This window comes from Methanogenium organophilum, from assembly GCF_026684035.1.
GTDB classification, from domain to species: domain Archaea; phylum Halobacteriota; class Methanomicrobia; order Methanomicrobiales; family Methanomicrobiaceae; genus Methanogenium; species Methanogenium organophilum.
Map to the genome: position 1 here is coordinate 978,145 of NZ_CP113361.1, position 57,671 is coordinate 1,035,815.

Annotated in this window: 59 protein-coding genes and 1 tRNA gene (1 of these 60 running past the window's edge); 27 read left to right on the forward strand and 33 right to left on the reverse strand. The window is 54.3% G+C overall.

From position 1 onward, the window contains the following. The first annotated feature begins 17 nt into the window (after positions 1-17). Positions 18-182, forward strand: coding sequence for a type II toxin-antitoxin system HicB family antitoxin (locus OU421_RS05025; RefSeq protein WP_268187513.1), 165 nt, complete (start codon positions 18-20; stop codon positions 180-182). Between the two features lie 158 nt (positions 183-340). Here the strand turns inward: OU421_RS05025 and OU421_RS05030 are convergent, their stop codons facing one another. From OU421_RS05030 to OU421_RS05110, 17 genes are all read right to left on the reverse strand, one after another. Next, positions 341-679, reverse strand: coding sequence for a hypothetical protein (locus OU421_RS05030; RefSeq protein ID WP_268187514.1), 339 nt, complete (start codon positions 677-679; stop codon positions 341-343). Between the two features lie 258 nt (positions 680-937). Next, positions 938-1,579 carry a hypothetical protein gene (locus tag OU421_RS05035; RefSeq protein ID WP_268187515.1) on the reverse strand — a complete coding sequence of 214 codons (642 nt, stop codon included), beginning with the start codon at positions 1,577-1,579 and terminating at the stop codon, positions 938-940. Between the two features lie 63 nt (positions 1,580-1,642). Continuing rightward, positions 1,643-2,272 (reverse strand): V-type ATP synthase subunit D, encoded by a 630-nt coding sequence (locus OU421_RS05040; RefSeq protein ID WP_268187516.1) that lies wholly within the window; start codon positions 2,270-2,272, stop codon positions 1,643-1,645. A gap of 6 nt (positions 2,273-2,278) precedes the next feature. Further along, positions 2,279-3,661, reverse strand: a complete 1,383-nt coding sequence (locus tag OU421_RS05045) for a V-type ATP synthase subunit B (RefSeq protein WP_268187517.1) — start codon at positions 3,659-3,661, stop codon at positions 2,279-2,281. Then, a complete protein-coding gene (locus OU421_RS05050) occupies positions 3,658-5,415 on the reverse strand; it encodes an ATP synthase subunit A (protein WP_268187518.1) in 1,758 nt (585 codons plus the stop codon). Before OU421_RS05050 ends, OU421_RS05045 begins: the two co-directional genes overlap by 4 nt. After that, entirely contained in the window at positions 5,406-5,708 is a 303-nt protein-coding gene (locus OU421_RS05055) for a V-type ATP synthase subunit F (RefSeq protein ID WP_268187519.1), read from the reverse strand. The genes OU421_RS05050 and OU421_RS05055 overlap by 10 nt, the downstream gene beginning before the upstream one ends. A 5-nt stretch (positions 5,709-5,713) precedes the next feature. After that, the gene (locus OU421_RS05060) at positions 5,714-6,772 is read right to left on the reverse strand and encodes a V-type ATP synthase subunit C (RefSeq protein ID WP_268187520.1); all 1,059 of its coding nucleotides are present in this window, start codon (positions 6,770-6,772) and stop codon (positions 5,714-5,716) included. A gap of 18 nt (positions 6,773-6,790) precedes the next feature. Continuing rightward, positions 6,791-7,369 carry a V-type ATP synthase subunit E family protein gene (locus tag OU421_RS05065; protein WP_268187521.1) on the reverse strand — a complete coding sequence of 193 codons (579 nt, stop codon included), beginning with the start codon at positions 7,367-7,369 and terminating at the stop codon, positions 6,791-6,793. A gap of 12 nt (positions 7,370-7,381) precedes the next feature. Further along, entirely contained in the window at positions 7,382-7,630 is a 249-nt protein-coding gene (locus OU421_RS05070) for an ATPase (RefSeq protein WP_268187522.1), read from the reverse strand. Positions 7,631-7,633: 3 nt separating this feature from the next. Beyond that, positions 7,634-9,610, reverse strand: a complete 1,977-nt coding sequence (locus OU421_RS05075; protein WP_268187523.1) for a V-type ATP synthase subunit I — start codon at positions 9,608-9,610, stop codon at positions 7,634-7,636. After that, the gene (locus OU421_RS05080) at positions 9,603-9,926 is read right to left on the reverse strand and encodes an ATPase (protein WP_268187524.1); all 324 of its coding nucleotides are present in this window, start codon (positions 9,924-9,926) and stop codon (positions 9,603-9,605) included. The genes OU421_RS05075 and OU421_RS05080 overlap by 8 nt, the downstream gene beginning before the upstream one ends. A gap of 233 nt (positions 9,927-10,159) precedes the next feature. After that, a complete protein-coding gene (locus OU421_RS05085) occupies positions 10,160-10,651 on the reverse strand; it encodes a hypothetical protein (RefSeq protein ID WP_268187525.1) in 492 nt (163 codons plus the stop codon). Positions 10,652-10,777: 126 nt separating this feature from the next. Next, positions 10,778-11,248 carry a hypothetical protein gene (locus tag OU421_RS05090; protein ID WP_268187526.1) on the reverse strand — a complete coding sequence of 157 codons (471 nt, stop codon included), beginning with the start codon at positions 11,246-11,248 and terminating at the stop codon, positions 10,778-10,780. Beyond that, positions 11,245-11,397 carry a hypothetical protein gene (locus OU421_RS05095; protein ID WP_268187527.1) on the reverse strand — a complete coding sequence of 51 codons (153 nt, stop codon included), beginning with the start codon at positions 11,395-11,397 and terminating at the stop codon, positions 11,245-11,247. The genes OU421_RS05090 and OU421_RS05095 overlap by 4 nt, the downstream gene beginning before the upstream one ends. Positions 11,398-11,454: 57 nt before the next feature. After that, complete coding sequence (locus OU421_RS05100) at positions 11,455-12,042, reverse strand: hypothetical protein (RefSeq protein ID WP_268187528.1); 588 nt, start codon at positions 12,040-12,042, stop codon at positions 11,455-11,457. A 13-nt stretch (positions 12,043-12,055) separates the two neighbouring features. Next, positions 12,056-13,993 (reverse strand): type II secretion system F family protein, encoded by a 1,938-nt coding sequence (locus tag OU421_RS05105; protein ID WP_268187529.1) that lies wholly within the window; start codon positions 13,991-13,993, stop codon positions 12,056-12,058. Further along, positions 13,990-15,822, reverse strand: coding sequence for a type II/IV secretion system ATPase subunit (locus OU421_RS05110; protein WP_268187530.1), 1,833 nt, complete (start codon positions 15,820-15,822; stop codon positions 13,990-13,992). The genes OU421_RS05105 and OU421_RS05110 overlap by 4 nt, the downstream gene beginning before the upstream one ends. A 168-nt stretch (positions 15,823-15,990) precedes the next feature. Between OU421_RS05110 and OU421_RS05115 the strand changes: the two genes are divergently transcribed. Both OU421_RS05115 and OU421_RS05120 read left to right on the forward strand, forming a co-directional pair. Beyond that, positions 15,991-16,812, forward strand: coding sequence for an RAD55 family ATPase (locus OU421_RS05115; protein WP_268187531.1), 822 nt, complete (start codon positions 15,991-15,993; stop codon positions 16,810-16,812). 3 nt (positions 16,813-16,815) lie between these two features. Next, positions 16,816-17,508 carry a KaiC domain-containing protein gene (locus tag OU421_RS05120; protein WP_268187532.1) on the forward strand — a complete coding sequence of 231 codons (693 nt, stop codon included), beginning with the start codon at positions 16,816-16,818 and terminating at the stop codon, positions 17,506-17,508. Positions 17,509-17,600: 92 nt separating this feature from the next. Here OU421_RS05120 and OU421_RS05125 read toward each other — a convergent pair whose 3' ends face one another. The 4 genes from OU421_RS05125 to lonB all read right to left on the reverse strand — a co-directional run bounded on the left by OU421_RS05125 (position 17,601) and on the right by lonB (position 22,641). Next, positions 17,601-17,855 carry a pro-sigmaK processing inhibitor BofA family protein gene (locus OU421_RS05125; RefSeq protein WP_268187533.1) on the reverse strand — a complete coding sequence of 85 codons (255 nt, stop codon included), beginning with the start codon at positions 17,853-17,855 and terminating at the stop codon, positions 17,601-17,603. A 2-nt stretch (positions 17,856-17,857) separates the two neighbouring features. Next, positions 17,858-19,159 carry a TldD/PmbA family protein gene (locus OU421_RS05130; protein WP_268187534.1) on the reverse strand — a complete coding sequence of 434 codons (1,302 nt, stop codon included), beginning with the start codon at positions 19,157-19,159 and terminating at the stop codon, positions 17,858-17,860. Continuing rightward, entirely contained in the window at positions 19,152-20,486 is a 1,335-nt protein-coding gene (locus OU421_RS05135; RefSeq protein ID WP_268187535.1) for a TldD/PmbA family protein, read from the reverse strand. The genes OU421_RS05130 and OU421_RS05135 overlap by 8 nt, the downstream gene beginning before the upstream one ends. A 127-nt stretch (positions 20,487-20,613) precedes the next feature. Then, a complete protein-coding gene (gene lonB, locus OU421_RS05140) occupies positions 20,614-22,641 on the reverse strand; it encodes an ATP-dependent protease LonB (RefSeq protein ID WP_268187536.1) in 2,028 nt (675 codons plus the stop codon). An 85-nt stretch (positions 22,642-22,726) separates the two neighbouring features. On the opposite strand from lonB, the gene OU421_RS05145 reads away from it, so the two are divergent. Genes OU421_RS05145 through OU421_RS05155 form a run of 3 tightly spaced genes read left to right on the forward strand, consistent with a single transcriptional unit; the run spans position 22,727 to position 24,705 of the window. Beyond that, complete coding sequence (locus OU421_RS05145) at positions 22,727-23,572, forward strand: ribose-phosphate diphosphokinase (protein ID WP_268187537.1); 846 nt, start codon at positions 22,727-22,729, stop codon at positions 23,570-23,572. Then, on the forward strand, positions 23,572-24,057 hold the full coding sequence (locus tag OU421_RS05150) for an NOB1 family endonuclease (RefSeq protein ID WP_268187538.1): 486 nt from the start codon (positions 23,572-23,574) through the stop codon (positions 24,055-24,057). Before OU421_RS05145 ends, OU421_RS05150 begins: the two co-directional genes overlap by 1 nt. 27 nt (positions 24,058-24,084) lie before the next feature. Then, complete coding sequence (locus tag OU421_RS05155) at positions 24,085-24,705, forward strand: orotate phosphoribosyltransferase-like protein (RefSeq protein WP_268187539.1); 621 nt, start codon at positions 24,085-24,087, stop codon at positions 24,703-24,705. A 68-nt stretch (positions 24,706-24,773) separates the two neighbouring features. Here OU421_RS05155 and OU421_RS05160 read toward each other — a convergent pair whose 3' ends face one another. Continuing rightward, entirely contained in the window at positions 24,774-25,988 is a 1,215-nt protein-coding gene (locus OU421_RS05160) for a hypothetical protein (protein WP_268187540.1), read from the reverse strand. Positions 25,989-26,452: 464 nt separating this feature from the next. Here OU421_RS05160 and thsA point away from each other — a divergent pair, with 464 nt between their 5' ends. From thsA to OU421_RS05195, 7 genes are all read left to right on the forward strand, one after another. Beyond that, positions 26,453-28,045 (forward strand): thermosome subunit alpha, encoded by a 1,593-nt coding sequence (thsA, locus tag OU421_RS05165; protein ID WP_268187541.1) that lies wholly within the window; start codon positions 26,453-26,455, stop codon positions 28,043-28,045. 308 nt (positions 28,046-28,353) lie between these two features. Then, positions 28,354-30,258 carry an NADH-quinone oxidoreductase subunit 5 family protein gene (locus OU421_RS05170; RefSeq protein WP_268187542.1) on the forward strand — a complete coding sequence of 635 codons (1,905 nt, stop codon included), beginning with the start codon at positions 28,354-28,356 and terminating at the stop codon, positions 30,256-30,258. Beyond that, entirely contained in the window at positions 30,255-31,106 is an 852-nt protein-coding gene (locus OU421_RS05175) for a respiratory chain complex I subunit 1 family protein (RefSeq protein ID WP_268187543.1), read from the forward strand. The genes OU421_RS05170 and OU421_RS05175 overlap by 4 nt, the downstream gene beginning before the upstream one ends. Before the next feature lie 17 nt (positions 31,107-31,123). Next, positions 31,124-31,570 (forward strand): NADH-quinone oxidoreductase subunit B family protein, encoded by a 447-nt coding sequence (locus tag OU421_RS05180; protein WP_268187544.1) that lies wholly within the window; start codon positions 31,124-31,126, stop codon positions 31,568-31,570. Continuing rightward, on the forward strand, positions 31,567-31,950 hold the full coding sequence (locus OU421_RS05185; RefSeq protein WP_268187545.1) for an NADH-quinone oxidoreductase subunit C: 384 nt from the start codon (positions 31,567-31,569) through the stop codon (positions 31,948-31,950). Before OU421_RS05180 ends, OU421_RS05185 begins: the two co-directional genes overlap by 4 nt. Continuing rightward, the gene (locus OU421_RS05190) at positions 31,950-33,029 is read left to right on the forward strand and encodes a hydrogenase large subunit (protein ID WP_268187546.1); all 1,080 of its coding nucleotides are present in this window, start codon (positions 31,950-31,952) and stop codon (positions 33,027-33,029) included. The genes OU421_RS05185 and OU421_RS05190 overlap by 1 nt, the downstream gene beginning before the upstream one ends. 8 nt (positions 33,030-33,037) lie before the next feature. Next, positions 33,038-33,418 carry a 4Fe-4S dicluster domain-containing protein gene (locus OU421_RS05195; RefSeq protein WP_268187547.1) on the forward strand — a complete coding sequence of 127 codons (381 nt, stop codon included), beginning with the start codon at positions 33,038-33,040 and terminating at the stop codon, positions 33,416-33,418. Between the two features lie 95 nt (positions 33,419-33,513). Here the strand turns inward: OU421_RS05195 and OU421_RS05200 are convergent, their stop codons facing one another. Both OU421_RS05200 and OU421_RS05205 read right to left on the reverse strand, forming a co-directional pair. Beyond that, complete coding sequence (locus OU421_RS05200; protein ID WP_268187548.1) at positions 33,514-33,720, reverse strand: thiamine S protein; 207 nt, start codon at positions 33,718-33,720, stop codon at positions 33,514-33,516. A 53-nt stretch (positions 33,721-33,773) separates the two neighbouring features. Continuing rightward, positions 33,774-34,220, reverse strand: a complete 447-nt coding sequence (locus tag OU421_RS05205; protein ID WP_268187549.1) for a hypothetical protein — start codon at positions 34,218-34,220, stop codon at positions 33,774-33,776. 99 nt (positions 34,221-34,319) lie between these two features. Between OU421_RS05205 and OU421_RS05210 the strand changes: the two genes are divergently transcribed. From OU421_RS05210 to OU421_RS05220, 3 genes are all read left to right on the forward strand, one after another. Further along, the gene (locus tag OU421_RS05210; protein ID WP_268187550.1) at positions 34,320-34,934 is read left to right on the forward strand and encodes an FmdE family protein; all 615 of its coding nucleotides are present in this window, start codon (positions 34,320-34,322) and stop codon (positions 34,932-34,934) included. A 99-nt stretch (positions 34,935-35,033) separates the two neighbouring features. Next, complete coding sequence (locus OU421_RS05215) at positions 35,034-38,924, forward strand: lectin like domain-containing protein (RefSeq protein ID WP_268187551.1); 3,891 nt, start codon at positions 35,034-35,036, stop codon at positions 38,922-38,924. Between the two features lie 138 nt (positions 38,925-39,062). Further along, on the forward strand, positions 39,063-42,923 hold the full coding sequence (locus OU421_RS05220) for a lectin like domain-containing protein (RefSeq protein WP_268187552.1): 3,861 nt from the start codon (positions 39,063-39,065) through the stop codon (positions 42,921-42,923). Positions 42,924-43,137: 214 nt separating this feature from the next. On the opposite strand, the gene OU421_RS05225 is transcribed toward OU421_RS05220, so the two are convergent. The 5 genes from OU421_RS05225 to OU421_RS05245 form a co-directional block, all read right to left on the reverse strand. Next, a complete protein-coding gene (locus OU421_RS05225) occupies positions 43,138-43,737 on the reverse strand; it encodes a DUF2179 domain-containing protein (RefSeq protein ID WP_268187553.1) in 600 nt (199 codons plus the stop codon). A 15-nt stretch (positions 43,738-43,752) separates the two neighbouring features. Beyond that, complete coding sequence (locus tag OU421_RS05230) at positions 43,753-44,001, reverse strand: DUF523 domain-containing protein (RefSeq protein ID WP_268187554.1); 249 nt, start codon at positions 43,999-44,001, stop codon at positions 43,753-43,755. 375 nt (positions 44,002-44,376) lie between these two features. Further along, on the reverse strand, positions 44,377-45,204 hold the full coding sequence (locus OU421_RS05235; protein WP_268187555.1) for a restriction endonuclease: 828 nt from the start codon (positions 45,202-45,204) through the stop codon (positions 44,377-44,379). Positions 45,205-45,253: 49 nt separating this feature from the next. Then, entirely contained in the window at positions 45,254-45,400 is a 147-nt protein-coding gene (locus tag OU421_RS05240) for a hypothetical protein (RefSeq protein WP_268187556.1), read from the reverse strand. Beyond that, positions 45,394-46,119, reverse strand: coding sequence for an alpha/beta fold hydrolase (locus OU421_RS05245; protein WP_268187557.1), 726 nt, complete (start codon positions 46,117-46,119; stop codon positions 45,394-45,396). Before OU421_RS05245 ends, OU421_RS05240 begins: the two co-directional genes overlap by 7 nt. 244 nt (positions 46,120-46,363) lie before the next feature. On the opposite strand from OU421_RS05245, the gene OU421_RS05250 reads away from it, so the two are divergent. The 3 genes from OU421_RS05250 (at position 46,364) to OU421_RS05260 (ending at position 48,335) form a co-directional block, all read left to right on the forward strand. Then, positions 46,364-46,447, forward strand: a tRNA-Ser gene (locus OU421_RS05250). Positions 46,448-46,701: 254 nt separating this feature from the next. Next, the gene (locus OU421_RS05255) at positions 46,702-47,580 is read left to right on the forward strand and encodes a mechanosensitive ion channel family protein (protein WP_268187558.1); all 879 of its coding nucleotides are present in this window, start codon (positions 46,702-46,704) and stop codon (positions 47,578-47,580) included. A gap of 419 nt (positions 47,581-47,999) precedes the next feature. Next, the gene (locus OU421_RS05260; RefSeq protein WP_268187559.1) at positions 48,000-48,335 is read left to right on the forward strand and encodes a hypothetical protein; all 336 of its coding nucleotides are present in this window, start codon (positions 48,000-48,002) and stop codon (positions 48,333-48,335) included. Positions 48,336-49,692: 1,357 nt separating this feature from the next. Here the strand turns inward: OU421_RS05260 and OU421_RS05265 are convergent. From OU421_RS05265 to OU421_RS05280, 4 genes are all read right to left on the reverse strand, one after another. After that, the gene (locus OU421_RS05265; protein ID WP_268187560.1) at positions 49,693-50,769 is read right to left on the reverse strand and encodes a DUF3089 domain-containing protein; all 1,077 of its coding nucleotides are present in this window, start codon (positions 50,767-50,769) and stop codon (positions 49,693-49,695) included. A 75-nt stretch (positions 50,770-50,844) separates the two neighbouring features. Further along, complete coding sequence (locus OU421_RS05270; RefSeq protein ID WP_268187561.1) at positions 50,845-51,183, reverse strand: ArsR/SmtB family transcription factor; 339 nt, start codon at positions 51,181-51,183, stop codon at positions 50,845-50,847. Between the two features lie 294 nt (positions 51,184-51,477). Continuing rightward, on the reverse strand, positions 51,478-51,723 hold the full coding sequence (locus tag OU421_RS05275; RefSeq protein WP_268187562.1) for a hypothetical protein: 246 nt from the start codon (positions 51,721-51,723) through the stop codon (positions 51,478-51,480). 16 nt (positions 51,724-51,739) lie between these two features. Beyond that, the gene (locus OU421_RS05280) at positions 51,740-51,895 is read right to left on the reverse strand and encodes a hypothetical protein (protein WP_268187563.1); all 156 of its coding nucleotides are present in this window, start codon (positions 51,893-51,895) and stop codon (positions 51,740-51,742) included. A gap of 415 nt (positions 51,896-52,310) precedes the next feature. On the opposite strand from OU421_RS05280, the gene OU421_RS05285 reads away from it, so the two are divergent. From OU421_RS05285 to nifD, 8 genes are all read left to right on the forward strand, one after another. Beyond that, positions 52,311-52,472 carry a hypothetical protein gene (locus OU421_RS05285; protein WP_268187564.1) on the forward strand — a complete coding sequence of 54 codons (162 nt, stop codon included), beginning with the start codon at positions 52,311-52,313 and terminating at the stop codon, positions 52,470-52,472. 100 nt (positions 52,473-52,572) lie between these two features. Continuing rightward, a complete protein-coding gene (gene hgcA, locus OU421_RS05290; protein ID WP_268187565.1) occupies positions 52,573-53,649 on the forward strand; it encodes a mercury methylation corrinoid protein HgcA in 1,077 nt (358 codons plus the stop codon). After that, positions 53,650-54,045: a mercury methylation ferredoxin HgcB gene (gene hgcB / locus OU421_RS05295; protein ID WP_268187566.1), complete on the forward strand. Its 396-nt coding sequence runs from the start codon at positions 53,650-53,652 to the stop codon at positions 54,043-54,045. A 272-nt stretch (positions 54,046-54,317) separates the two neighbouring features. Next, positions 54,318-54,623 (forward strand): hypothetical protein, encoded by a 306-nt coding sequence (locus OU421_RS05300; RefSeq protein WP_268187567.1) that lies wholly within the window; start codon positions 54,318-54,320, stop codon positions 54,621-54,623. A 13-nt stretch (positions 54,624-54,636) separates the two neighbouring features. Next, positions 54,637-55,461: a nitrogenase iron protein gene (gene nifH, locus OU421_RS05305; RefSeq protein ID WP_268187568.1), complete on the forward strand. Its 825-nt coding sequence runs from the start codon at positions 54,637-54,639 to the stop codon at positions 55,459-55,461. 22 nt (positions 55,462-55,483) lie between these two features. Next, positions 55,484-55,810: a P-II family nitrogen regulator gene (locus tag OU421_RS05310; RefSeq protein WP_268187569.1), complete on the forward strand. Its 327-nt coding sequence runs from the start codon at positions 55,484-55,486 to the stop codon at positions 55,808-55,810. 15 nt (positions 55,811-55,825) lie between these two features. Then, positions 55,826-56,245: a P-II family nitrogen regulator gene (locus tag OU421_RS05315; protein WP_268187570.1), complete on the forward strand. Its 420-nt coding sequence runs from the start codon at positions 55,826-55,828 to the stop codon at positions 56,243-56,245. Positions 56,246-56,266: 21 nt separating this feature from the next. After that, positions 56,267-57,671, forward strand: partial view of a nitrogenase molybdenum-iron protein alpha chain gene (nifD, locus tag OU421_RS05320; RefSeq protein WP_268187571.1) — the 5' portion only. The gene runs 212 nt beyond the window's last position; 1,405 of the gene's 1,617 nt are visible here — the first part of the coding sequence; it begins with the start codon at positions 56,267-56,269; the stop codon falls past the right edge of the window.

The following is a 57,671-nucleotide window of genomic DNA, read 5'->3' on the forward strand; positions in this document are numbered from 1 at the left end:
GCAGATACCAACTACCAATGACTCAGTTCAGTGTCATCGTTGAAAAAGACGAAGACGGCTATTATGCTCATGTGCCCGCACTTCAAGGGTGTTATGCTCAGGGTGACACCTATGAAGAAGCCATTGAAAATATCAAAGATGTAACAAAATTGCATCTCGAAGATTTGACTGAATCAGGATAGGAAATCCAAAAAAGATCAGATTATTCTTACAACAACAGGAATTTCCGAATTGAACCACCATATATATCCATACCAAACGCATCCCCACCGGGTTTCGGATTGGATTATTGCAGATCACCTTTCGCATAAGCCGCCCCTTTCCTATATTCGATTTTGTATCAGATTGTGCTGTTACCGAATTCTGCATCAGGCTGTACAGTTCCGTTTTCATACGGATTCACATACGGATTCAAATACCGGATTAAATACCTATCTAAATCAGGTCCTCGGGCTCCCTCAACGGTGAAAACATCAGAACCATTAACCCATATCCTGGCATCATATTTCGATTCAAATAATTCGAATACGTATTTATGCTCGACAATTAAAGCCCCGGTACGATTATTTCCGAACTGATGTAACTCAGTACCGGTCTCTAAATAACTATAGCTACACAAAAAAACGATTACAACTAAAATCACCAGTATATAAGGCGGCAACCTTGGTTTAATAATCATACAATGAAAAATCCATTTCTCACCTGATATATCTTGCTAATTAAATAATGAATTAAAAAAAAGAAAATCAGGCCTTACTCTTCGCCTTGATCTTCTTCAGGAGAACAAACTTCCCGTTCCATTTCATCAGGCCAGATTCCTGATCCAGCGTCATATGCACACACGTTGAAAAAATTTGATTTATAATCCGATACCCCGGACACTAAATCCGGATACCGGCAACAGATCAAACAGATACGGGAGACTGACCATATTTATCTATTGATCTGAAGGCATCGGGACGATCCCCTGTATTTCGAACGGCAACCCTGTTGATGGACTGAGTTCAAGTTTGAATTCGGTATCCGGGGTCAGGGGATGGGGAGGCTTCACGTATACGATAAACCTGTCGCCATCTTCAAGAAGCAGATCATCGTGACCGGTATCAGGGGCATGCGTATCAAATGCAGTCCATTCTCCTGGAGATATCATTAATTCTGAATAGACAGATGCTGCTGAATAATCCAGCACTTCAACAGAATCTGATGTACTAAGCGTGCACTGAACAGAACGGAAATCTACGGGTTCTTTTCCGATGGAGAGTCTAAATATACATACAATAATCGAGACATTCCCCTCATCGTTACTGTCATACATGCCATATACATCCCCGGAACCATCCAATGCTGATACTTCCCCGACAACACCGGTAACAATGGCATTTTCATTTTTAGCGAGGACGACCGAGGTAGGTTGAGCTATTGTCTGATCAGTCGATTGAGCCGTGACAGGTTCACCCGACACAGTATTTCCTGCCTGATCCCCCTCAGAGCCTATTTCAGTACACCCACAGCCCGTTGAAACAACAATCCCAAGAAAAAGCAATGACAAGACAAGCAGCGATATTCTATTATCAGCCATACAGTGAGAGATTCATTTCCCACCCGATATATCTTGCCAATTGAATAATCAAAAAAAAGAGAATCAGGCCTTACTCTTCGCCTTGATCTTCTTCAGGCGAACGAGTTCGTCCCGTTCCATTTCGTCAAGCCGCATTTTGATGAATGCAGAGGCTTCCTTGAGCTCCGGAATAACCTTGAACTCAAGTGCGTTGACACGGCGTTTCGTGCTCTCGATTTCGTTTAAGAGACGCTTCATCGTCGTCTCAATCTCAGCGGCCCGAATGATCTCGTCGACCAGTTCCTCAAAGGCACTCGCAGTCTCATCAATGACTGCGGATGTCCCGAGCACGCCATAGCCGCGCTCGGCAAGGTTCTTCTGGACCTTGGACGACTCGATCTCAGGGACCACAACGCCCATGATGTTCTTCTGTTTCAAGGTGAGCTGGGGTTTCTCGCGGACAGACATTGCCGCCGCTTTGACCCCGATTGCTCCCTCAATAGTGTTTGCAAGGGCGATCATCTGCTGGGCACGCTCGTACTTATCGCCGACAGCGTCCCGGCTTCCCTTCGCCTCTTCCAGCACCTTGAAGAACTCAAGGATCAGCCCGTCGCGCTTCATTTTAAGGATGTTATATCCACGCTCCGAGAGCTTGACCCTTCTCTTGAGGTTAATAAGCTCGGACCGTGTTGGTTTCACATCTTTCAGCGCCATGGGTGATTATGCCCCCTGTTTGCGGTACTTCGGGTGGTATTTCTGAATCAGGTCGCGGTCGATACGGACCAGGAGCTCTTCCGGCAGCGTGGACAGGAGTTCCCATCCAAGGTCGAGTGAGTCCTCAATCGTCCGGTTCTCGTCATGGCCCTGGCGGACAAAGCGGTTCTCGAAGTGGTCAGCGAACTCAAGGAGCAGCTGGTCACGTTCTGATAACGCATCCTTACCGACAATCGCCACAAGTCCACGGAGATCCTGTCCTTCCGCATAGCCTGCATACATCTGGTCAGATACCTTCTTGTGGTCGTCACGGGTCTTCCCTTCGCCGATACCGGCGTTCATCAGCCGTGAGAGGGACGGAAGAACGTTGATTGGCGGGTAGATACCCTTGCGGTGGAGTTCACGGTTAACCACAATCTGGCCTTCCGTAATATATCCGGACAGGTCAGGAATCGGGTGGGTGATATCGTCACCGGGCATCGTCAGGATGGAGAGCTGGGTCACAGACCCCTTCTCGCCCTTAATAAGACCGGCACGCTCATAGAGCGATGCAAGATCGGTATACATGTAACCCGGATATCCACGACGTCCGGGCACTTCCTCACGGGCCGCTCCGATCTGACGGAGAGCCTCACAATAATTGGTCATATCGGTGAGGATAACAAGCACATGGTAGCCAAGCTCGAATGCAAGGTACTCAGCGGTTGTCAGTGCAAGACGCGGGGTGATGATACGCTCGACTGCAGGGTCATCTGCAAGGTTCAGGAACACCACAGCGTGTTCGAGAGCACCGGTGCGCTCGAAGTCAGCCATGAACTGGTTCTCTTCTTCCTTCGTGATACCCATTGCAGCGAATACCACCGCAAACTCTTCAGTTGAGCCGGGCACACGTGCCTGACGGGCAATCTGCAGAGCGATTTCGTTGTGGGGCAGACCGGATCCCGAGAAGATCGGGAGCTTCTGGCCGCGCACCAGCGTGTTGGTCGCGTCAATCGTGGAGATACCGGTCTGGATGAAATCCGCAGGTGACTGGCGTGCGTACGGGTTAATTGCCGCACCGCCGATGTCGAGGCGCTTCTCCGGAACAATCTCCGGGCCGCCGTCCTTTGGCTTACCTGCACCGGAAAGGATACGTCCGAGCATGTCACGGCCGACAGGCATCTTGATGGTCTCGCCGGTGAAGCGGACACCAGAGTCCTTACCGATACCGGCAGTAGACTCGAAGACCTGAACAACCACGAATTCGTCAGACGAATCGAGTACCTGACCACGCTTCACTGTACCATCTGACTGGACAATGTTCACGAGCTCTTCGTACCCGACCGGCTCGGTCTTCTCGACAAAGACAAGCGGGCCTGCGATCTTGTTGATCGTGCGGTATTCTTTCATCTCTGGTATGCCTCCTTGAGTTTCGCCACTTCAGCTTCCATCGCCGTGTTAATCTTGGCGATGTCAGCCTTGTAGTCCTTCGTGAACTTGATCTGCGGCAGGTCGTTCTTCGACGTGATCGTGATGACCTTTGCAGGCGGCACGCCAAGCTTCTGGGCGCCGTATGCGAGATCTGCGTAGATCTTGATGGACTTCATGATGTCGTACTGCTTTTCAGTCGAACAGTAGGTGTCCACCGGGTCGAATGCGTTCTGCTGCAGGAAGATCTCACGAAGCATACGTGCGATTTCAATCGTGACCTGCTCTTCGTCAGGCAGTGCGTCTGAACCGACGAGCTGCACAATCTCCTGGAGTTCTGCTTCCTTCTGGAGGACTTCCATCGCCCAGACACGCAGACCGTTCCACTCCGGCGACACATTCTCATCATACCATCCGGACAGGGTGTCCAGGTAGAGTGAGTATGAGTTCAGCCAGTTGATTGCCGGGAAGTGACGGCGCTGGGACAGCTTTGCGTCCAGTGCCCAGAAACACTTCACGATACGCAGCGTGTTCTGTGTAACCGGTTCTGAGAAGTCACCACCGGGCGGGGAAACCGCACCGATAACGGTAACAGATCCGGACTCCATGTTGAGGGTATCGACACGACCGGCACGCTCATAGAACTCGGAGAGACGGGCTGCAAGGTATGCAGGGTATCCCTCTTCACCGGGCATCTCTTCAAGACGGGAAGAAATTTCACGCATTGCTTCTGCCCAGCGTGAGGTTGAGTCTGCCATCAGTGAGACATCGAATCCCATATCACGGAAGTACTCTGCGATGGTGATACCGGTGTATACACTTGCTTCACGTGCGGCAACAGGCATGTTGGACGTGTTTGCAATCAGCACCGTTCTCTCCATCAGAGGCTTTCCGGACTTCGGGTCCTCAAGCTCAGGGAACTCGGTCAGAACTTCGGTCATCTCGTTGCCACGTTCACCGCAGCCGATGTAGACCACAATCTGTGCGTCAGACCACTTTGCCAGTGCCTGCTGGGTAACCGTCTTTCCTGATCCGAACGGACCCGGAATTGCGGCGGTACCGCCCTTTGCAATCGGGAAGAGACCGTCGAGGATACGCTGACCGGTAACGAGTGGAATGTCCGGGTTCTTCTTTTCCGTAACCGGACGGGGCACACGCACAGGCCAGACCTGCATCATCTTAATCTCTTCACCATTGTCGAGGGTACAGACCACTTCATCAATGGTGTACTCACCGGACTTGATCTCAGTTACCACACCGCCCTTGAAGTTCGGGGGTACCATGATCTTGGTGAGAATGTTTGTCTCCTGTACTTCACCGATGACCGCACCCGGCCCAACGGTGTCGCCCTTCTTGACGGTAGGGACAAATTCCCAGAGCTTCTCATGTGAGAGACCTGGTGCTGACACACCACGCTCAATGAAGTTGCCCATCTTGTCAACAAGGACCTCCAGCGGACGCTGGATACCATCATAAATACTTGTCAGAAGGCCCGGTCCGAGCTCGACAGCGAGAGAGAGGCCGGTGTTCGAGACAGGTTCACCTGGTCTGATACCTGAGGTGTTCTCGTACACCTGGATGATGGTTTTGTCGCCCTCAATCCTGATGACCTCGCCCATAAGCTGCTCGTCTCCGACCTGCACCACATCATACATGTGTGCCTCAAGACCGACTGCGGTGACAACCGGCCCGGAGATGCGCTTAAGTATTCCGTTTGAATTTCCTTTCACTTCCACAAATCTACACCCACTGCTCTCTTAATTTTCTCACGCATCGACACCCCGCCGACCTCTCCGCCGATTGACACGACGGTCGGCCTGACAGACTCGCCAAGCTCTGCCTGCAGGCGCTCGGGAAGGCGTCCCATATCGCTGCCGCGGATGACCAGTATTGCCACTGTCTCATCTGCCATCAGCCGGGTAACGGCATCCGTGAATGAAGCGTCATCCTCGGCGGCCACGGTCTTTTCAACGCCCGCGAGCCTGAACCCAAGAATGAAATCGCTGTTTCCGACTACTGCTATCTCCATTGCTACTACACCACCAGGAACTCGGCAATCGTCTCTCCGGGAAGCCCGGATTCCTTGCCACGGGCAATCGCCCGGAGGTTTGCAACCTCATAGCGCTTGCGCTTCAGGTAGACAAGTGTCGGGCAGATGGAGAACGGATATCTCTTTGAGATGCGGTCCATCTGGTCGAGCATCACCCGTGTGAGTGCATTCTCCATCTCATGAAGCGGCATCGACTTGTCAGCCGCGTCCATCAGCTCACCGATGGGGCCTTCGGGATACCGCTTCTTGATACCTTCAAGGATCTCCTCGATACTCTCTGAAGCGGCAAGGCGCACCAGTTCATCAACAGAGAAACTGCCGCCTGTGACCATCAGCTCACGGACATCCTGCCGGACACCGCCCTTGTAGAGGCGAATCACGGTCTTGATGTTCATGAGATCGATTTCAAGCCTCAGATAGTCGCGGAACGGCTTACCGCCCCGGACACCGCTTGCCGTCTGCTTGAAGACATAGCGGTAGAACTCCTTGAAAAGCTCATTTTCGAGATCGCCAAATGTACCCTTCTCCATTGCGGCAGGGAATTCACGCTCGAGAACCGGGTAGAGGGACCACGAAGAGAGGGCCTCTACAATACGCTCGGGGGAATCCTCTGCGAGGAGACGGTCGAGAACGACACGGTCAAGACTGCCTGCAGGGATAAGGACCTCTTTGATCTTCCCCGGACGGACCCCCTGGGTCTTTCCGCGAAGGATCGTGAGGACATTATAGATATCCCAGTGCTGCAGGTAACTTGCCGTGAACTTCTTGATCACGCCGGGCATGATACCGAGGACATTCTGGAACTCTTTTGCAAGATTCCAGGAGAGTGCCACCTCAATGAGGTCCAGACCGGAGAACGATGAGGCAAGCTCATCAATCTCTGCCTTGTACTCCGTCTCCTCGATAGCACGGGTGATCTCGGGCAGGCTCATATTGAGCATCCGCATGTATTCGTCGTGGCCGATCAGCTTTGATTTGCGCACACGCATACGGGTGCTCGAGTAGATGTAGGGAGCAGGGCCAGTTGTGCTAACTGAACTCATGTTTATATCCCCCCATACCTACCCAAACAGGATATCTGATGCATCCTTTAATCCGGATTCCCATACTTCAGAGACGTAGGTGGAGTAACTGTAGTCAAGCTGCAGCGCTCCGTCAGCACTCTCTGCGATGATACCGCCGGTGATGTCTTTTGTTCCTGCCAGTGAGAACCCGGACAGGGTCTTCAGGCTCGAGAGCGCGTCCTCGACTGCACGAACATCACGTTCGTTGCAGTAGTAGACACCTTCGCCAAGCTCCTTTGCCGCTGCCTTACAGAGTTCGCGGATGGCCTTCCGGTGGAATTCATCCGGCAGTGCCGCAATATCTGCGACAACCCGGTTGTAAACCTCGTCGAGGACATCCTTCTGGGCATTGAGAGTTTCACGCTTCACGGACAGATTGGCGGCGGCGACCTCCTGGGCCATGATATAGCCCTGCTGGCGGTTCGCTTCCTCCTCTGCTGCCGTCTTGATAGCGATGACCTTCTCCTGTGCCTCTGCAAGGATTGCGTCAACTTCTGCCTTGGCTTCGCTCTTTATTGCTTCGGACTCCCTGATGCCCTTGTCCCTGATCTCACCGACTACAGCATCCAATGCCATATTCGTCAGTCCTCAGAATAAGAGCAGGAGTGCGATAACAAGACCGAAGATAACGACTGTCTCAGGGATAACCGTAAAGAGCAGTGCGAGACCGAACATCTCTTTATTCTCTGCGGTTGCTCCGACTGCTGCACCACCAATACCAAGCTGTGCAAGACCGGTACCCATACCGGCAAGGCCTACTGCGAGACCTGCACCAATTGCCTTGAATCCAACTGCCGATGCTTCTGCTACTTCGATGGTCATAGTTTCAACTACCATATTTTAATCCTCCGTAAATTTGCGTAATTTTCCAAATGGTTTGTATTTTCTGCCTCCACCCTTGTAGAACTTGGTGAAGAATTCGACATAGTGTAGACGAATTGAGTGTAACCCGCCACCCAGAATACCAAGAGCGGTATTGAGCGTGTGGCCGATCAAAAATACCACAATTCCAACTAAGATAAGAATGACTCCGACAACACTCAGGTTTGCCAGCTGCGGATCGATGATCAGTTCGATTGCGATATAGTTTGTAACCATTGCAATCGCAACAGAGGAAAGACCTACTGCGGCAAGACGGGTGTATGACAGCACGTGGCTGACAATGGTCGGAAGCTCCATTAACTCAAGCACTGAATCCTGCCCGATACCAATCACTCCTATGACAATAAGAATGGCACCAGCCATACCGAACCCGTTGAATCCCATAAAGACAGCAGGGTATCCGGCGAGAACAGGCATTAACGGCATCTCAAAGAGAGACCACAGAATCAGGAGTATACCCCACATTGCAAGAATCCAGCCAAACTGGCCGAAGATAACTTTACTCCGGTGTTTGCCGGGCTTAATCATCCGTGAAGCATTGTACATGTGGAGTGCGCGTCCAAGTGTGATGTGAAGAATACCGATCCAGGCGGTAAGAACGAGCATAAGCACTGCATCCGGCCCATGGCCGCTTGCATGACTGCCGATATTTAAGTGACGGTTGATACCGATCGGGTCCCACGGAAGGGCAAACCCTAAGAACTCACTATATAGCAGACCAAAGATGATACTCGAAATACTTGCGTTTCTAAACACATCGAGGAGCTGTTTTCCTGCACCTTCTTTCAGGTATCTCCGGAGATAATACCCGAGTGCAAGGAGAATAATACCGTATCCGACATCACCAAGGATAAAACCAAAGAATATCGGGAAGACGATAGAGACCAGAATGGTCGGATCAAATTCATTGTACTGAGGACGTGAATAGATATCCATCAGCATTTCTGTCGGCTTCGAGAAATCAGGGTTATGATACTCGACCGGCACTGCATCTTCAATGGGGTCATACTCGACCTCTGAAATGAAGATCTTACCGCCGGTTGCCGACTGCAGATCTGACGTGAGTGCCGCTACGGTGTCCGTAGGAACCCACCCTTCTGCTACAAACGTTTCTTCTGTGGTGGCGAACCGAAGCGGTGCTTCCGCACGCTCCACTTCTGCCGTGAGCAGCTCATCGCATGCCACCAGAAACGCTGCGTTTTTCTCTTTCTGGGCGGAAATGCGCCCGGAAACCGCCTCAAGTTCCTTCTCAAGACGGGTAATCTCATGAGTATACCACACTGTCCGCTCCCCGGCGGTGCCATCCTCGTCCGGAATCGAAAGGGGCTGGTACCCTGCGTCGAAGAGTTCGCGTTCGGCCTCTTCTGCCGCGTCACGGGGAACAACTGCTATCAGCAGATTGCTCTTGTCATAGGCAACAGAGAACGTCTCATTCGGAACACCAAGACTGACGGGTGCGGGAACAAGTCCTGCATAAACTACAAAATTCTCGAAACCCCTCAGGTCGGCAAGATTCGCCGGAAATGCGGTAAATGGTTTCAGTTCTGCAACCCGTGTCTCGTAATCACGAATCGTGTTCTCAAGAGAGAGCCGTTCCTCGGAAAGTTTCGCCGCTTCCTCTTCAACAGCCTGCAGCTCACGCTCAATGCGCTGCTGGACCTGGGATGCCGGCACCTTCGTTTCACTCGAATCCATACCCTGGGGAGAAACACCATAGATGTTCTCAATCGACCGGATACGGACGAGTTCTGATGAGGATTCACTCGCTCCGGGAAGAGGCATGCCAATTTTACATCCCTCAAGACCCTGTGCATCTGATTCGACAAAATCTTCGATATCGAAGACATTGTGGCGGTACAACTCACGTACTACGGCTTCAAGCTGATCTTTTGACGCTGCTATGAGCAGCCGGCTCATTGTCTGTGTGTCAAACATTGAGCTTCACCTTGAACTGGTTCACGAGCAGCTCGACCGCCCCTTCAAGGTTCTTTTTTGATTCTGCCCGCACCGATGCAGCCTGTTTTTCACCATCTGCGATGATAACAGCCGCTTTTTTCTCGGCGTCAGCGTGTGCGTCGCTAATCCGCTTAGCTTTGTACTCTTCAGCACCTTCAGTCTCTTTCGCAATCAGATTTTCAGCTTCAACCCGCGCATCGGCAAGCATTTTTGCCTTCTCTGCACGAGCAGCCTGAATCATGGATCTGCTTTCTTCTTCTGTCTTTTTGATGCTCTGTAAGACCTCAGTCTTCATCAATCCCTCCTCTCACGGCAATACAATAACTCATGAAAAGGAAATGTATTAATGGTTGTTATTTTCAGCCCGTATCAGACACAATTTCCTTTTTCAGATAACTGGTATTTCGGCATCTGTTTAAGAAACAAAAAGAGAATCAGGAATTTTAACGAACACCTCACCGGATGAGGTGTGCTACCGGAAGGGGAGGGACTTCCCTTCCGGAGTATTCAGGCGTGCATACCGCCACATCATTCGTGATACCAGATATTCACAGCGGTTGTCACCGGACGGTTCTCCGAATTCAGCAGAGCGATCGTGAGGTCGCGGTCACCCACATACGTGTAGGTGCCGGATGTAACATCCTCATAGGTTGCAACCGCATAATAGTCACCGGAATTTGTCATCATTTTGGTCTTAAAATTCACCAGCTCATCCGGCGTCAAAAAGAACAGCGTAAGAGGGCCCGATGCATCAACCTCTACCCGCAGGGCCTGGAAATACTCCCCGTTTTTGTTGGGTTTATAGGACTGAAACTCCCCCAGTCTCCCAATTGAGACACTGCCTTCACGCCAGATTGTCCAGCCCTCGTTCCCCTCTGCAATATCAGGTGTCGGCGTCGGATCCGGAGTGATCACCACAACCGACATATCAGTACCTTCCCCCGTATCCGTACAGCCGCATGCCACACAAAAAGCGCATATGACTGCCGCTGCACAGAATCCACCTATGATCCTCTTCATCTGTTCACCACTTCACAGAATCTGGGTTAATATCCGGGTTAATTAAGTATACGCATCAGTGCAAACAGACCGCGCCCACGCCTTCGGAGTCACCGGCACCGAATTATTGCCGAAATCCGCGCCGTACTACAGGGACAGGGGCCCCGGTGGAAAGAGAAGATACTCCATTCGGTTTGGATCAAATCCCTCGATGCAGACACACTCCCCGTCTGCTGCCATCCCCAGTCCGGAGAGCTCTCCTGACGAACAGATCACATCCTGGTCCGGGTGGGTGCCGCGGATAATATCCGCCTTCGGCATAATGGCAGGAGCAACCGAGATCACCATCCGCAGACGGGATGAGCCGGGATGCCCTTTGGGAAGCACCACCATCGGCTGACGATAGGTCCGCACCAGTTCACACAGCATTCGTGCCTGTTCGGGGTCACCACCCTCCGGGGCGGACACCACGATAAGGTCTCCCCGGTGCACCCCCTGAAACACCTCTGCGTCATTCGTCTCAATGGGCAGGGCAAAGGTATCAGGCGCTCGGGCAACCAGAAAAAACGATGATTCTCCACGGATGAGAAGATATCCGCAGGAGAGAGGGACCCTCATACTTCCGTCACATTCTCGGACTGGCATGACGGGCAGACCGGATGGCGGCCGACCGCCTCAAACACCGCCCCACAGTCATTGCAACGGTATTTCTTTCCCTTTAACCCTTCATCCAGTTCTACATCAATTGGTCCGCCGGTTGAACACATGCGTTATCACCATCCATTTTATGCCACGTACGAATATAAGGCTAATGCCCGTGGGCCTCAGACGAGGATCATGACCGGATCAGTCTTGGACGGTGCAACGCCTGCAAACCGCCAGGAACCACTGTCGGGGAGAATGACGGTCAGCACAAATTCACCCTTCACCGGTATCTCCTGCCCCTCCGGCAGAGAAACTTCAATCGTAAACCGTTCATTATCTTCTAAAAAGAGGTCTTCCTCTGCTGCTGCAGGCATCCTGCGGATGATGCCCCAGGTGCCCGCGAGAGGCGCATCCGTTACGAGCGGGTCCGCAGCAGCAATCGCCACAATATTGTCCGGTGTTGCCACACTCACCTGCACGCGGGAGAAATCAATCATATCACTGCCCGCGGGGATGACAAAGGTCACCCGCAGCGCACCAAGACTCTCTCCCCGTTCCACCCCGTGAATGCTGCCCGTCGTTACCACAGTTGTGCCCGCTTCGTTGACCCCCTCTTCCGCCACCGAACGGGTCTTTTCCGCAGAAAAATATCCGAGATTTAAGATAACCATGGCAAGGACGGATGCCGCCACTACCGCGGTAATCAGGATGATGGCCGCCTCAATGCCCATCATACCGTCTTCATCCGTTGTTCTCTGCCACCTCATGATATCTTTCGCCTCAGAATGCCAGATTAAATATGACGAGAGTGATGATGAGCATAACCACCGTATGCTTCACCCCCGCCTTCACCGACCCCTCACCCATCTGCCCCGCAATCAGGCCGGAGAAGAAGGCATTAATCAGGCAGGCATGGAAAAGCAGCCGGGAGATGATGACCAGGGTGCCGGACTCAACGATGGCAAGCATGGAGTCCGGTACATTCTGCATCCCTTCACCTGCTACCAGCTCCTCCAGAATGGAGAGGAAGTTCCAGTCCAGTACGACCACGACAAACACAAATACCGCAAAGGCGAGGTAGATGACGATGATGTAGATGATCATGTCAGAGAGACGTTCGCGTTTCAGTGCCTCTGACATCCGTGCATCATTTGCGGCAATCGAGAGCACTTCCGCGATATCCCCCGTCATCTCACTCGCTTTGGTGATCAGTGTCACGTTCCGGGCAATCGCGGCCGTCTGGACCCGGTGTTCAAACCGGATGAGAGCATCCGAGAAGACACCGCCCCAGTCAAGGTCGCGTTTAATCCGGCGAATCTCATAGGATATCAGTCCCAGATTCGTCTTTTCCAGGACAGATATGGCCCGTGCCGGTGTCAGACCGACACGGTTGATGCCCGAGAGGCGGGAGAGGAATTCCGGAATACTCGCCTCAATCCCGCGGACCTTTCGTCTCCATAATTCATGAATACCGGCATAGGGCATAAGGACGATAAGAAATGCAATGATCAGGTGATCATCGACCACTCCCAGATACACCTCAATGTCCTGATACTGCGGCACCACGAGGTAGACAAAGGTGAGATAGATGAGCATCAGGGGAACTGTTACCAGAAATGTCCGGTTCACATCGACCAAAAACCAGTCAAGGGGATGGCGCACAAATTCCCAGACCTTTCTCCAGCGATCATTGTGATAGAGTGTTTCAAAGAGACCCTCTTCGCCCTCGCGTTTTACAACCCGCACGTCCCTGAACTCACGGAGCACCACCTTCCGTGTCACCCGCCGCACATCATCGGTGTGCATGGATATCATATCCACAAAGATGATGAAGATCAGGGAACCGATGGGAATGAGCCCGTAGACAATCACCGTCAGCTGGACAACGGAAGTCTGCCCCATCAGCCCCACCACCACCATAATGATGATCAAAAAGAGGGGGCCTGCGACAAAGAGCGTCACATATGACTCTGCCACCAGTTGCAGCGTAGAGAGAAACTGCTTCTGCTGGAACCGGGCATCATCCTGGTACACCCGCACCCGCGACTCCAGAAAACCCGCTACATTCCCTCCCGATTCGATGATCGAGACAAAGTCCTCGAGAAAGTCCTTCATCTGCTCTGAAGGGGTGGTTAACGAGAGGGTGCGAATCGCATTGACCACGTCAGACCCGAAATACTCGGTGTCACGCACCACCTGCCGGCATTCATACGCCACTTCCCCGTAGACATCTGCATTTTCCGAGAGGGATTTAAAAATCGGAAGGATCTCAGAACCCCCGCGGCGCATCGCATACATATAGCTGACCGCATTGTGCAGGCTCAGGTTGATACGGACGGCCCGGTTATCCTTCATCATTGTGGGATAGCGGAGCAGCAACTGGTAGATACCGAGTGAAGCAACAGCAAAAAAGACGACCATTACAAGACTGCGCTGCACCATCTCCGGCAGCGTCGGCTGGGTGATGGTGAACGAGGGGATGGTTGTACTAAAGATATTGACGATGCCGGTCTGCACCTCGGGGAAGAAGAGCAGCATCGCAACCAAATACCCGAAAATTCCGATGACTGCCCCAAAAGCAACAGAGATCAGCACACAGTAGGTGAGATACTGCTCAATAGTAAGCCCGGTGCGTGCGGAGAGGAGGTCTTCACGCACAGAACGATACTTTGCCGGACGGCGCCCGATGACCCAGTGAGCATACCTGTCGATGATCATATCACTGCCTGTTTCAGGTCGTCAATCGAGGATAGTACAGAGTCAGCATCTATATCATAGGCCCTGAGAATGCGTGAAACCGTGATGTAATTCGTAATATCCTGATCCTTCATTGCATTCAGAACCTGTATCCGGCGGTTCACCTCAGAAGTAAGGTTCTCATACGTCCAGCCACGCTGTTCCATGATTGCCGCATAGACGATAGAACGGCCGCTGAAGCTGAATACATCGGTAACCGGATCATACTCAAAGACCGTATTCACCCGGAGATTACCGGTGCCGGAGTCAATGCCCGCGATCTCCACGATCTCTGTTGACCGCCTGACCCGCTCCCGCCCAATGTAGGTGAGTGCCTGGATGCTCACGATGTCGAGCGCCTGCACCATATTTCGCGGCACATTGAGCGGCTGGTTTTCCAGCCGGTGAATAGCGGAGTCCACATCATTCGCATGCATCGTCGAGAAGGTGGTGTGGCCCGTGTTCATTGCCTGGAAAAGTGTCTGCGCTTCATTGCCACGGACCTCCCCCACGATGATATACTCGGGCCGCTGGCGCATGGCAGCCTTCAGGAGGTCAAACATATCGATTTTCGCCGAGGATGTATCCGTGATCGCGTCCCGGGTGACCGATGCAATCCAGTTCTCGTGATAGAGCGTAATTTCACGGGTATCTTCAATGGAGACAACCTTGGATAGTTGGGGGAGGAACAGTGAGACCGCATTAAGGGATGTCGTCTTTCCGGATGCCGTCCCGCCCACAAAAAGGAGGTTTTTATTATTCTCGATGGCCATCCAGAAGTAGGCAAGGGCCTCCGCAGAGAAGGTGCCGCGGGTCATCAGCTCAACAGGCGAGAACGGCTCTTCACGGAATTTGCGTATCGTAAATGACGTACCACGGGTCGTCACCTCACTGCCATAGGTGAGCTGCAGGCGCGACCCGTCCGGGAGGGTGGCGTCCAGTACCGGATTTGATATGGATACATGCTTCCCGGACCGCTGCGACAGCCGGATGGCAAGCGAGTTCAGGGACTCCTCATCAAACGTGACATTGCTCTTCACATTGCGATAGGTCCGGTGATAGAGAAAGACCGGGACACCGATACCGTCACAGGAGATATCCTCGAGGTTCGGGTCCATCATCAGCGGTTCAAGACGGGCCCAGCCGAGGAAGTTCCGGTTCATATAGTACATCACGCGGTAATACGAAGGCAGGGAGAGGACTACCCCGTAGTCATCGAGAAGACCAATTGTCTTTGAACGGAGCACCACTTCACGGTCCTGCATCACCTCGTCATCGGTGAGAATCAGCACATCGCGGAGGTCGGCGTGGAGCCGTTCCACGATTTCATACTCAAACTCACTCAGTTCCGGTTCATTGAGATGATATTCGTGCTGCCGGGTGACGGTGTTGAGGAGGATCATCACCTCCGAACAACCGGGCACAATCCAGTATTGCTCTACCAGTGTGTAGCCCTGCGGGACATCCGCTGCAACAAGTGACCCGTGAATCTCCATATTATAGGGGTCGGCAGTCTTTTCTCCACGGTGCAGCAGACCTGCAAGAAGCCCGGTACGCATCTTTTTTTGTTTCGCCTTTCCTTTCTTCGGTATTTCGTCCGGAGCACCGGCTCTGTTCTCATCCGGGAATAGATCCAATGAAGAATCTTCCTCCTCTGTATATTCCTTCATTCCCGCTACGGCCTCTTCTGCGGGATCCCCTGCAGCCACGGTTCCGGAAGAACCGGGCATATGTGGCGGAGCGGATACCGGTATAACCGGTGCCGTCAGTTTTTTGTCTGCCTGTGCCAGTTCACTGTCCTCTTCTGCCATATCTAATCCATCTCTTGGGTATTCTCACACAGGAAACCCAAAACAGCTGTTCTTATCAAGACAATTGACCTGCCGTATTATAATAATGTCCCAAACGGACAATCGGGCTCAGATTTAGAATAATATTAAAACATCTCACGAGAGAGCAGATGTATGCAGGATTCTCGCATGAAACACATGCCAACAGGGATACCTTCCTTTGATCCTGTCCTCAACGGCGGAGTTCCGCTGGGGTCAGTGATCCTTCTTGCAGGCGGACCCGGTGGCGGAAATGTGGAGTTTGCATACAGCTCGGTCCTCTCCCACGCCCGGAGACAGAAAGCAGAGCAGGAGACACATTCCGAACGAATCTGCAATCCTAAGGAGATCGTCTACTTCACCTTCACCAAGCTTGCTCCCTCCATCCAGCGGGAAATTGAGCTCTCATTCAGGGCAGAAGAAGAGATCTTTGACGGAACAGTACGGTTCATCGACCTCTCCAAGATCTACTTTGACGCTTCTGTTGTGCCACGGGACTGGTACTCCAAGACCGATCTTGTGGAGACACTCCGCAGCCGCCGTCACGAACCGGAAAGTCTCATCGCTGAAATCACAGAACAGCTCGGAACAATTGAAAAGGGCAGCCTCATCGTATTTGATTCCCTCACCGATATTGCCACCCAGGCCGTGACAGATACCGAATGGCACCAGTTCATCAGTTTCCTGCGGGGGCTGCAGCGGGTATCAAAACACTGGAAGACAACTTATTATCTCATCATGTCAGACTCCATTCTGGAACCACGGAGAATGGCGGAGATCAAAGACTGCTGTGACGCATCAATACGCTTTGAATGGGAAGAGACCGGTGGCAGACGGCGGCAGCGGGTAATGTTTATTGAGAAGTTCCGCATTGTAATGCCTGCACTTGAAGAGCAGGATCTGGTAAAATTTGCGGTCAAAATAACCACAGACGGCGGATTTGAAGTGAGCAATATCAGGATGGTGGTATAGGAAATGGAACGTATCCAGTTTGGCATCAGCGGCCTGGACGAAATGTTTGGCGGAGGGCTGATAAAAAATAGTATCTGTTCGCTGATAGGAACATACGGCACCGGAAAGACGACGTTTGCGCTCCAGTTCATCTATGAAGGACTGCGCAATGGAGAGAAGGTCATCTACTTCAGCCTGGAAGAGCGGGAAGACCGGATCTACGACCTGATGGAAGACCGGAAGTTCCGGGTTGGGAAGTTCCGCGATGAATCCCTCTTTGTGATTAAACTCGATCCCACCGACTTTAATCTCTCCATTAATTCCATTAAAAAAGACCTGCCGGATCTGATCACACAGATTGGTGCGAGCCGTGTGGTAATCGACCCCATCTCCCTCTTCGAAGGACTCTTTGACGACCCGTCCGAGCGGCGGCGCGAGATGTTTTACTTCACCGAGCTTCTCCGCGATCTGGACGCAACCTTCCTGCTGACAAGCGAGACCAGCACCACCGATCTCTATTCCAGTAAATATGGTCTCATCGAATACCTCTCCGACACCGTCGTCGTTCTGCGGTATATCCGGCCCAAAGACCTTACCGAGGTGCACACGTCAATCGAGGTGGTCAAGATGCGCCGGAGCAACCACTCCCGCGAGATAAAACCGTATGAAATTCTCCAGAACCGGGTCAACGTCTACAACGAAGCGAGTGTGTTCTGAAGAATCACACTCCGGGAAAAAAACAGAAAACCAGGAAATTCCCGGACCTGCACCGGGACAGGCCCACATTCCCACACCATCTCTTTTCTTTTCTATACCGTAATGCCCACAACATTGAGCAGCAGCAGGACGACAAATCCCGGAATCCCGCCCAGTGCACAGATCAGGACAGACGCAAGGGAGATAGGGATATCGCCCATCCCGAAGATATTGAAGAAATTGAAGATCAGGAGGAGCACGATACCCACGACGGAGTTGATGATCAGTTTGGTCACATTTTTGAGGAAATACCAGAGGGCCACGGCTATCACAATCGCGATACCCAGTGTGAGGATGGTTTCGATCATTACTATTTACCAATGATATGAAGGTTCTTGAACCTTACCTCAGGCAGAGTCATTCTGCCAATTTCCCGTCTCTCTTCTCCTGCACCGGCGATATCCTCGAGCATCGAAAACAGGTTGCCCGAGAGCATCGCAGACCGGATGGGAGCGCCATAAACGCCCTCTTCCACCCATGCGGCGTTCGAGAGTTCGACCGAGAAGTCCCCGGTGATCGTGTTTGCCGTATGGGCGCCGATGAGACCGTGGGCACAGACTGCCTTCTCATGGCGGACATTCTCCCGGCGGGCATCAAGTTTCAGGCAGTGGACACCGATCTCCGGGGCACCGCCGGCACCGCTCCTGACGGCACTGCCGGTAGAAGTCTCCCCGTAGCGGTATGCCGTCCGGAGGTCATAGGCAAAAGACTGCACGGTCCCGCGACAGATGAAGTCAAGCCTGCGGGTGGCAACCCCGTCTGCATCGAAGCGGGTCGCCCCCATACCATCATACGGGTCGTCGTACAGGACAAACGAGGGGTCCATGCAGGGGACACCCTTCTTGTCCGCCAGAAACGACCGGCCGGCATGCACATTTCTGCCGGAAAGTGCAGGCAGGAGAATAGCACCGACAAGGGATGAAAGCGCCGTCGGTGTGAGGACAACATCTGCCGTGCAGGATTCAATATCGCCTGCACCGGCCCAGTAGTCGGCGAGGAACATCGCTTCTTCTGCCACCCAGTCGGTTTTGAGATCTTTGAGATGAGCTGTCCGGTCGAACTCATACCCGGTCGAGGTCCCGTTAATTGCCTCCAGTGAGACGGATGCGGATGTCGCCTCGCGGGTGTAGAAGACCCCGTTGGTATTCGCAATCAGAGACGACCCCTTCCCAAGGGAGACACCGCCGCCTGCAGTCTCCGCCTCTCCGCCTTCTGCGGCAGCCAGGAGAGTAGTAATGATATCGGTTGCGGTGTCCGCATCTGTCACAAGGGACGGATCATACACATCGATATCACGCGGGAACGAGACGGGATCCGGCAGCCCGCCCCAGTCCTGGGGGTCTGCGAGACGCCCGGAGGCAAGGGCCGCCCGGAGGCAGTCCTCCCAGCGAGTGGGAGATGTCGTCATCGAGGCGCCGATATGCCCGTCTTTGATCGTACGGATGGCAAGCCCCCAGCTGACGGCCTTCTCGGCCTCCCCCACCTCACTGCGCCGGAGTTCAAGAGAGACATGATCAGAGAGACTGAGGAATACCTCGGCCTCGTCCGCCTCACGTGCCGCCGCTTTGAGAATTTTCTCCACGAGATCGGTATAGTCTGTTGCATTACGCATTGCGACCACCTACCACAGCACTCTTCAGCAACAGATGGGGCGACCCGTCGGTGACCGGTACACTCTGCCCGCCCTTCCCGCAGTATCCCGGCGTCATCTTCCGGTCTGTCCCGCAGAGGGCGATGTTGTGCATCGTAGTGAGAATGTCGCCCGAAAGCGACACGTCCCGCACCATACCCCGCTGTTCACCGTCCTCGATGACATAGCCATATTCCGCATTGAACTGGAAGACGCCCCGGCCGGGATCCACCTGTCCCCCACGGGAACCCTTCAGAAGAATGCCCGTTTTGCAACCCTCCAGAAGTTCGTCCATCGTCGCGTCTCCGTTCTCAATGAAGGTGTTTGACATCCGCACGATGGGGGAGGAGCTCCCCTCTGCACGGGCGTGGCCCGCAACACCGTCGCCCACCGCGGCAAGCGTCTCACGGCTGTGCAGGTAGTTCGTGAGGATACCGTTCCGGATGATCTCGGTGCGTTGTACGGCACTGCCCTCGGCGTCCACCGGCATAAACCCGAATTCCGGCAGCGTGGGGTCATCGACGACGGTTACCACCGGACTTGCGATCTGCTGGCCCGTCATGCCTTTGAGGACCGAGACCCCTTCCTTGACAAGGTCCCCCTCACTTGCATGCCCGATGGCCTCATGGGCAAAGACACCGGCGAGTTCCGGGTCGAGGATGGCATTCATCATGCCGCCGCGGGCCGGTTCGGCATCGAGGAGCAGGAGGGCACGAACAGCTGCCTCCCTGCCCTTCTCCTCCCTGTGCCGCATGTTGAGCCCGGTGATCGCATGCTCGCTCTCCCGTGCCATCTGCATCTCACCACCCCTGCCTGCGACCGCAAGGATGGAGTAGCCCGACCGGACCATCTCATACCCGAATTCATTCCCGGATGAGTCCATGAACCGCACCGTTCCCTCGGACTCGATATAGCGGGCACGGGTATTGACGATACCCGGAATACGGGCGGCAGACTCTATGGATGCGAGCAGTTCGGTCTTCTCTTCGAGAGATACCTCACGCGGATCTTCCTTCACCCCGGGAACCGGCAACAGACCGGTCTGCACCTGGGCGAGCTCCACCCGTTCGCCGGTCGCACGGGAGAGGGAAAGGGCATCTGCCACCGCCTGTTTCATCCCGCTCTCCCCGGCATCGGAGAAGTTGTCGATCACGACCATTCCCCACCCGGCACTGCCCAGTGCACGGACAATCGCGGAATCGGCAAATGACTGACCGGCCGCCTCGATCGTTCCGTTTTCAATATCTATATGGGTGGACGTCCCCACCAGGTGGCGGACATCATAATATCGTGGTTCTTCTGTTGCCATTGAACTAAACCTGCTGGAGCATGTACGCACCTGCCTTTAAAAAAAGATTTGGGAACCATTCGTGAACAGATCCCGAAAAACGGGGGATAACAAAAAGGATAAAACGGGGGGGGGACAGCCGGATGCCTCAGGCACCGACCGGTTTTGCGTCCGGCTTCTCTGAGAAGATACTCAGACGGCGGGCAGAGATCTCTTTGATCTTTGCCATGAAGTCCTCTTTGCGCTCGAACATAAGCGCATGTTCGAGGACCTCCTCGATGGTCGTGACCGGCACGATCTCGACCATCTTCTTGTATTCCTCCTCAATGACCACGTCAGCGAGGTTTGACTGGGGGATGATGACCTTGCGGATACCGGCCTTTGCCGCCGCCTCAATCTTGTAGGTCACCCCGCCTATGGGCAGCACCTGTCCGCGGACAGAGAGTGAACCGGTCATCGCAACGTCCTGGCGGACCGGGATGTTTTCGATGGCGCTGATGACACCGGTTGCAACAGTGACTGAGGCCGAGTCGCCCTCCACCCCGCTGTATGTCCCCAGGAACTGGATATGGACATCCATATTCTTGATGTCCTTGCCGGTGAACTTCTTGATGATCGCACTGACGTTCTTGATGGACTCCTGCGCAATCTCCTTTAAGAGACCGGTCGCGATCACCTGACCGGTGGCGCCCTGCGTCGGGGTCACTTCAGCGACGATGGGGAGCACCGACCCGGAGTCCGTGCCCATCACCGCAAGACCGTTCACCCGGCCCACAAGGGCACCTTCGACCACCGTGAGGTCATACTCACGGGACCGGCGGATGTACTCGTCTGATATCTGGTCTTCGATAGACCGGGCCATGCTCTTTGCGTCAAGCACATGCCTGGCGGTGGCGATCTCCGCCCCTTCCTGCCGGGCAAGGTCACCTGCGACACGGATGAGACCGCCCATGTCACGCAGTTTGAGAGTGAGATGACCTTTCCGGTTGGACCTGCGGCGTGCCTCAAGCATGAGTTCGTCGATTGCTTCCTGGTCAAAGTGCGGGATTTTGCCGTCGTTTTTGACTTCCTGTGCGATGAACCGGATGAACTTGTCGCGGTTCTCCGGGGTGTCGGGCATCGTCTCCTGCATATAGACCTCATATCCGTAGCCGCGGATACGGGACCGGAGTGCCGGATGCATGCCCTGCACGCCGTCCAGGTTGCCTGCCGCCACCATCACAAACCGGCACGGAACCGGTTCTGTGCGGACCATTGCTCCGCTCGAACGCTCGCTCTGGCCGGTGATGGAGTACTCCCCCTCCTGCAGCGCGGTCAGAAGACTCTGCTGTGAATGGGGGGTGAGGGTGTTGATCTCATCGATGAAGAGCACACCCTTGTGTGCCTTGTGGATGGCACCGGCCTCGACACGGTCGTGGGACGGCGTCTCCAGTCCGCCGGACTGGAACGGGTCATGGCGGACGTCACCCAGGAGGGCGCCGGCGTGGGAACCGGTGCCGTCGATGAAGGGTGCGGTGGAGTCAGGCTTGGTGGAGACGAGGAGTTTCGGGACCATCGCTTCTTCCTTGGGCCGTGAGTACTGCAACGCCATGAAGATGAAGGCCGCTGCAATGATACCGAAGAGCAGCTGACCGGAGATGAGGGCATACCCCATGATACCGAATATCAGGAGTAAGATCAGCGTACTTCTCGTCTGGGTGCGTTTGCGGGCCTCCTGCTTGTGGGCGCCCACGATCTCCTTTCCTCTGCCGGAGGGGACGGTTCTCACCACCGGCTCATTCGGGTCCTCTGTATTTGGATAAATCAGAATATCCTGCATCTCCTCTTTGGGGAGCAGTTCAGCCATTGCCTTTGCAAGCATCGACTTGCCGGTGCCCGGCGTCCCAATCATCAGGACATGGCGGCGCTGGATGGCAGCCTTGCGCATCACCTCAACCGCGTGTTCCTGGCCGATCACCTGGTCAATCAGGCTCTCGGGGACCGGAATCTCACCGGAATGTGCCACTTCCGAGAGAGGGACAGGAGCCGTTTCCGGAGCCGCAGATGTCTCTGCCGCTGCGTTGCCTGCCTCTTCTGCCCCGGTATCAGGCGCCCCGGAAGTGACCGTTGGGGCGCTGTCTTCTACAGTACCGGAGTCCTCTGGTATCGTATCTTTCGAAATCTCTGAATCAGTCATATTGTTTCCGGACCTCACTTTAGACCGGTAGTGCTTTAGTAATCTATTCTGATACTTTAAGTACTTTCTAATACGGGTAATCCAGATGAAGGTCGCATGTACAGAAAAATCCCAGATTCTGGGCTCAAAGGTTGCAAAAGCACTTGATTTGCCACTTGTTTATACACAGTTCAAAGCATTCCCGGACGGAGAATTATACCTGAAGACAGGTGCTCCGGACGAGGAAACCCTGCTGGTATCAAGCACTGTTGACAACCAGTCATTAATTCAGCTGTTGCTGATGATAGATGCCTGTGAAGGAAGCGAGATCACCCTAGTTCTGCCGTATATGGGTTATGCAAGACAGGATAAGCGGTTTAATGACGGCGAACCGGTGAGCAGCCGGGCGGTCGCCCGGGCACTCTCCGCGGGCGTATCACGGGTCATTACCGTGAATATCCACGAAGATTCGGTTCTCTCCCACTTCCGCGCACCGGCAGAGGATATTACACTCGCACCGGAGATGGCACGGTGGATAGAGGGACTCGGATGTGATGACCCCCTCATCCTCGCACCGGATAAAGGGGCGGCCGCGTTTGCTGCAGAGATTGCAAAGAACGGCGGATGGGAGACCGACCACCTCTCCAAGACCCGCCTGTCGGGAGAAGAGGTCAGAATTGCCCCGTCATCCGTTGACGCAGAGGGCCGTGACATTGTCATCACCGATGACATCATCTCAACCGGAGGCACCCTTGCCACCGCAGCGGGGATGCTGAAGGACGGCGGCGCCCGGTCGGTTCATGCCGCCTGTGTCCACGGGGTCTTCGCCTCCGGCGGGTTTGCCCGCCTCAGGGCGGCAGGGCTCGCATCGGTCGCATCCTCCGACACCATTGAATCGGCGGCATCCACGTTCTCCGCCGCCGGGATGATCGCAGACGCCATACGAAAATAATGGAAGAACATACCAAAAAACGGGTGGTGCTCGACGCATCCGTCTTTTTTACCGACCTGCCGGTGGAAGGGGAGTGCTACACCACCCCCGCTGTTTTAAGCGAAATCAAGACCCAGGCGGCCAAAATGCGCCTCGCACTTCTCGAAGAGCAGGGTCTCCGCATTCATGCACCCGGACCGGCCGCCACAGCTGAGGTCGCAGTGGCCGCCCGGAAAAGCGGGGACGCAACTGTCCTCTCGGAAACCGACACCGGCATCCTTGCCCTTGCGAGGGAACTGGACGCAGCAGTCATGACCGATGACTTTGCGGTGCAGAACACGGCACAGCGCCTGGGAGTCCCCGTGATCCCCATCCTGCAGCGGCGGGCCAAAAAACGGACATGGAAGTACCGCTGCACCGGATGCGGCCGCTACTGGTCCGCCCCAGGCGTTTGCCAGGTCTGCGGTGCGGAGATCAGGCGGGCAGGCTCCGGAAAAAAGTATTAGCCTTTTCTCACCGAACATATACTCATTATGTCTTCCCTCGATGAACTGATCGGAAAGGCAAAACTGCTGCACGCCGAAGGGCACAGCCCAAGCCAGATCGCCGATGAACTCTCTTTGTCCATGGAAACCGTGACCTGGCTTCTTACCCAGCAGAAGGACACCGAGGCACCGAAGGACATCCATATCAACTGGACGGTCATCGGAGGGAATGCTGACATGCTGCGTGACGCGGCCCTGCTCCTCCTCAAACGGTACTACTACGGTGAGGCAGAGGCACGGGACTGCACCCCTACCGACATCCCGGCACCGGATCTGGTCGTGGGAGTAGCCCACTCGGGCATCCCCCTCGCAACGATCATCGCGGCTGAAGAAGGAGCACAGTTCACCATGTACCACCCAAAGAAGCATGCACAGGGCGACAATCCTGTGGGCTCCATGTCCGGCAACTTCGCACCGGTGCAGGGCAGGCACTGCCTGGTAATAGATGACGTGATCACCTCCGGCAATACGATGACAGACGTCATCAATCATCTCAGAAACCACGGGGCCGTGCCGGAAGCAGTATGTGTCCTGTTCAATAAAAGAAATATCCAGGAGATAGACGGCGTCCCGGTATACAGTCTGTTTCAGGTCTCACGGATTGACTGAAAAACGCTGCCACAGGAAAAAACCGGCTCCATTCACCTCTTTTTTAGTTCACGCCCGCAGGGGTTGATTCACATCAGGGGGGCGATACCCGGAGAAAACCCCTTTGCACCATCCCGTTCGGACCGTTCCCCGTTCCTGCAGACAGACATCCATCCATCGTTCACCAGACCCGGGCCGACAGTACGCCGGAGGATCTCTGCAGCAAAGGGTTTTTCGTCGATAAACCGGTCTGTGGCATTATGAATGAGAGCATGCTGGTACTTCTGTGACTCCGCACAATATGCAAAAGCGCGGTGCAGCCGGTTCATCGTATCAAACTCAGCCCGGCCCTCGATTGCATCTCCAATGGTCAGATTCCGGCAGAGAGGACAGTCACAGAAACGGGAGAGGTGCTGCTTTGCCCCATAGCGCCCCTCCAGTGCGTCAAACGTGAACATACTGTAGTCAGACGGAGCAAAGTAACGGTTCTTCCGCACAAAATCAACCTTCTCCTGCCCATCCATCCGGGAGATGAGGTCCGTGAAATACCCCCTGACATGTTCGCTCAGACCAACGGTACTGACGGTATCCACCCCAAACCAGTTGATCAGCATCCCCAGGGTTCCCTGGTTCTGCACCTCACGATACTGAAGAGGTGCAGAGAACGCATGCACCCAGACATCCTGGTTCTTTAGTGTCTTCTGAACCCGATAGAGAAGCGGTTTTTCGAACCGGCGGCAATCAATACCAATACCCCCCAGATTGGGGAGATAGCGCTCGAGCATTGCAAGATCTGTTGTTGTATGGGCAATTCCCATCAGCGGCGTCTCATACCCTGTGTCCTGCTGCCACTCCAGAGCATAGTGCACCCCCCGTTCATACGTCTGCGTATCACAGAAGGAATGAGGGATCTCGATAATGTCCGCACCCGCCCGGTACTGCAGAGAGAGCAGATCAATAATCATTTCCTTCTCCAGGGCCGCCACATCAGAAAAAAAGTTGAAATGCAGCAGACGGACAGAGGGCGGCAGCCCCAGAATCCGTTCGCATACAGCATCCGCCGCCGCCTCTTTCTCTTCCGGATGCCGGCGGGCACGCTCAATCATCGACCGCTGCACCCATACATCCGATTCACCAATACACTGTTTACTGCACCGGGCACCACCCGGCACACCCCCCATCTCCCGGCATACCGCGTCCGACAACGCATACGCCGGCGTCACAATATGATCCTCCCCAAGGTCCAGTACCCCCTGACGACCATTGGGATCATTCACTTCAACAACAAATGGCATATATATCAAACAATATGTTTGAGCATCAACCCCAATACATATATACTTAATTGCGAGAAATATCCACATTTTGCCAAAAAATACCAAAAGATTAAATAACATAAAAAATACCCACATTCAAAGACAGAACGCCGATATACAGAAAAATACTACCATAACTCACCCGGAACACATCCGGTGACCACTGAGAAGATTCTGCCTCCCGGAGATTTTACACCGCCCCGTGTGCACCCACGACAATCACCCGGAAGGGGTATCCACAACAATAACCGGGGGTGCAAAACCGCCACACAGGGATTCACCGGCTACCAAAATTCGAATCCGAACCACAAACGAACAAAACCTGCGCATAGTATAAATGGCATAATTATCACATCATCACCGCACCGGAATCCGGAATACCCACATACAAACACAATACTTATATAGAAGTTTAAATCCAATTTTATGACGCTTTAAGGAGTATCTGCATTATGTTAGCGGGACAACCAGTAGTTATATTACGGGACAATGTAGACCGCATTGGCGGGAACGAAGCCCAGAGATCCAATATTATGGCGGCGAAGGCAATCGCCGAAGCCGTGCGCACCACCCTCGGCCCCCGGGGAATGGACAAGATGATGGTCTCACAGTCCGGTGGAGATGTGGTCATTACCAATGACGGTGCCACCATTCTTCACGAGATGGCAGTCGAACACCCAGCCGCAAAACTCGTAATCGAGGTGGCTGAGACACAGGACAATGAAGTCGGTGACGGTACCACCACCGCATCCATCTTCATCGGCAACCTGATGGAACAGGCAGAGACCCTCCTCACCCGGAAGATCCACCCGACGGTCATCGCAAACGGATACCGTCTCGGGATGCAGAAGGCAATGGAGATAATCGACGAGCAGGTCATTACCGCAAACGGAGACGACCGCGAGACACTCATCAAGGTCGCAGGCACGGCAGTCACCGGCAAGTCCATCGAAGGTGTCAAGGACAAGATCACAAACATCGTGGTCGATGCAGTCCTTGCAGTCGCACAGAAGGATGAAGACGGAAAGTTCACCGTCGATGAGGACGACGTCCAGATCAAGACCATGGTCGGCGACCACATGGAAGACGCGGAGATGCTTGAGGGATTCCTCCTCGATAAGACCCGTGTCCAGCACTCCATGCCAAAGCATCTCGAGGGTGCAAAGATTGCCATGCTCTCCCAGCCGCTCGAGGTGACAAAGACCCAGGTGAAGTCCAAGATTAAGATCACCACAGCTGAACAGATGGAAGCCTTCAGCGAACAGGAGACCGAAACCCTCCGCGGCCTTGCAGCAGAGATTGTTGCCTCCGGCGCAAACACCGTCTTCTGTGGAAAGGGCATTGCAGACGCAGTCCAGTACTACCTTGCAAAAGAGAATGTCATCGCGATCCAGGACATCCCTGATTCCGATATGAAGAAGCTTGCACGCGCTGTTGGTGCGACCATTGTGAACAAGCCCGAAGACCTCTCAGAAGATGTACTCGGTGAGGCAGGACTCATCGAGGAGATGAAGGACATCACCATTACGAAGATCACAAACTGCAAGAACCCGCAGATTGTGAGCATCCTCTTAAAGGGCACCTCACAGGTCTTCATCGATGAACTCGAGCGTGCAGTCTATGACGCCGCCCGTGTTGTGATGGACGCCATGGAGGACGGAGAATTCCTCGTCGGCGGTGCTGCAATCGATACCGAACTGATGATAAAGATCGGCGAATTCGCCGCCACCCAGGAAGGCAGAACACAGCTCGCAATCGAGGCATTCGCCCGGATGTTTGAGATCATCCCGTTCACCCTCGCGGAGAACTCCGGCTATGATCCGATTGACAAACTCGTCGCCCTGAAGACTGCACATGCAAACGGCAACAACCATGCAGGACTCAATGTCTTCACCGGCGAAGTCGTGGACATGTATGCAGAGGGCGTCATCGAGCCGGCCCGTGTCAAGCGTCAGGCAATCATGTCTGCATCCGAGACTGCGGCACTCATCATCCGTGTCGACGACATGATGATCTCCAAGAACGCATCCCAAATGGGAATGTAAACACCAATACCTTTTTTTCCATTTTTCCATCGTAATGACGATCAGGATCAGGTAGTCACAGCAGGGCATCCGTTCTGCAATGTCAGCAATATATATTCTATATATTTTTCCGCGCACCAGATTGCAGAATTTATATATCAGAAAAGACAATCTGCAATCCGGAGATGAAACCCACACGCCCAATTCCGCCAGATATAGGACCTAATCTGGATAGAATCGGCATTTTAGCAGATATTTCCCCCCTTTGACATAATGGTAATGATAAATAATGATTAATTCTCAAACTCTCACACAGAGGTGTATATAGCGTGGAGCTCTTAGTATTCCTGATTCTTTTCCCTGCACTGGCGGCACTGCTGTTCTGCATTCTGCCGAACGGCCGCCTCAGGGATACAATGGTGATACTCGTATCAGCGATAATAATCGCTGCTACCCTGTATCTCTTTGTACTGTTTGCGGGGGCCGGCACGGTGTATTTCGATATCGACGGGGGTATGATCTCCCAGATCATGACCGGACTCGAAGTCGTCATATCCGCGGGCCTTCTGTATCTCGCCGCAAAATACCGGCAGTATATTATTGCTGCGCTGGTCGTGGTCCAGCTGGGAGTGGTGCTGTATGCAGAGTCACTCATGCACGGTACTGTGGCACTGAATAACCTCTTCATTGACCCGTTCTCAGTCATCATGGCGATGATCATCGGCATTATCGGCAGCCTGATCTGTATTTATTCGGTTGGCTACATGCGTGATTATCACGAACATCATGGTGATATGCCAGACAAACGACGCTGGTTTTTTGCCCTGCTCTTTGTCTTTCTGGCGGCGATGTTTGGGGTGGTATTTTCCAATAGCCTGTTCTGGCTCTTCTTCTTCTGGGAAGTGACTACACTCTGTTCATTCCTGTTAATTGGATACAGCTGGGACGAACAGGCACGGAAGAATGCGTTCTGGGCCCTTCTCCTGAACCTCATAGGCGGCCTTGGATTTGCGTTCACGTTCGTCTGGGCAGGACTTACCGACCCGTCGGGAGGCCTCGTCATGATGGATACGCTCCTTGCTGCAGGTCCTGCTGTTGCGATGATCCCTGCCGCCCTCATTGGGTTTGCCGGTCTCACCAAGGCAGCACAGATGCCGTTTTCCTCATGGCTGGTCGGGGCAATGATAGCACCGACCCCGGTATCGGCACTCCTGCACTCCAGTACGATGGTTAAGGCAGGTGTCTATGTCATCGTCCGGTTTGCCCCCATCTACGATGCAAGCATGGTCGGCTACATCATCTCTCTGGTGGGCGGCGTGACATTCCTTCTTGCATCAGGCATCGCGATATCGCAGTCCAATGCAAAGAAGGTCCTTGCCTATTCAACGATTGCAAACCTTGGCCTTGTCGTGGCCTGTGCCGGCATCGGCACGTATGCTGCAGTCTGGGCAGCAATACTCCTGATCATATTCCATGCGGTCGCCAAGTCCCTCCTCTTCCTCTCGGTGGGAACAGTGGAGCACAAGATCGGCAGCAGGGATATCGAGGATATGACCGGCCTTTTAGGCCGTCTGCCAAAGATCGCCCTGATGATGATGATTGGCATCGCCGGCATGTTCCTTGCCCCCTTCGGGATGCTCATCTCCAAATGGGCGGCCCTCTTAGCATTCCTGGATGCGCAGTATGGATTCATCCTCATTCTCCTCCTCGCCTTCGGGAGTGCAGTTACGGTCTTCTTCTGGACCAAATGGATGGGTAAACTGGTAGAGGTCGCATGGAAACCAGAACCCCTGGAAGTAAAGATCTCTACACAGGAATACACAGCCCTCGTGCCCCTCACGGTGCTGATGGTCGCTGTCTGTATCGGGTTCCCCCTGCTTTCCTCGTACCTGGTGGTGCCGTATGTCTTCGGCATCTACGGTATGGCGGCTACCCTCGGGCAGGCAAACACGATTATCATGGTGATGATGGTCTTCATGGTCCTTGTCATGCCCCTCACTCTCCTGTACTTCAGGAAAGACCGTAAGATTCTGCCCCATTACGTGGGTGGCCGGCCGGCAACGCCGGACATGCATTTCAAAGGCAGCATCGGCGTGCAGCGCCCGGTGGCACTCGGCAACTACTATCTCTCTGAATACTTCGGGGAAGAGCGGCTCTCACATATCGGCAACGGCCTGTGCATCGCATTCATTGCCATGATTGCGGTGGCACTTCTGATGGGGGTGGGCTTATGATTGAAGAGATTATCTTTGCAATAGGATTCATCATCCTCGCACCGTTCATCGGTGCTCTTATCGGCGGTATCGACCGGAAGGTGACCGCCCGGATGCAGGGGCGGGTCGGCCCGCCGGTACTCCAGCCGCTCTATGATATATTCAAGCTCTTTGAGAAGGAGAAAGCAGTCGTCAGAAACGAGGTGAATTTCTACATATTCTCATACCTGATATTTGTCGTCTTTACCGGAGCGCTCTTCTTCTCCGGCGGAGACATCCTGCTCGTAATCTTCGCACTGACGCTCGCACATGCCTTCCTCATCCTGGGAGCCTATGCGGCAGTCTCCCCGTACAGTCATGTCGGGGCGGAGCGTGAACTGCTTCAGCTGATGGCAGTCGAACCGATGCTGATTCTTGCGGCAACCGGGTTCTATATGGCAACAGGCTCCTTTGCGGTAAAAGACATCGCCCTCTGGCCGGAGCCCGTTGTCCTGACAATCCCCCTCATCTTTGTGGGAATCGTCTATGTGCTCACCATCAAGCTGCGCAAGTCACCGTTTGATCTGGCGACCACCCACCATGCCCACCAGGAACTGGTGAAGGGACTGACAACCGAGTTTGCCGGCCCCACCCTTGGCATGGTCGAGATTGCACACCTCTATGAGACGGTATTCTTCCTTGGCATCGTCTGGCTCTTCTTTGCCTCCATGCCGTGGGTCGGTCTCGCTGCCGTCATCGTTGTCTATTTCCTTGAGATACTCGTAGACAATACCACAACACGTGTTCGCTGGCAGGTAATGCTCAGGAGTGCATGGCTCGTGGCACTCGTTGCCGGGGCTATAAACCTGGGGGTTCTTGCCCTGCTCTAGGGAGGTGAGTGAGAAATATGTCATATATTACAAAATCCCCGTGGATTATCCATTACGACGGGTCCAGCTGCAATGGCTGCGATATTGAAGTGCTTGCCTGCCTCACCCCGCTCTATGACCTCGAGCGGTTCGGGATTGTCAATACCGGCAACCCGAAACACGCTGATGTTTTCCTGATAACGGGGGGCATCAATGAACAGAGCCGGGCAGTGGTCAAAAACACCTATGAACAGATGCCGGACCCGAAAGTCGTGGTCGCTGTAGGCATCTGCGCCACCTCCGGCGGCGTATTCCGTGAATGCTACAACATCATGGGCGGGGTCGACACGGTCATCCCGGTCGATGTCTATGTGCCCGGCTGTGCAGCCCGTCCCGAGTCCATCATCGACGGCGTCGTCCGTGCCCTGGGAATTCTTGAAGCGAAACGGGCAAAGATGGCAGAACAGGAGGGAAAAAAGCAATGATCGAACAGAAACACACCATTATAGAAATAGCGGTCACCGACCTCCTGAAAACAGTGGAGGAATACCACACAAAGGGGAACCGCCTGGTTCAGATCGGCTGCACCCCGTTAGGCGACTGCTATGAAATCAACTATACCTTCACAACAGCGTGGGAATTTGAGAGCCTCCGCATCACCGTACACGACGGCGACGAGATCCCAAGTATCTCCGGCATCTACTGGGGAGCATTCATCTATGAAAACGAGATCCATGACCTCTTTGGTCTGACCGTGACTGGCATGAACGTCGATTTCCAGGGACATCTCATCGAAACACGAGTCCCGACACCCTTCAAAAACCCACCCACCGTCACAAAAGTCCCGAAAGGGGGTGATGCATAATGGGCAACCAAATCGTTGTGCCATTCGGCCCGCAGCACCCGGTGCTGCCTGAACCCATTCATCTGGACCTGGTGATGGAAGACGAACGGGTGGTGGAGGCAGTCCCCACCATCGGGTATGTCCACCGTGGTCTCGAAAAACTCGTTGAGAAGCGGGATTTCAAGGATTATGTCCTCATCGCGGAACGTATCTGCGGGATATGCTCGTTCACCCATTCGGTGACCTACTGTAATGCGATTGAACATATCATGGGTATTGAAGTGCCGCCACGGGCGCAGTTCATCCGGACCATCTGGATGGAATACTCAAGGATGCACTCGCATCTTCTCTGGCTCGGTCTCGCCGCGGATGCAATGGGATTCGAGAACCTCTTCATGAACGCCTGGCGCCTGAGAGAGGAAATCCTCGATGACATGGAGGCCACGACCGGCGGTCGGGTCATCCAGGGCTCATCGAAGGTCGGCGGTATCCGCCTTGACATCCCGGATGAGAAACTCGGGGAGATGGTGGACCATCTGAAGAAAATACGGCCCCTCCTCGAGGAGTCGAACCGCATCTTCACTCATGACCAGACTGTCCGCCACCGGATGCGGGGTCTCGGTGTGCTCTCAGAGAAGGACGCATGGGACCTCGGTGCGGTCGGCCCGGTGGCCCGTGGGAGCGGGTGTGACATGGACGTCCGGTCCAGTGGCTACTCTGCATACGGCGAACTGGGGTTCAAACCGGTCGTGTTCACCCACGGTGACTGTCTGGACCGCTGTCTCGTTCGCTCGGAAGAGGTGCTTGCATCAGTTGACCTTGTGGAACGGGCGGTGGCAAAGATGCCGGACGGCCCCATTGAGGAGAAGGTGAAGGGGAACCCCAACGGTGAGTATTTCGCCTTCTCTGAACAGCCCCGCGGAGAGTGCATGCACTACGTGAGGGCAAACGGTAAGAAGAACATTGTCCGACACCGTGTGCGGACACCGACCTTCACCAACATTCCACCGCTGGTGAAGATGCTTGAGGGCATCGAGATGGCGGATGTCCCGGTGGTGGTGTTGACCATTGACCCGTGTATCGGGTGTGCGGAGAGGTGAGAAGAGAGATGACGTTATTTGCCATGGTAAAGCGGGCACTTGTGAATGTGACGGGAAAACCCGCCACCCTGATGTATCCTGCAACACCTGCAAAACAGTATGAGGCATCACGCGGGCATGTGGTCATCGCAATCGAGGACTGCATCTACTGCGGCAACTGCCAGCGCCACTGTGTCTCACAGGCGATCACGGTCGACCGTGCGGAACGGACGTGGGAAATTGACCGCCTCCGCTGCATCATCTGCGGTGTCTGTGCCGAGGTATGTCCAAAGGACTGTATCTTTGTGGAGCCTGACTACCACCCCTCATCCACCGGTCCGTCGGTGGAGTTCGTGGAAGGGCCGCCCGAACCGCCAAAAGAAGAGAAGACAGAAACAAGCGGGGAATAATTCCCGGCTGAGCCAATTTTTGTTCGTTTTTTGTGTCACATTACCTGTGACAGTTGTTCGGATATGCCTCAAAAGATCCTCTGTTTGTTCTCAATCTATCCCCGTGACGCAGTCTCTTCTATCGTCACTTCATCTTCGCAGACCGGCGTATCCTCCGGCAGGGAACGGTCACCGGCAAAGATGAGGACCGTGTCCGGGATAAGACCGCAGCGCAGCAGAAGATCCGCATAGGTCTCTCCTTCCTGATAGACATACTCTGATACCGTCTGTGAACGGGAGAAACGAAATCTGACAACCGGCATACCCTGTACCTGGGAGTGACGGGTAAAAAAAGGGACGGGAACAGGATTTCCTGTCAGATGGGGAGGCTAATATAGTCCATCTGTTCAATCCGGGTCGACACAACCGGGCTTTCCCCGTTGGTAACAAGGTCCGTGTATCCCACCGGGCCCGCCTCAAGCTGAATTGTCACGGTCTCGGAACGGACAGTGCCAGGTGCAATGGTGCCAAACTCCACGCTCTCATGTGCCATCCGTGACATCTGGGTGGAGTCAGGTGTCTGCAGGGTGACACCGGCAATAACATCCTTTGCTGACGCATCACCGCTGTTTGTGACGGTCACGGTCATTGTATACCAGATTGTTTCAGAGTCAGCATCCATGTTGGTGATCGTAATGTCGCTCGATTCCACAGTAATCTTTGGCTGTGCATCGGTGCACCCTGCCGCAAGAAGAACACAGGCGAGGCAGGCGAGGAGCCCCCCGAGCCGTATATAATATGAAGGAAGTAAAGTTGATTTCATTAGTATTTCCATTGTTCCCGTAAGAAAAAATATCTGTCGGACATCAAATCTTCGCCGGATACAGGCATTTATCACTCCCGCAGGCAAAGATATGGGATAATGACAGTAACACTTCCGCCGTTTGAAGAAGTGGCCGAATTCCACGGCCATATCTGTCCCGGGCTTGCATATGGGTACAGGGCATCGGAGTATGCCAAAGAATGCCTGAACGCCGGACGGGCAGTGGATGAAGAGATGGTCGCAATTGTTGAAAACGACGCCTGCATGATCGATGCCATCCAGTATATCACCGGCTGCACGATGGGGAAAGGCAACCTCATCTTCCGTGACCACGGAAAACCAGTCTATACCTTCATCCTGCGGAATGGTGAAAAGGCAGTTCGTATCTCCCAGAAACCTGCGTTCAGCATGGATGCCCTCTTTCCCGACATGACGGAGATCCAGGCAAGAATGGGTGCAGGCACCGCCACCCCGGCAGACAGTGATCGAATGCAGGAGATTCGCACAGAGATGATCGGGAAGATCCTCACCGCTCCGCTGGATGAAATCTATGAATGTACAGAGGTCACACCGGAACTGCCCGAACGGGCACGCATCTTCCGGTCTGTTCCCTGCGCCGTCTGCGGGGAGCCGGTATCCGAACAGCGTGCACGGGTGCAGGACGGGAAAATTGTCTGTATCCCCTGCTTCAATGCATATACCCGCGGCTGGTAGACAACGCCACCGATCCTTTTTTCCCCATTCGCCCTCTGCAAATTATATTCCGTCACATATATCCATGATTCAGTGGAAGAATCTCATATATACGGTGATATGATGAACTACCCCTCCGCCATGCGATTTGCATGCCTACTCATTACTGCCCTCCTTATCGTGCAGGGGGCAGCAGCACTCACGTTTGAACAGGCACCCCTCAATCCGGCCTTTGTCGCCTATACCGAGGGGGCGGATGCCGGTGCTGTGGCCTGCTACAGCGCTGTGTACCCGTCACCGGGTGCAGATCCAGCGCCGTTTGCCACCGGCCTCCTGCCGTCACCGGCAGTGGTCTACTGGCCGGACGGTTATACGGCGCCTGCTGTAACCGATGCCGCGGCCCTCCCCGCACGCTTTGACCTCCGCGACGAAGGACGGGTCACCCCGGTCCGGGACCAGGGGAAGTGCGGCAGCTGCTGGGCATTTGCGACCTACGGGTCGCTGGAGTCGACCTATCTGACCGATTCAGGAGAAGAAACGAACTTCTCGGAGAACAACATGAAGAACCTCTGCTCGGATGAGTATGAGGACGGATTTGATTACGGCCCCTGCGACGGAGGTTTTGCCTTCATGTCCGACGCCTATCTCGTTCGCGGAAGCGGCCCCGTGTGGGAGGCGGATGACCCGTATGCACTGCCAATGCCCTCCAACATTTCTCCCACCGATCTTTCGCCGGTGCTTGACGTCCGTGAGGTAACGTTCCTGCCGCAGCGGACCGGGCCCCTTGATAACGACCTCTTCAAGGAGCAGCTGATGCAGGAAGGGGCCATCTGGGTCTCGTTCTACGTAAACTGGTCCTGCTTTGCGGACAACTACACCACCTACTACTGGCCGGGTGATGAGGAGGAGTATACCATCAACGGCGGTCACGCGGTCACCCTCGTCGGATGGGACGACGCCTTCCCGAAGGAGTCCTTTGCCGTGGAACCCCCGGGTGACGGTGCGTTCATCCTCAAAAACAGCTGGGGTACCAAATCCGGGGAGGATGGATACTTCTATATCTCCTATTATGACCCTATCATCGGCACCTTCGGCAAAGAGGGACAGGAATTTGTAATGGATGACAGGAATCGCACGTCCGCAGGAGCGGTCTACACCGGCGTTCCCGCCGATGACGAGAGACGGATATACCAGTACGACCCCCTCGGCTGGACAACAAGTGCCGGCACCGAGAGTGAAGGCCCCCTCTATGGAGCAAATGTCTTTACGGCAGACGGGTATGAGGCACTCACCGACGTAAGTTTCTACACCCGCGGGCCGGGGGCAGGATACACGGTCGCCATCTTCACGAACTTCACCACTCCGCCGGGCGATGACGCACCGGTCGCGTGGACGGCCGGCACCTGTACCCTTCCGGGATATCACACCATCTCCCTCCCCGAAGCAGTCCCTCTCACTCCCGGCGAGGTATTCTCGGTCGTCCTTGCAATCGATGACCCGAGCGATACCTATCCCCTTGTCATTGAGATGCCAGTAGACGGCTACTCCTCACAGGCCACCGCCGGGCCCGGCGAGAGTTACGTGAGCGAAAACTGGGGAGAGACCTGGGAAGACGTAAACGACCTCTTGCCCAACACGAACCTCTGCATCAAGGCGTTTACGCACCCCCTCACTGTCGTGCCGCGGGACTATGCGACCATCCAGGATGCGGTGAACGCCTCGGCGTCGGGTGACACCATCATCGTTGAAGCAGGCACGTATCCGGAAGAGATCTCCATCAACAAAACCCTCACCCTGCTGGGCATGGACGGGGCTGTTGTTGCCACCCCGGCAGACGGGACGGGGATTGAGATCGAAGCAGAGAATGTCACCGTTGCAGGCTTCATGTGCGATGGCGGCGGGAGCGCACGCTACGGGATCGCAGCATGGTGGGATAACTGCACCATCTCTGACTGCCAGATCACCGGATATGAGAATGGTCTCTGGCTTCCCTCGGTGCAGGGCCTCACCCTCTCAGACATCGCCAGTTATGACAATGACTGCAATTTCATGTACGAGAACCCGGATGCAGACCCCGGCAACGCAATTGCTGAAACCGTCACCGTGAACGGGCGTCCGGTCATCTACCGCGAGGGTGTAACAGGAGAGACAATTGACGCCTCCACAGACGCGGGTGCCGTCATCTGCGTGAACTGCACGGACATGACCATCCGGGACACCGCGACCGACGCCATCGGGTACGGCTACTACCTCTGCTGGTGTGAGGACATACTCCTCGATACTGTCACCGCTGATGATGTGGAAATCGGCTTGGGGGTGCTGCATTCAGCAAATGTCACCGTACAGGACTCCATATTTGGCCCGGACACAATGGAGGGGATGTTGCTTTTAGACAATAACGGGCTTTTCGTGGACGAAAATGAGATTGCCTGCAGTGGAGATGGAATATTTTCAATGATAATTGAGAATTTCACCATCAGCGACAACACGATCACGGCCCGTGATACTGCCATGGAAGGATGGATGTGTGTAAACGGTTCCGTAACCGGAAACAGCATCAATGGAAACCCGGATACCGGCATGGAGATCCTCCTGGCGCAGGATATATCCCTGCAAAACAACACGGTTGATGCCTCCTCTGAAGGGATCTCTGCGCTGTACTTCTGGGACTCCCTGGTATCCGGCAACACCGTACGGTGCAACGATACGGGCATAGGATTGCTGGTCCTTGGATACGGCTCGGAGATCTCTGAAAATACCGTTGATAACTGCTCGGTACAGGCCATAATGGAGCTGAACAATTCCTCGGTATCCGGAAACCGCTTCTCCGGCGGGGCATACCCGGTCATTGAAGCATCGGACGGCGGGGGAGCGGTCTATGTCTACCGCAATGACTTCGTGCTGACGGAGACCGTTCCGGACGGAGACATTCTCAGTGCAACTGCTGCAGCGGAGATGCCCGCTACAGCCGCAATGGATGCGGCAGCTGCCTTCTCTGTCTCAGGATACAGCATCGAAGATGTCCTGCCGGGCGAATGGGACAAGACCGGGCAGTTCAGTGCGATGGCAGCAGCAACAGATGTACCCGTTATTGCACAGCAGGCGGATGCGGCGAACGTCACCTGGCACTCCCCGGCACCCGTAACCTACTGGTACGGCGTTCAGAAGTGCAACGAGACGATGGGCAACTACTGGAGCACCTACACCGGCACCGACACCACCCATGACGGCATCGGGGATACGCCGTTCGTCTACCTGAACGAGACAAAGGACTGGTATCCTCTGGTCAACACTATCGCCTCCTACTCACTGACCGAACCGCAACTTCCTGACGGTGACGACCCCGCAGGCGATATCGCCGTTGCGGGCACCCTATCGACCGGTGAATCCGCAACCCTCCGTTTCACCGGATCTCCCGTGCAGACGGTCACCCTCACCGCAACGGAGACTACCGGAAAGGTCGTCCTCACGGTCGACCGGGCACCCACCGGCCCGGCCGGACTGACGGGACCGGTCTATTCCTACCTTTCGGCTCAGCTTAGCGGAATGACGGATGGCGAGGTCGGCGGTGCCGCCATCTCCTTCCGTGTGCCCGCCGCGTGGCTCCGGGCAGAAGGGCTCGAACCGGCGGATATCTCCCTCTTCCGGTTCCATGACGGCGCCTGGCAGGAGCTCCCCACCTCTGTTGTCAGTGAAGAGGGCGGATGGGTCTCCTTTGAGGCGATCACACCTGGCTTCTCCACGTTTGCGATTGCGGAAGGGGGCACACTGAATGCCACGATTGATGCCATTCCCGACATGATGGGACCGGGGCCGGAGATCATAAATGACACTGCAGACGATGCAGGGTCTTTCGCGACAGAACCAGACGGTGAGACGGCACCGGAACCCCAGGTGACGGTTGCCGTTCCGGATGCGACAGACGCCGCCACCCCGCAGGCAAGTCCGGCGGGAGCACTTCCGCTCCTTGCTGGCGCTGCGGGTGCCGCCCTTCTCCTCCGGCGGCGCTGAGACGAACCGGTGAATCCGGCTCACACCTTTTTTCATCGTATTCCTGTTTTTCCGACCGGTACGGAAGTACCGGCACGTTTATACACAGACCGGATGAGAGAATCACTGTACATCTATTCAGATATGTAAGGTGATCCCATGCCCCCCATACCATCCATACAAACAACCGTTCTATTCATTCTCGCCCTCCTCCTTGTGCAGGGCGCAGCAGCGCTTTCTATCGAACAGGCACCACTCAACCCGGCATTTGTTGCATACCTGGAAGGGCAGGATGCCGGTGACACATGGTATGCAACCGGATGCCTCGGGAGCGCGGGTTCCACTACCGGCACCCCCGTCATGCCCTACGCCACCGGGGATATCCCCGCACCGGTTGTCATGAGCTGGCCTGATGCCGATTCGATAGATATCTATCAGGCTACAGCAACGGACGAAGTGACGTTCCCCGCCCGGTTCGACCTCCGGGATGAGGACAGGGTCACGCCGGTCCGTGACCAGGGAGACTGCGGAAGCTGCTGGACATTTGCCGCGTACGGATCGCTTGAGTCGACGTACCTCACCGATACGGGAATGGTAGAAAACTTCTCGGAAAACAATATGAAAAACCTCTGTTCGGATCTCTATCCGGACGGATTTGACGGTGGTCCCTGCAGCGGAGGAAACGCCTTTATGTCTGCAGCATACCTGACCCGGGGAAGCGGACCCGTCCGGGAGGAAGACGACCCCTATATCCTGCCGGTACCGTCCAACATCTCACCCACCAATCTGCCGCCGGTCCTTGATACCTACGAGGTAACCTTCCTGCCGACACGGACAGACCCCCTCGAAAATGATCTCTTCAAGCAGACGCTCATGGATGAAGGTGGCATCCGCGTACGGTTCCTCGTAAACTATTCCTGTTTTTCCGGCAACGGAACGACATATTATCGTCCGGATGCAGGATACCCCTCGGTTGGAGGCCATGCAGTGACACTCGTCGGATGGGATGACGCCTTCCCGAAAGAGGAGTTCGTCGTTACACCGCCGGGAGACGGGGCCTTCATCCTCAAAAACAGCTGGGGTACCGGGTTCGGGGAGGACGGATACTTCTATATCTCCTACTACGACCGTTCACTGGACACATCAGAATCTGCCGTCTTCACCGGTGTGGCCGCCGATGATGAGAGACAGACATACCAGTATGACCCCCTCGGCTGGACGACGAGCATCGGCACCGGTACATCCGCACCCATCTGCGGGGCCAATATCTTCACGGCAGACCGGTATGAAGCACTCACCGATGTAAGTTTCTATACCCGCGAGCCGGAGACGCACTACGCAGTGGCCATCTATACCAATTTCACCATTGCCCCGGGCGACAGACCACCGGTGACATGGACAACCGGCACCTGCTCCCTTCCCGGATTTCACACGATCTCCCTCCCGGAGTCCGTGCCCCTGATGCCCGGCGAGGTATTTTCCGTGATCCTTGAAGTCGTCTCTCCAACGGATACCTCTCCTCTCGTTGTGGAGATGCCGATTGAGGGGTATTCATCCGGTGCGACAGCAGAGGCAGGCGAGAGTTATGTGAGCACAGACGGCAGCTGGGAGGACCTGACCACACACTACCCGGACACCAATGTCTGCATCAAGGCACACACCAGTCCCCTGACCGTGGTCCCCCGGGATTACCCGACGGTCCAGGAGGCAGTGAACGCCTCGGCGGCAGGTGACACCATCATCGTTGAGGCGGGCACCTACCCCGAAGAGCTGATACTTGACAAACCACTGACCCTCCTGGGCGTGGGAACACCGGTCCTTGCCACCCCTGCTGACGGCATCGGCGCAGAGATTGAGGCGGAGAACATCACCATCGCAGGCTTCACCTTCGACGGCGGCGGGGCTGCAGAGGGGGGCATCGGCATCACGGGAGACGACTGCACGATGTATGACATGGCGATTACCGGGTATGAGCAGGGTCTCTATATCGGCTTTGTGAACAACCTCTCCCTCTCCGATACCGCCGTGTACGACAATGATTACAACCTCATCTACGAGGATTTCCTGGATGATCCCGGCAATACCATTGCAGAGACCGTCACCGTGAACGGGCGTCCGGTCATCTACCGCGAAGGCGCAGCGGGGGAGACGATTGACGGGTCTTCTGACGCGGGCGTCGTCATCTGCGTGAACTGTACGAATATGTCGATTCGCGATACCGCAACAGCGACCTCGAGAGAGGGATACGTACTCTTCGGATGCCGTGACGTGACGATGCAGAACGTCACTGCAGATGCAGTGCGGTACGGAATGGTGGCAGAAGAATCGGCGAATATCTCGGTGCAGGACTCCTCGTTTGGCCCGGATGTGCATTACGGCGTGGTATGTGACGCAATTTCCGGCCTCCAAATGGACAAAACCGATATTGCCTGTGCAGGTAACGCAGGGATTGAGCTGATGGATGCAACGGACTGCACCATCACAGACTCCGCCATCTCCGGTGGCAGGATCGGCGTGCTGGGATTCCTGCTGGAGAACTGCTCATTCACCGGCAATACCATCGTTGATTCAGATCTGATGGGTTTCGGCACCCTCCTGGGAGACGGACTTATAATCACCAACAATACCGTGGAGACCTCCTTCGCCGGAATCTACGCGGAAGGTCTGTTCAATACGCTCGTTTCCGGCAACAGCATGCAGTGTAAAGATACCGGCACAGCGATCCTGGTCCTCGCGGACGGAACAGAGATCAGCGCGAACATCGCGGAAAACTGCTCTATACAGGCCCTGATGGAACTGAATGACTCCGTGGTATATGGCAACCGCTTCTCCGGCGGGGCATACCCGATCATTGAAGCACCGGACGGCGGGGCAGCGTCCTATGTCTTCCGCAATGACTTTGTGTTGACGGAGATCGTTCCGGACGGAGACATTCTCAGTGCAACTGCTGCAGCAGAGATGCCCGCTGCGGGAGCGATGGATGCGGCAGCCGTCTTCTCTGCCTCCGGATGCAGCATCGAAGACGTCCTGCCGGCCGACTGGCGTCCGACGGGCCGGTTCAGCACGATGACGGCAGCGGCGGATGTAACTGCTACTGCAGATGAGATGGCTGCATCGAATGTCACCTGGCACTCTCCGGGAAACGAAACATACTGGTACTACGGGCAGGAATTCACCCGGACGATGGGCAACTACTGGAGTACTTACACCGGCGTCGATACCACTCATGATGGTATCGGGGAAACACCGTTCGTATACGACAATGAAACGATTGACAGTTACCCGCTGGTGAACCCGTCCGCCCAGTACCTGGACGAAAGACCGACATCCCCCGATGACGAGGACCCATCGGCCAATATGGCAACGTCCCATGCCCTGAGCGCAGGGGATTCTGCGACACTCACCTTCTCCGGCTCTGCGGTGCAGACCGTGACGGTCACCGCAGCGGATTCGACAGGCCGGATCCTTCTCACCGTTGACCCGGCACACAACGGGCCGGACGGTCTTACCGGGCCGGTCTACCAGTATCTCTCCGCACAGCTCAGCGGTATGACGGATGATGACGTCCGTGAGGCGGTATTCTCCTTCCGGGTACCCGCTGCATGGCTGAGGGCAGAAGGGCTCGCTCCGGCGGATATGGCATTATGGCGCTTCCATGACGATGTTTGGCAGCAGCTTCCGACCTCCGTTCTCCGGGAAGAAGGCGGATGGATATACTTCGAGGCAATATCACCGGGATTCTCTTCGTTTGCCATCGCCGGAGGTGCAGATGAAAATCTGGTGATCGAGACCAATACTCCGGAGACAGGAGGAGAGACAGCGGACGTGGGAATCACTGTCACGACAAAACCCGGAAATGAGACGGTAACTGAGCCGGAACCACAGATAACAGTCGCAGTCCCTGAAGGGACAGATACAGCGGCAGAAGAAGCCACCGCACCACAGAAGAGCCCGATCGGCCTTCTCCCCGCCATTGCCGGCGCAGGGGCATGCGCTGCCGTTCTCTTCCGGAGACGATAACCTAAACCCCTGTAGAAAGCCGGATACCCGGCTCACTTTTTTCAGAACGAATTTTTATCCCGCCATGCGAACGTTGCCACCGGCTGGTTCACACGATGCCAAACCGTCCATGTTCATGCGAGAAGAGACAGACACAGCGGAAGAAATATGGGAGTGAATGATCCCGGTCTATTTTCCCGGTTTGATTCGTTCAGATGTTTTCCACACTACCAATTCATTTCCCTTTTCGGAAGCGGCCGGTTAACCGTTTCCGGGGCTTCCGGTAAAGATGGGGAATATCCCCTCCCTTCGCCGAACGGACATCTGCGATGGTATAGAAGGCATTCGGGTTATACTGATGGACCATTTTGATCACCGTACTGATGTCTTTTCGCTTCACGACAAGAAAGATCAGCTTCACCGGGCCATGTTTTCCGTTTGCATCAACAGCAGTTACGCCAAAACCATCGGATTTCAACGCTAATATGAGCTCTTCCGCATCATACTGGGTGATGATCCGGATTAGATTTAATCCAATCGCCATACGCTCTTCAACAAGGATACCAACATAGTTGCCAACGGCAAATCCTCCTGCGTAGGCAATGATATTCACAACACTCCCGATATCCTGAAAAACCTGACCGATTGCGACGAGCCAGATGATGATCTCAAAGAACGCAACAAACGGGGCAAGGAGTTTCATTCCCCGTGAAATGAAGATGATGCGGAGTGTCCCGAAGGTAACATCAGCGATACGGGCGAAAAAGATGAGAAGCGGCAGCACGACAAGAGAAAAGAACTCAGGTTCTCCGATGAATGATATGTCCAGTGCCATCACACTCCACGGGGATCAGGTCCAGAGATCCCGCCCGGTTGCGGGCTGCACCAGGTGCTCCCCTGCCTTGCCCCCAACGATACAGATGGAATCCCGCGGCACTCCGAGGCCCATCTCCATCTCGGGACAAACCGGGATAAAATTGACAAACTCCTTCAGCCGGTCCATGATGTGGCTGGTGATCATCTCGCCGTTCCACCGGCAGTGATCAAACTCGATGCACCTCATCACTACCACTGTCGGGGTTACAAACGTTCTCACCATTGACACCATGCCTGATTCAGATACAGCGAAAGAGGGCACGATAGTTTATATGCCTGTTGCCCGGCTGTAAAGATTTGCCATGCCTGAAAAGGGATATGACAGATAATCCGAAAAAATGAACCATTTTTGACGATTCCCTCAGGCGTTCAAAGCAGAGGGGGCCCTCTTCCATCCCGCCACCTGCACCTGACGATTCTCTCAATACAAACCCACTCGTTTCAAGCACCCGCACCGGAACATGCTGTTTCGGGAAGGTGGTTGCACAAATCCGGATAATCCGGGGAGATTCAAAGAGGAACGAAATCAGGGCACGGGCCGCCTCTGTCCGAATGGGGTTTCAGAGAACATGGTATCTCTGAAAAGGATTGGGAACAGTCATTTTACTACCAACCGTGCCCGTTCCACAAGGAGAGTCATCTCCGTTTCCGAAATCCCGGTCTTCTCTGAGAGTCTTTCCGGAGAATGTTCCAGAAGGTGCCCTACTGTCACAATCCCACCCCCGATCAGTTTTTTTCTCGTTTTGGCATTGACGCCTTTAATCAGTGTCACCGGACAGAGCTTCCGGTCGGCGACCATCGCCGCGATATTCTCGTCTTTCGGGTTGTCCCAGCCGATGTGTTTGATGTCCCAGCAGGCGGCATACCGCTTTGCGTGAGAGGAGAGTTTGGTGTTGCAGACGATCATCGCCTTATCGACGGTGAAATGATTTCGCCCTTCTTTGTAGCCTTCCTGCACATCCTCGACGATGGCACGGGCGATCCGCCCTTCATCAAGGCCGGTCATCCGGTGATGGTTGTGGTGGTGCTTGACCTCGACAAAATAGGTGATGCCGTCCTTGCGGGCGATGGCATCCACCTCATGCTCACCGCACCGGCCTTTGAGGATTCGCCCCTTCTCCACTTCATAGCCGGAGCCTTTTAAGAGGGCACGGACATAAAGTTCAAAGTCCGGTTTCGGGGAGAGCAGACCAATTGCCCGGCGCACATTCGTCCGACTTTCAACTGCAGGATGATATCTGCGGGCATAGGTATGGATCAGACGCAGGATGTCACGGGTACGGATACCATCATACAGGTGCCGCTCCACCTCTGCGGCAACTTCTATGACATAGTCATCCGGCACGCCATAATTGCGGGCAGTCCGCATCACCCGGTGGCGGTCATAGGGGTTTTTTGTCCCGTCTGCCTTGATAACGTATTTCATATCTTATAGTGCCACCTCAAAACGCGGTAATTCCTGCGAAACGAAAAAATCACGCATCTCTGCCATCACCATATGTGATGATTCGTTCTTTGTGCCGGATAGTGATAATCATTCGTATACCCGCCAGCTCAACGACTCCCCATCTGCCAGCGGTTTGTTGTCGTGTCTCTTTCTCATCACTCCGGGGACCTACCATTCCCCTGTCACATCAGTGAGACTGCGGGCAAGAAGAGCAGGATGGGTGACCATCGCGTCGTGGGAAGCGGAGATACTCCGGCACGGCCAGCCTTCTCCTTCTGCCTCGTCAAAAAACGGCCAGAATTTCGGTGCAAGGGGAGACTCTGTGCAGTGAATGTATCCTTTCGGGAGCTGCTCGTATCCTCCGGAGAAGAGGGAGAGGGTGTCGTGCTGGCATTTGACCGGAAAGTCGGTGAGGCGGGACTGTACCCATGCACGATCGGCATCTTCAGTGATGCCGAGGGTTTGCACGAATGCATCGGTGGGGGGGATGCGCCAGCCGTCGCCGCCCCGGGCGGCCCACTGCAGATACAAAGAACGGGTCTCTTCCGGCTGGAAATCCCACATCGCCGCCCCGTCGTGGCCGGTGAAGGCGTCAAGGAATATCAGCCCCGCGAGCTGATCCGATGCCCGGTCGGCAAGCTGGGAGATGACCATCCCCCCATACGAGTGCCCAACCGCGATGACATCTGTCAGGTCTTCAAAATAGAGGGTCCCCAGGAGGTCAAGGACATGGGTGGAGAGGCCGGTTTCCGGAGTGAGAAGATGATAGCGCTCTCCCATTCCGGTCAGGGTCGGCGTCAAAACCCGGTGGCCCGCTGCCTCGAGGAGAGGGGTGACCCTCTTCCAGCACCAGCCGCCGTGCATCGCGCCGTGGACGAGGAGAAAGGTTGCCATACGACGCTCTCATCTCCCCCGGACACGAGTGCAGGAATCCATTAATCCTGACCGTATCATACGGAAGGACGCATTCCCGCATATCGTTTTGCCACACATAAAATTCATTCGCACCCCCATCATATGACCTGGAGTTTCGGTATTTATTTCTCCGGAGACCGGTGAAGAATTGCTCTTCTCTCCGGCAGAATCCCGATAAGTATTATAGGAGAGCGGGGAAATATAATCTCTGCATTTTTAACGAGCCGAGATAGTCTAGCCCGGCAAGGCGGGGGCCTCGAAAGCCTCTGGTGTTCGCACCACGGGAGTTCAAATCTCCCTCTCGGCGTATTTCAGATAACAACGGCGATAAGGGCGCGTATCTCATCCGTTCCCCATGGAAAAATCGTTGGTGAAGCAGGGGTCTCCTTTAAATTCTGATATCACTTCATGCCTGCCACATACCGGATCGTCTGCTGACACGATCATTCCATTCTGCGATACCCATTTATATTCTTCATCCGGTACAGACGCATAGAACCGGGGGGACTCCGGTTTGCTGCACCTCAGTGGGGGCTGCAGGAATACGAGGTGAACGACACTATGCAGATATTTACAGGAAGCACAGACGGCGGGGCTGGTGGGCCACTACTGAATGGAACACTGAATATCACACCTGAAGCGCTCATTTTTGCCGTTCTCGCGCTTGTTATCGGATACATAGCGGCAAAGCTCATTGTCCGCTGGGTGGAACGGATGCTCCGGAGGCAGGGACACCTGACGGAGGTCGCCACAGGTCTTCTGGGCAGAATCATCTCGGTGCTGCTCTACATCATCGTCGTCCTGATCGCAGTCAGCTTCCTCGGGGTGGATGTGAACGGCATCGTTCTCGGTCTCTCTGCAATAATCGGCCTCGTCATCGCCTTCGGCATGAAGGATACGGTCAACAACTTCGCGGCAGGCATCTGGATTGCCTCGATGAACCTCTTCGAGAAGGGCGAAGAGGTCACCATTGGCGGACACTGGGGTATTGTGCAGACAATAGGCATCATGGCGACGCAGCTTACTGCTGCCGGGTCGAACATCATCACCATCCCGAACGGCAATGTATGGAACGATTCCATTATCAATTATACCCGCAACCCCGAACGCCGCATCGACCAGTCGTTCGGGGTGAGCTATGAGTCTGACATGACAAAAGTCGTGCAGATCGCACTCTCCATTGCCAAAACCCACCCGAAGGTGCTGGATTCACCTGAACCAGTGGTCATCTTTGCGGAGATGGCGGACTCCTCGGTGAACTTCACCCTCCGCTGCTGGACAAAGACTCCCGACTACTACGGGGCACGGGCCGACATCCTGCGCTCGTTGCATGCGGAGCTGACCGCAGCAGGCATTGAGATCCCATACCCGCATGTGGATGTTGCATTCAGGAATGCAAATGCCGGGGAAGAAAGCACCACGGCAACAGGAGTGCAGTGAGAAGAGGCACCGGAAAAACTGAGGATGTGAGGAATACACCGGTCTCCTCAATCGCTCACCGCACCCGAATTTGTTCATCCGGCGAGTCACATTCATTCAATGTCATGTACCGGGAACCGCCAAATGTTCCCGCAGGGTATCGGGCGCTTCAGGGGCGGCAGGACCAGTTTTTTCCGGAACGCTGTACGGATAATCGTCACGGGAGATGGATTTGTTATTACATATCAATTGAATTATCAGAATAAGTATTACGAATAGTAAATTATTTATGCACATATGCACTAGTGGAGAGTGCCGGAAACACACCAGTATCCACCTGCAATGATGATTTACGGTGTGCCGGGTGTTTCACCCATGACTGCACCGACCCGATTCCCGGCCTGTTGTGGGTCCCATCGCACAAAAAAAGAGGGAACAAAATGCAGAGAGTGGTTGAATTTGAAGACGGAGATATTGTTCTGGATACGGATAACGACACCAGAATATTCCTTGCCCCACGCCCGGTCTCGGAGAATGACCGCCGGTACGAGCGAGGCAGGGATCTCTTCATAAAAAATCGTGAAGATAAGCCGGACATCTACTACATGTACCGGTGGACGGAAATTCCAGATGAAGAAGAGAGAATTACGATTGTAACGAGGAACATCGCTGAGCGGTTCCTTGAAGAGCATGGCCTGATCCTTGCCGATAATCCGGAAAACAGGGCAGGTTCCATACTAGGCGCCTACGGGTATGGAGTCCTGGAGGAATTCTGAGACGGACGAGTGATTACCTACCGAGTGACATGGACATATTCTGGAGGAGGGGATGCCAATGATCAGGAAGCACGCACACACCACCACCCGACCCAGGCATAGGGAACGGCCCTCCCATTTGGGGGACATTTGAACACTTCCTTTTCCCGTTACCAGACCCAATCCACATTCCCCTCCTCTCAATCGCCTCATTCCTGTCCTCATGCAGCGACCATCTTACCGGAAAAACAGGCACACTGATAACACAGGACACCACACCGTAATTTTACCAGACACCGAAAGAACCACGGGCAATAAAGATTATCCAGACAGGATGCCTTCTGCGATATGATAACAATTTTACTTCATTTTGTCTTTCACCGGACATACTCTCTGTTTTCCCCGACCACCCGGGTGGACAAACCAGCGTAGAGAGAGAGACAGAGTAAACACGGAACATCCGCTTGTGCACCATAATATCAGCCGGATCAGATAGTATTCCATACGGACGGAGTCTTTCGGTGCTCACAGGTAACAGCCCCAATTGCCCATCAAGTAGTAATAAATTAAAAATTAGTCTGCATTAGTAATATTATTAGAAAGATATTTCATACTGAAGGGCATAAAAGTACATGCTGTATATCTACAGCATAGCAACACACACCACTAAGAGAAAAGCTGAAGAGTATGAAATAAGAGAAGAGAGATTCGTCCGGTTTGCCATAAAAATATTCCAAGAATCACAACCCTGATGACAGGCAGAATCGGCATACTATCCAGGCGACGACATAAAAGCTGCGACAGAATCTGTCAACCGATTGAATACCAAAGAACCAGAATCTGAGACCATTTGCACCGGACACAAACAGATCAGATTCCGGGAACGGTATGCTCTCCCATCGTTTCCCCGCATAAAACCTTCATTACCCAGCCATCCCCGTCCAACAGACCTCTTCCAGGGAATACCCCATTTCATTCTCTCCGTTTTTGTCCGGAACATTCTTTCTGCAAGATACTAACATGCTCCGCATATGCAGGAACGTTTCCGGCAGGATCCTGGGTAATGTAAGAACCGAAGCGGATGATGGCGTGTATACCCAAATCAGATTCCTGCTTCATGAATTGACAGACCCCATGTAATTAAACAGGATTGAGGTCTATTGCCCACGCAAATCTATGCCACATCATGCAGTATTCATCGCGATAAAAACAGATCCCACCAGCTCCCGGACCATGCTTCCCTTTTCCCGGCTCCCAACAGAGCATTCAATTTCTACTTCAGTTTATCCAAAGGAAAGTCATTTTTCCCCTTCCGGTGGAAAACAGCCGGTGAATCCCACTCGCAGCACGTTCAAATGATAAAGAGACAAAAATAAGATTATTGTTCTGAAAACGCCCGAATCCGGTCGCCCACATTCTGCTCGAGGTTCCGGTACCAGAATGCATAGTCGTAGCGGTGGTACACTCCTTCGGTATATGGCCCGATGTCAAGTTCTTCACCCTCGGGAATCGTGGTCATGAGTGCGCCGGACGTCAGGTTAATCTGTGCGTCACAGTAGTTGTCCACTTCACGCAGGAATTCACCGGTCGAATCGTTATAGAACCGTGCACCCAGGTTTTCCGAGGCGGGGGCATAGGTATCATCCGTCTTCCAGTTCAGGGGGTTGATGCAGTGTGCTCCGGCCATGAGCATGGGGCCGCCTGCGGATGTCGGTGACTGGGTGTTATAGGTGACGACCACACCAACGTCATCTGCACGCTCTGCAGCGGTCAGGTTTGCTGCCTCGAGATCGCTGTCCGTTACGGTGTACCCGATGAGATATGCAGCAACCATCCGGCTGCGAAGCTCTTCGTCATCCCCGAACCGGTTTTTGATCAGCTCGATCAATGCCATCGTTCCCTGGCTGTGGCCGGCGATGATGAACGGGCGGCCTTCGTTGAGATTCTCGATGTAGTACTCAAAGGCGTTCTGCACATCGATAGCACCCTGTTTGAACTCCGGCGTATCGGTTGCAAGACCGCCTGCGGACATATCCACATTGGTTGTCATCTGCCGGTAGTACGGGGCGAAGACATTTGCGTTCGGTTCATACACGCTGGCCTGCGCCTGGTAGATGCCTTCCGCGAGCGACCGCTCGTCTGCGCTCGTGATATCCATCTGTCCGGTGATGTTGGCACTCACCGTCGGATAGACATAAAATACATCCACTGCTTTATCGATGGACGGAAGAGAGACCCAGTAGTATTCGTCTGCATAGTCCGGGTTCTGAGCAGATTCAGCCGTGCCGGAATCAGCAGTTTCGGTTTCCTCCGCATTGGTTTCTTCCGGAGTGGGTTCCATTGCGCCGTTGTCCGGTGTGGGGGACGTATCCTCGTTCACACAACCGCAGGCAAGAATGACGCAGATTCCCACAAGTGCAGTGAACCAGATCAAAGAAGGTGATTTATTTATCATTGTCAATTCTCCACAGATAGTTCATTGAGTATCTGTCACCCGGAAGAAAAAGCGTTTTGAATTGAAAGAATGGTTCTAACGGGACACGAACATGCAGCCGATGCACGTAAGCCCGGCATCGGTCAGGGAGTAGATGATCCAGTTGCCCTGGGATTCCCCCACAATAAGACCCGCTTTTTTTAGCACGTTCAGGTGATAGGAGAGCTTTGAATCCGCAATGCCAATCACCTCTTTTATTACACAGACGCAGAGCGGCTGCGGGAAGAGCAGGGAGATTATCTTCAGACGAACGGGGTCTGCACAGGCCCGGTGAACCGCACAGAGACGGACCAGCTGTTCTTCAGTGGGGAGGCGCTCCTCCATTGCCCTGACCCCGCCGCAGGCAATGAGTGCTGCTGCCACCTCCTCAGGCATTTCATGACCATCTCTTCTTTTGCCTTCTGGAAAGGGAGTATCCTGATTCTGCCGATTTTCAGGCATCTGACGTACTATAAACGAGCACCGGCAATAAGAATTATGTCCGACAGACACCGGGATATCCGGTCTGATGAAAGGCCCGGCACTAATTAAGAGGAGATTCGGAGACGGGAAATTATCACAGATGCCCAGGATAATTGCATAATTCCGGCTGGCCTGCCTCATCCGGTCCCACCAGAGGGATGATGAAAGGAAAGCATATGTGAAAAGGTTGATGAAATAACCGCGTTTTCACCTGTCTTCACGGAATGGCAACCACGGCTGTCCAAGATATTTTCGTTTTATCGTCCGGGCAAAAATCCAGGGGAAGATGATTCCTACGGCGAGGTCAAACGGCAGGAACCAGACCTGGGGATTGCTCCATACCCATGTGTCCACCATCCAAAGGAGCGGGCCAAGCCCGTACCATATGAACGCCGTGAACCATGTCAGGAGAAAGAGGCCGGCGAGGCCGGCAGGGCCGGGCCTGAGGCTCATGAGAAGAACAGATAAGTCATACCCGAATACAAGGATGAATCCCGCCAATGCCGACAATGAGAATCAGGGTCAGCAGGAATGATTCCCCGAGAAGTGACGCATAATACCCCCCGAAGAGCAGGACGGAAAAAAGCCCGCACACAAGGGAGTTTCGTGTTATACCATAAAGCATGCCATTCACACCCCGCCCGCAGCCGCACGGGGCGTTTTCATACCAAACCGCGTTAAACCGGGACCGCACCGGCATGTGACAGATACCGTTTCGGCAGTACCGCAGACGAAGTCTGAATACAGGGGGGAGTGGATGCATGTGGTCATATAATATTCATTTCTGAATTTCAGTCTGTTACCGGATTTATAGCTTCTGATGAGGCATGCATTCATTCAGCAGTCATTATACCCGTTACACTGATTTAGCACGATGAACGGGGACGAAAAACACCGTCTTTCTGTATGCCGGAGCGTGCAACACCGGATACTATGTACCTGCAGTTGTTTCAAAATATGTTGAAATACCAACCATTATTTGTCAGCCCCTGCCATACCTCTTCAACGAATAATGATTCATCAGGAGTGATTCCACACCTATGCCGGAAAAAAATCAGAAGCCAACAAAATACGGATTTGCGGACATACTAAAAAAGGCAATGCTGGGCTGTGCCGGCGAGTGCGGTGACGGGTGCAGCTGCTGCTCCGGTGACATCAGGGTCGAGCCGAAAAAGGATGCAGAGAAAGAAGAGAAGGACTAAAGAGAGAAAGCCTTCATAGCCGGTTCTGACGGTGAGCCTGCCGGAGCGGTCCCGTTCAGCCCACCCATGGGATAAACCGGAATATTTCGGAAGGACATACATGACCAACCCACAGAATAAAGAAAAATCCTCATGCTGCTCGTGCGCAGGCGGGGGCAATGCTTCAGCTTCCTGCTGCAGTATTCCCGCAGACACAGAGACGGCAATCCCAAAAGCCACCAGTACCATCACCAGAGAAAACCGTCTCGATCACATCCGTGCACGCGTGGGCATCAACCGGATGGGGCACCGTGTCGAACCGGGACTGTACCGCCTTGGTAGACCGGATGTCGATTCTCCGGTCTTTGCATCGGCGAACTATACACTCAGTTTTGACGCACTGCGCTCTGCGCTCGCCGGTGTTGACTGCTACATCCTGGTACTGGACACCAACGGAATCAATGTCTGGTGTGCAGCCGGGAAGGGCACATTCGGAACAGATGAGCTGGTGCACCGCATTGAGTCCACCGGGCTTGCAGCGATTGTCCGGCACCGGAAAATCATCCTGCCCCAGCTGGGCGCCCCCGGCGTTTCGTGGCCGGATGTCATGCGCAGAACGCACTTTAAGGTAGTATACGGGCCGGTGCGTGCCGTTGATCTCCCCGAATTCCTCAGGACCGGTACGGCGACACCATCCATGCGAAGAGTCGAATTCCCGTTGCGGGACCGTCTCGTACTGACCCCGGTCGAGTTCGTGCATGTCGCCCTTCCGGCGCTGGCTGCGGCAGTCATCCTGTATTTTTTGGCAGGTTACGGCGCATCCCTTGCCGCAGTCGCCGCAGTTCTTGCAGGAACGGTCCTGTTCCCGGCATTGCTCCCATTCATCCCTACCCATGACTTCAGCACAAAAGGGCTCATTCTCGGGGGAATTGTCGCCGTTCCGTTCGCGGCATCCTTTGCGACGGTTCCATTGCTTCCTTTCTGGGCGAATACAGCGGCGGCTCTCGTCGCGCTCCTCCTTATTCCGTCAGTGACCGCATATCTGGCCCTCAACTTCACCGGCTGCACCACATTTGCCTCACGCTCGGGAGTGAAAAAAGAGATATTCCGGTATGTACCGGTGATGGCCGTCATGGCCGGGTCGGGCATCATTCTTGCCATCCTTCTCGGCATAAGCCGGCTTTTCGGGGTGATCTGAATGTTCGACTCATATACGGAAAACACGCTCCAGTATAATGAGGAGCGGTGCATCAACTGCGGGATGTGCAGTGCTGTCTGCCCCCACGGCGTGTTTACCCCCGGGGATACCGCGGCCGTGCTTGCCGCCCCGTCGTCCTGCATGGAGTGCGGCGCCTGTGCCCTGAACTGCCCGGTTCAGGCCATCGGTGTGGAGAGCGGTGTCGGGTGTGCGTGGGCGATGATCTCCGCTGCACTGAGGGGAAAAGACATGGACAGCGGCACATGCGGGTGCGGCGGGGCGGCAGGTTCGTGCTGTGGTTCTGATACAAAGGAGCCGTCCTGCTGCGATAAGAAGGAAAACGATTTCGGGAAGCAGAAGAATGATGAGGATATTCTCGTGTCTCCCCCCGTGTGATCAGCCACATAGAATTCCATTCACCTGTTGCCCGAATTCAGGCACCTAAACGCATTTTTTTTCAAAATATCGTTTCACCAGCATCGATACGCCCATGTGATCCATTTCCGTCCGGGTCCGAAACCGAACCGTTTTCCATTACCCATACTGGAGCAGACAGTACTTCACACCCCACAAACAATAGATTAATATATGTTAGAAAGAAGGTTCCTTCCAACACAATTAAATACATATAAGGCACATTTGATCATGTAACAAAGTTGGGAGAAAGAATGCGACAAACAGCAGTCGATAGCAAAGGAAGCATACGGGATGGGGCGGCGACCCCAAATGTGACCGCTGCCATCTCAACATCAGGCAGACAATCCCTGATGGCATGGTGCAAAAACGGCGCAACGCGAAAGGCACAGAAGATGAGGGAGAGCACCCTCATCCGGAGAGACTGGCACAAGGCCACCACCATTGACCAAATATGGGAAATGGATCTGAAATCATCAGAAATGACAGATCCGGCGCATGGAACCTACCAACCACAGAGGAGACTGTTCACCACAGTATCCCTGCAGCAAATGAAATAAAAAGAGGCAAAAAATGGCACGACAGATAGCAATTTACGGAAAGGGCGGAATCGGCAAGTCAACAACAACACAGAATACTGTGTCAGCACTGGCCGAAGCGGGCAAAAAGATTATGGTCGTCGGATGCGACCCAAAAGCAGATTCAACACGACTTCTGCTCCACGGGCTCTGCCAGAAGACCGTTCTGGACACACTCCGTGACGAGGGAGACGACATCGAGCTTGATGAGATCCTCAAGCCCGGCTACAAGGGAACCCTTTGTGTGGAATCCGGTGGTCCGGAACCTGGTGTAGGATGTGCGGGACGAGGAATCATCACCTCAATCAATATGCTTGAATCACTCGGGGCATACACCGACGATCTCGACTATGTCTTCTACGACGTACTCGGTGATGTTGTCTGTGGAGGGTTCGCGATGCCAATCCGTGAAGGAAAAGCACAGGAGATCTACATCGTCGCTTCCGGCGAACTGATGGCGCTCTATGCGGCAAACAACATCGCAAAGGGTATCCAGAAGTACGCCCAGAACGGCACTGTCCGTCTCGGCGGCATCATCTGCAACAGCCGGAATGTGGACCACGAACTCGAACTCCTCAAGGCATTCGCAGAAGAGCTCGGATCGCAGCTGATCTACTTTGTACCGCGTGACAACCTCGTGCAGCGGGCAGAGATCAACAAGAAGACGGTTGTCGACTTCGATCCCGAATCCAACCAGGCAAATGAATACCGGAGTCTCGCTGAGGCCATCGACAATAATAAAATGTTCGTCATCCCCAAGCCGATGGTTCAGGACCGCCTGGAAGAACTCATGATGGAACACGGGTTCCTCGGACTCTAAGATACCACAGGAAGTGAAACAAATGTTGTTTGTAAGAGCGATAGTCAGACCGGAAAAGAAGGATGAAGTCCTCGAAAACCTCTCTGCCGGAGGATTCCACGCAGCAACCGTTGTCGATGTCGTCGGCCGCGGAAAGCAGAAGGGTATCAGAATGGGAGACATCTACTACGACGAGATCCCAAAAACCCTCATTCTTGTCGGAATTGAGGATGCAGACAAGGACAAAATCGTAGATATAATCCTCAAAACAGGAAAAACCGGAGCCGACGGGAACTTTGGTGACGGGAAGATCTTCATCAGCCCCGTCGAAGAAGTCTACACGATCTCAAAGGGAACGAAGGGCCTGTGAGCAGGAGATGCTGAGATGAAAGAAATTTTGGCAATCGTGCGGATGAAGAAGACCGGCGCAACCAAAAAGGCGCTCATTGAAGCCGGAGTTGCGGGATTCACCGCAATGAAGGCGACCGGCAGGGGAAACCTGGTGGACGACGATGACATCATCGTCCCCTGCAGGGAGAAGCTCGAGAAGATGGCACCCAATGATGTCATCGACGAGGAGGAAGTGGAAGAGCAGATTGTCACATTCCTCGATGACACACGGATGTTTCCCCGCAGGCTCTTCACCATCCTTGCCCATGATGAGGATGTCCCCAGAATCGTTGAGGCGATAATGGCGGCAAATCGCACCGAACGCGGTGCAGGCGACGGAAAGATATTCGTAACCCCAGTAGCAGATGCCATTCGTGTCCGCACGGGTGAATCAGGCGACGCTGCAATCTGGTAGGTATTACGGAGGACACAGAATATGACAGTAACAGATCTGAACGTCGACGATATGATGACACCATACCCGAACAAGGTATTAAAGAACCGGAAAAAGCATATCGTCGCAAAGACTGACGGAGCCGCTTCCTGCCCGCAGATCGAGGCAAATACCCGAACCGTCCCCGGTATTATCTCACAGCGGGGATGCTGCTATGCAGGGTGCAAGGGTGTCGTGGTCGGCCCGATCAAGGACATGATCACGATAACGCACGGTCCCATCGGGTGTGGCTATTACAGCTGGGGAACCAGGCGAAACAAAGCACGTGCCGATGACAGGACACCGCCGGAACACATCTTCTCGGCGATGTGCTTCTCGACTGACATGCAGGAGAGCGATATCGTATTCGGCGGCGAGAAGAAGCTCGCGAAGATGATCGACGAGGTTGTTGAGATATTCCACCCGAGAGCCATAAACATCTGCTCCACATGCCCGATAGGACTTATCGGTGACGACCTCGGTGCCGTCTCAAAGGCGGCAGAAGAGAAGCACGGCATCCCGATCATCCATTACAACTGTGAAGGGTACAAGGGGGTCAGCCAGTCGGCAGGCCACCATATCGCAAACAACCAGATCATGGAGAAGATGGTCGGCACTGGCACAGACGGACCGGCAGGGGACCGCGTCATCAACATCCTCGGCGAGTACAACATCGGCGGAGACGGATGGGAGATTGAACGCATCCTCGAGGATATCGGATACACCGTAAACTCGATACTGACCGGCGATTCCGCCTATGCAAATATCAAAAACCTGCATTCGGCCAATCTGAACCTGGTCCAGTGCCACCGCTCTATCAACTACATCGCGGAGATGATGGAGACAAAATACGGCATCCCCTGGCTCAAGGTGAACTTCATCGGTGTCGAGGCGACGATAGCGACCCTCAGGGACGTCGCCCAGTGCTTTGGCGACGAGGATCTGATTGCACAGACAGAGGTCGTCATTGAACGCGAACTGGCCGCAATCACTCCGGAACTGGAGCGTTACCGCAGTATCTGCAAAGGAAAGACCGCATTCACCTTTGTAGGCGGGTCCCGCAGCCACCATTACCAGTACCTGCTGAAGGACCTGGGCATGGAGGTCGTTGTTGCAGGGTATGAATTTGCCCACCGTGACGACTACGAAGGACGCGATGTGATTCCTACCATTAAGAGCGATGCGGATTCAAAGAACATCCCCGAACTTCACCTGGAAGCGGACCCCGACATGTATGAAGAACCAAATCTTCACCTGAACATGTCGAAGGAGAAGTATGACGAACTGGTCGAAGCCGGCCATTTCGCCACCTATGACGGGATGTACCCGGACATGGTAGATGGCGGTGTGATGATCGACGACCCCAACCATTACGAGACCGAGGAGCTCATCGAGATCTTCCACCCCG

Bases quoted from the DNA above. Each gene is read 5' to 3' on its own strand.
- OU421_RS05265 (WP_268187560.1), bottom strand. From the start codon at position 50,769: ATGATAAATAAATCACCTTCTTTGATCTGGTTCACTGCACTTGTGGGA.
- OU421_RS05030 (WP_268187514.1), bottom strand. From the start codon at position 679: ATGATTATTAAACCAAGGTTGCCGCCTTATATACTGGTGATTTTAGTT.
- OU421_RS05185 (WP_268187545.1), top strand. From the start codon at position 31,567: ATGATCGAACAGAAACACACCATTATAGAAATAGCGGTCACCGACCTC.
- OU421_RS05130 (WP_268187534.1), bottom strand. From the start codon at position 19,159: ATGCGTAATGCAACAGACTATACCGATCTCGTGGAGAAAATTCTCAAA.
- OU421_RS05315 (WP_268187570.1), top strand. From the start codon at position 55,826: ATGAAAGAAATTTTGGCAATCGTGCGGATGAAGAAGACCGGCGCAACC.
- OU421_RS05220 (WP_268187552.1), top strand. From the start codon at position 39,063: ATGCCCCCCATACCATCCATACAAACAACCGTTCTATTCATTCTCGCC.
- nifH (WP_268187568.1), top strand. From the start codon at position 54,637: ATGGCACGACAGATAGCAATTTACGGAAAGGGCGGAATCGGCAAGTCA.
- OU421_RS05120 (WP_268187532.1), top strand. From the start codon at position 16,816: ATGGAACGTATCCAGTTTGGCATCAGCGGCCTGGACGAAATGTTTGGC.
- OU421_RS05040 (WP_268187516.1), bottom strand. From the start codon at position 2,272: ATGGCGCTGAAAGATGTGAAACCAACACGGTCCGAGCTTATTAACCTC.
- OU421_RS05225 (WP_268187553.1), bottom strand. From the start codon at position 43,737: ATGGCACTGGACATATCATTCATCGGAGAACCTGAGTTCTTTTCTCTT.
- OU421_RS05065 (WP_268187521.1), bottom strand. From the start codon at position 7,369: ATGGCATTGGATGCTGTAGTCGGTGAGATCAGGGACAAGGGCATCAGG.
- OU421_RS05145 (WP_268187537.1), top strand. From the start codon at position 22,727: ATGAAGGTCGCATGTACAGAAAAATCCCAGATTCTGGGCTCAAAGGTT.
- OU421_RS05270 (WP_268187561.1), bottom strand. From the start codon at position 51,183: ATGCCTGAGGAGGTGGCAGCAGCACTCATTGCCTGCGGCGGGGTCAGG.
- OU421_RS05200 (WP_268187548.1), bottom strand. From the start codon at position 33,720: ATGCCGGTTGTCAGATTTCGTTTCTCCCGTTCACAGACGGTATCAGAG.
- OU421_RS05125 (WP_268187533.1), bottom strand. From the start codon at position 17,855: ATGATCGAAACCATCCTCACACTGGGTATCGCGATTGTGATAGCCGTG.
- OU421_RS05210 (WP_268187550.1), top strand. From the start codon at position 34,320: ATGACAGTAACACTTCCGCCGTTTGAAGAAGTGGCCGAATTCCACGGC.
- OU421_RS05155 (WP_268187539.1), top strand. From the start codon at position 24,085: ATGTCTTCCCTCGATGAACTGATCGGAAAGGCAAAACTGCTGCACGCC.
- OU421_RS05060 (WP_268187520.1), bottom strand. From the start codon at position 6,772: ATGAGTTCAGTTAGCACAACTGGCCCTGCTCCCTACATCTACTCGAGC.
- OU421_RS05075 (WP_268187523.1), bottom strand. From the start codon at position 9,610: ATGTTTGACACACAGACAATGAGCCGGCTGCTCATAGCAGCGTCAAAA.
- OU421_RS05055 (WP_268187519.1), bottom strand. From the start codon at position 5,708: ATGGAGATAGCAGTAGTCGGAAACAGCGATTTCATTCTTGGGTTCAGG.
- OU421_RS05085 (WP_268187525.1), bottom strand. From the start codon at position 10,651: ATGAAGAGGATCATAGGTGGATTCTGTGCAGCGGCAGTCATATGCGCT.
- hgcB (WP_268187566.1), top strand. From the start codon at position 53,650: ATGTTCGACTCATATACGGAAAACACGCTCCAGTATAATGAGGAGCGG.
- OU421_RS05135 (WP_268187535.1), bottom strand. From the start codon at position 20,486: ATGGCAACAGAAGAACCACGATATTATGATGTCCGCCACCTGGTGGGG.
- OU421_RS05105 (WP_268187529.1), bottom strand. From the start codon at position 13,993: ATGATCATCGACAGGTATGCTCACTGGGTCATCGGGCGCCGTCCGGCA.
- OU421_RS05175 (WP_268187543.1), top strand. From the start codon at position 30,255: ATGATTGAAGAGATTATCTTTGCAATAGGATTCATCATCCTCGCACCG.
- OU421_RS05100 (WP_268187528.1), bottom strand. From the start codon at position 12,042: ATGAGGTGGCAGAGAACAACGGATGAAGACGGTATGATGGGCATTGAG.
- OU421_RS05090 (WP_268187526.1), bottom strand. From the start codon at position 11,248: ATGAGGGTCCCTCTCTCCTGCGGATATCTTCTCATCCGTGGAGAATCA.
- OU421_RS05300 (WP_268187567.1), top strand. From the start codon at position 54,318: ATGCGACAAACAGCAGTCGATAGCAAAGGAAGCATACGGGATGGGGCG.
- OU421_RS05215 (WP_268187551.1), top strand. From the start codon at position 35,034: ATGATGAACTACCCCTCCGCCATGCGATTTGCATGCCTACTCATTACT.
- lonB (WP_268187536.1), bottom strand. From the start codon at position 22,641: ATGACTGATTCAGAGATTTCGAAAGATACGATACCAGAGGACTCCGGT.
- OU421_RS05110 (WP_268187530.1), bottom strand. From the start codon at position 15,822: ATGGCAGAAGAGGACAGTGAACTGGCACAGGCAGACAAAAAACTGACG.
- thsA (WP_268187541.1), top strand. From the start codon at position 26,453: ATGTTAGCGGGACAACCAGTAGTTATATTACGGGACAATGTAGACCGC.
- OU421_RS05255 (WP_268187558.1), top strand. From the start codon at position 46,702: ATGCAGATATTTACAGGAAGCACAGACGGCGGGGCTGGTGGGCCACTA.
- OU421_RS05045 (WP_268187517.1), bottom strand. From the start codon at position 3,661: ATGAAAGAATACCGCACGATCAACAAGATCGCAGGCCCGCTTGTCTTT.
- OU421_RS05235 (WP_268187555.1), bottom strand. From the start codon at position 45,204: ATGAAATACGTTATCAAGGCAGACGGGACAAAAAACCCCTATGACCGC.
- OU421_RS05205 (WP_268187549.1), bottom strand. From the start codon at position 34,220: ATGAAATCAACTTTACTTCCTTCATATTATATACGGCTCGGGGGGCTC.
- OU421_RS05230 (WP_268187554.1), bottom strand. From the start codon at position 44,001: ATGGTGAGAACGTTTGTAACCCCGACAGTGGTAGTGATGAGGTGCATC.
- OU421_RS05150 (WP_268187538.1), top strand. From the start codon at position 23,572: ATGGAAGAACATACCAAAAAACGGGTGGTGCTCGACGCATCCGTCTTT.
- OU421_RS05275 (WP_268187562.1), bottom strand. From the start codon at position 51,723: ATGAGCCTCAGGCCCGGCCCTGCCGGCCTCGCCGGCCTCTTTCTCCTG.
- hgcA (WP_268187565.1), top strand. From the start codon at position 52,573: ATGACCAACCCACAGAATAAAGAAAAATCCTCATGCTGCTCGTGCGCA.
- OU421_RS05115 (WP_268187531.1), top strand. From the start codon at position 15,991: ATGAAACACATGCCAACAGGGATACCTTCCTTTGATCCTGTCCTCAAC.
- OU421_RS05080 (WP_268187524.1), bottom strand. From the start codon at position 9,926: ATGAAGACTGAGGTCTTACAGAGCATCAAAAAGACAGAAGAAGAAAGC.
- OU421_RS05180 (WP_268187544.1), top strand. From the start codon at position 31,124: ATGTCATATATTACAAAATCCCCGTGGATTATCCATTACGACGGGTCC.
- OU421_RS05245 (WP_268187557.1), bottom strand. From the start codon at position 46,119: ATGGCAACCTTTCTCCTCGTCCACGGCGCGATGCACGGCGGCTGGTGC.
- OU421_RS05070 (WP_268187522.1), bottom strand. From the start codon at position 7,630: ATGGTAGTTGAAACTATGACCATCGAAGTAGCAGAAGCATCGGCAGTT.
- OU421_RS05095 (WP_268187527.1), bottom strand. From the start codon at position 11,397: ATGTGTTCAACCGGCGGACCAATTGATGTAGAACTGGATGAAGGGTTA.
- OU421_RS05190 (WP_268187546.1), top strand. From the start codon at position 31,950: ATGGGCAACCAAATCGTTGTGCCATTCGGCCCGCAGCACCCGGTGCTG.
- OU421_RS05035 (WP_268187515.1), bottom strand. From the start codon at position 1,579: ATGGCTGATAATAGAATATCGCTGCTTGTCTTGTCATTGCTTTTTCTT.
- OU421_RS05025 (WP_268187513.1), top strand. From the start codon at position 18: ATGACTCAGTTCAGTGTCATCGTTGAAAAAGACGAAGACGGCTATTAT.
- OU421_RS05260 (WP_268187559.1), top strand. From the start codon at position 48,000: ATGCAGAGAGTGGTTGAATTTGAAGACGGAGATATTGTTCTGGATACG.
- OU421_RS05195 (WP_268187547.1), top strand. From the start codon at position 33,038: ATGACGTTATTTGCCATGGTAAAGCGGGCACTTGTGAATGTGACGGGA.
- OU421_RS05240 (WP_268187556.1), bottom strand. From the start codon at position 45,400: ATGGTAGGTCCCCGGAGTGATGAGAAAGAGACACGACAACAAACCGCT.
- OU421_RS05310 (WP_268187569.1), top strand. From the start codon at position 55,484: ATGTTGTTTGTAAGAGCGATAGTCAGACCGGAAAAGAAGGATGAAGTC.
- OU421_RS05285 (WP_268187564.1), top strand. From the start codon at position 52,311: ATGCCGGAAAAAAATCAGAAGCCAACAAAATACGGATTTGCGGACATA.
- OU421_RS05280 (WP_268187563.1), bottom strand. From the start codon at position 51,895: ATGCTTTATGGTATAACACGAAACTCCCTTGTGTGCGGGCTTTTTTCC.